General features: G+C 53.8%; 53 protein-coding genes (1 of these 53 running past the window's edge). 40 read left to right on the forward strand and 13 right to left on the reverse strand.

What is annotated here, in order from left to right:
- The first annotated feature begins 190 nt into the window (after nt 1-190).
- Nucleotides 191-724 (forward strand): hypothetical protein, encoded by a 534-nt coding sequence (locus BLW59_RS02865; RefSeq protein WP_139283512.1) that lies wholly within the window; start codon nt 191-193, stop codon nt 722-724.
- A gap of 148 nt (nt 725-872) precedes the next feature.
- On the opposite strand, the gene BLW59_RS02870 is transcribed toward BLW59_RS02865, so the two are convergent.
- On the reverse strand, nt 873-1,541 hold the full coding sequence (locus BLW59_RS02870) for a vitamin B12 dependent-methionine synthase activation domain-containing protein (protein WP_074696022.1): 669 nt from the start codon (nt 1,539-1,541) through the stop codon (nt 873-875).
- A 365-nt stretch (nt 1,542-1,906) separates the two neighbouring features.
- Here BLW59_RS02870 and BLW59_RS02875 point away from each other — a divergent pair, with 365 nt between their 5' ends.
- Nucleotides 1,907-2,473 (forward strand): hypothetical protein, encoded by a 567-nt coding sequence (locus tag BLW59_RS02875; RefSeq protein WP_074696025.1) that lies wholly within the window; start codon nt 1,907-1,909, stop codon nt 2,471-2,473.
- A gap of 48 nt (nt 2,474-2,521) precedes the next feature.
- Here the strand turns inward: BLW59_RS02875 and BLW59_RS02880 are convergent, their stop codons facing one another.
- Entirely contained in the window at nt 2,522-3,562 is a 1,041-nt protein-coding gene (locus tag BLW59_RS02880) for a hypothetical protein (protein ID WP_074696027.1), read from the reverse strand.
- An 11-nt stretch (nt 3,563-3,573) separates the two neighbouring features.
- Complete coding sequence (locus tag BLW59_RS02885) at nt 3,574-4,119, reverse strand: hypothetical protein (protein WP_074696030.1); 546 nt, start codon at nt 4,117-4,119, stop codon at nt 3,574-3,576.
- Between the two features lie 172 nt (nt 4,120-4,291).
- Between BLW59_RS02885 and BLW59_RS18080 the strand changes: the two genes are divergently transcribed.
- The 9 genes from BLW59_RS18080 to BLW59_RS02935 all read left to right on the forward strand — a co-directional run bounded on the left by BLW59_RS18080 (nt 4,292) and on the right by BLW59_RS02935 (nt 15,957).
- Nucleotides 4,292-5,695, forward strand: coding sequence for a M15 family metallopeptidase (locus BLW59_RS18080; RefSeq protein ID WP_074696033.1), 1,404 nt, complete (start codon nt 4,292-4,294; stop codon nt 5,693-5,695).
- Between the two features lie 157 nt (nt 5,696-5,852).
- On the forward strand, nt 5,853-6,236 hold the full coding sequence (locus BLW59_RS02895) for a C-GCAxxG-C-C family protein (protein ID WP_074696035.1): 384 nt from the start codon (nt 5,853-5,855) through the stop codon (nt 6,234-6,236).
- 104 nt (nt 6,237-6,340) lie between these two features.
- Entirely contained in the window at nt 6,341-7,969 is a 1,629-nt protein-coding gene (locus tag BLW59_RS02900) for a DUF4127 family protein (protein ID WP_081348351.1), read from the forward strand.
- 288 nt (nt 7,970-8,257) lie between these two features.
- Nucleotides 8,258-9,643: an ethanolamine permease gene (eat, locus tag BLW59_RS02905; RefSeq protein WP_074696037.1), complete on the forward strand. Its 1,386-nt coding sequence runs from the start codon at nt 8,258-8,260 to the stop codon at nt 9,641-9,643.
- 20 nt (nt 9,644-9,663) lie between these two features.
- Nucleotides 9,664-11,058, forward strand: a complete 1,395-nt coding sequence (locus BLW59_RS02910; RefSeq protein ID WP_074696039.1) for an ethanolamine ammonia-lyase subunit EutB — start codon at nt 9,664-9,666, stop codon at nt 11,056-11,058.
- A complete protein-coding gene (gene eutC / locus BLW59_RS02915) occupies nt 11,055-11,837 on the forward strand; it encodes an ethanolamine ammonia-lyase subunit EutC (protein WP_139283513.1) in 783 nt (260 codons plus the stop codon). Before BLW59_RS02910 ends, eutC begins: the two co-directional genes overlap by 4 nt.
- Before the next feature lie 12 nt (nt 11,838-11,849).
- Entirely contained in the window at nt 11,850-12,839 is a 990-nt protein-coding gene (locus BLW59_RS02920) for a nicotinate-nucleotide--dimethylbenzimidazole phosphoribosyltransferase (RefSeq protein WP_074696041.1), read from the forward strand.
- A gap of 140 nt (nt 12,840-12,979) precedes the next feature.
- Nucleotides 12,980-14,155 carry a hypothetical protein gene (locus tag BLW59_RS02925; protein WP_139283514.1) on the forward strand — a complete coding sequence of 392 codons (1,176 nt, stop codon included), beginning with the start codon at nt 12,980-12,982 and terminating at the stop codon, nt 14,153-14,155.
- A 314-nt stretch (nt 14,156-14,469) separates the two neighbouring features.
- Nucleotides 14,470-15,957 (forward strand): FAD-dependent oxidoreductase, encoded by a 1,488-nt coding sequence (locus tag BLW59_RS02935; RefSeq protein ID WP_318258258.1) that lies wholly within the window; start codon nt 14,470-14,472, stop codon nt 15,955-15,957.
- A 91-nt stretch (nt 15,958-16,048) separates the two neighbouring features.
- Here BLW59_RS02935 and BLW59_RS02940 read toward each other — a convergent pair whose 3' ends face one another.
- Nucleotides 16,049-17,473 carry a protein O-GlcNAcase gene (locus BLW59_RS02940; RefSeq protein ID WP_175463340.1) on the reverse strand — a complete coding sequence of 475 codons (1,425 nt, stop codon included), beginning with the start codon at nt 17,471-17,473 and terminating at the stop codon, nt 16,049-16,051.
- A 594-nt stretch (nt 17,474-18,067) separates the two neighbouring features.
- Between BLW59_RS02940 and BLW59_RS02945 the strand changes: the two genes are divergently transcribed.
- From BLW59_RS02945 to BLW59_RS02965, 5 genes are all read left to right on the forward strand, one after another.
- Nucleotides 18,068-18,922, forward strand: a complete 855-nt coding sequence (locus BLW59_RS02945) for an alpha/beta hydrolase (protein WP_318258259.1) — start codon at nt 18,068-18,070, stop codon at nt 18,920-18,922.
- 194 nt (nt 18,923-19,116) lie between these two features.
- A complete protein-coding gene (locus BLW59_RS02950) occupies nt 19,117-20,649 on the forward strand; it encodes an FAD-dependent oxidoreductase (protein ID WP_318258260.1) in 1,533 nt (510 codons plus the stop codon).
- 27 nt (nt 20,650-20,676) lie between these two features.
- Entirely contained in the window at nt 20,677-21,348 is a 672-nt protein-coding gene (locus tag BLW59_RS02955; RefSeq protein WP_029542372.1) for a hypothetical protein, read from the forward strand.
- Between the two features lie 281 nt (nt 21,349-21,629).
- Nucleotides 21,630-22,376, forward strand: a complete 747-nt coding sequence (locus BLW59_RS02960) for an alpha/beta hydrolase (protein WP_318258290.1) — start codon at nt 21,630-21,632, stop codon at nt 22,374-22,376.
- 80 nt (nt 22,377-22,456) lie between these two features.
- Nucleotides 22,457-23,308 (forward strand): formate/nitrite transporter family protein, encoded by an 852-nt coding sequence (locus BLW59_RS02965; protein ID WP_029542368.1) that lies wholly within the window; start codon nt 22,457-22,459, stop codon nt 23,306-23,308.
- 679 nt (nt 23,309-23,987) lie between these two features.
- On the opposite strand, the gene BLW59_RS02970 is transcribed toward BLW59_RS02965, so the two are convergent.
- The gene (locus tag BLW59_RS02970; RefSeq protein WP_074696053.1) at nt 23,988-25,379 is read right to left on the reverse strand and encodes a protein O-GlcNAcase; all 1,392 of its coding nucleotides are present in this window, start codon (nt 25,377-25,379) and stop codon (nt 23,988-23,990) included.
- A gap of 55 nt (nt 25,380-25,434) precedes the next feature.
- Nucleotides 25,435-25,896: a C-GCAxxG-C-C family protein gene (locus BLW59_RS02975; RefSeq protein ID WP_029542361.1), complete on the reverse strand. Its 462-nt coding sequence runs from the start codon at nt 25,894-25,896 to the stop codon at nt 25,435-25,437.
- A 244-nt stretch (nt 25,897-26,140) separates the two neighbouring features.
- Here BLW59_RS02975 and BLW59_RS02980 point away from each other — a divergent pair, with 244 nt between their 5' ends.
- The 3 genes from BLW59_RS02980 (at nt 26,141) to BLW59_RS02990 (ending at nt 28,030) form a co-directional block, all read left to right on the forward strand.
- Nucleotides 26,141-26,269: a M15 family metallopeptidase gene (locus BLW59_RS02980; protein ID WP_081348367.1), complete on the forward strand. Its 129-nt coding sequence runs from the start codon at nt 26,141-26,143 to the stop codon at nt 26,267-26,269.
- A 93-nt stretch (nt 26,270-26,362) separates the two neighbouring features.
- Nucleotides 26,363-27,286 carry an alpha/beta hydrolase gene (locus BLW59_RS02985; RefSeq protein ID WP_175463341.1) on the forward strand — a complete coding sequence of 308 codons (924 nt, stop codon included), beginning with the start codon at nt 26,363-26,365 and terminating at the stop codon, nt 27,284-27,286.
- A 165-nt stretch (nt 27,287-27,451) separates the two neighbouring features.
- Entirely contained in the window at nt 27,452-28,030 is a 579-nt protein-coding gene (locus tag BLW59_RS02990) for a sugar O-acetyltransferase (protein ID WP_217634598.1), read from the forward strand.
- 49 nt (nt 28,031-28,079) lie between these two features.
- Here BLW59_RS02990 and BLW59_RS17645 read toward each other — a convergent pair whose 3' ends face one another.
- The 4 genes from BLW59_RS17645 to BLW59_RS03010 all read right to left on the reverse strand — a co-directional run bounded on the left by BLW59_RS17645 (nt 28,080) and on the right by BLW59_RS03010 (nt 30,882).
- Nucleotides 28,080-28,256, reverse strand: a complete 177-nt coding sequence (locus tag BLW59_RS17645; protein WP_175463342.1) for a hypothetical protein — start codon at nt 28,254-28,256, stop codon at nt 28,080-28,082.
- Between the two features lie 284 nt (nt 28,257-28,540).
- A complete protein-coding gene (gene crcB, locus BLW59_RS03000; protein WP_074696059.1) occupies nt 28,541-28,933 on the reverse strand; it encodes a fluoride efflux transporter CrcB in 393 nt (130 codons plus the stop codon).
- Nucleotides 28,934-29,309: 376 nt separating this feature from the next.
- Nucleotides 29,310-29,975, reverse strand: a complete 666-nt coding sequence (locus tag BLW59_RS03005; RefSeq protein ID WP_139283517.1) for a YczE/YyaS/YitT family protein — start codon at nt 29,973-29,975, stop codon at nt 29,310-29,312.
- A gap of 217 nt (nt 29,976-30,192) precedes the next feature.
- Nucleotides 30,193-30,882 carry a hypothetical protein gene (locus BLW59_RS03010; protein WP_074696061.1) on the reverse strand — a complete coding sequence of 230 codons (690 nt, stop codon included), beginning with the start codon at nt 30,880-30,882 and terminating at the stop codon, nt 30,193-30,195.
- A gap of 200 nt (nt 30,883-31,082) precedes the next feature.
- Between BLW59_RS03010 and BLW59_RS03015 the strand changes: the two genes are divergently transcribed.
- Nucleotides 31,083-32,009 (forward strand): hypothetical protein, encoded by a 927-nt coding sequence (locus BLW59_RS03015; RefSeq protein WP_074696063.1) that lies wholly within the window; start codon nt 31,083-31,085, stop codon nt 32,007-32,009.
- A gap of 39 nt (nt 32,010-32,048) precedes the next feature.
- On the forward strand, nt 32,049-33,167 hold the full coding sequence (locus BLW59_RS03020; protein WP_081348353.1) for an HAD family hydrolase: 1,119 nt from the start codon (nt 32,049-32,051) through the stop codon (nt 33,165-33,167).
- 91 nt (nt 33,168-33,258) lie between these two features.
- Here the strand turns inward: BLW59_RS03020 and BLW59_RS03025 are convergent, their stop codons facing one another.
- Complete coding sequence (locus tag BLW59_RS03025) at nt 33,259-33,501, reverse strand: hypothetical protein (protein WP_074696068.1); 243 nt, start codon at nt 33,499-33,501, stop codon at nt 33,259-33,261.
- 206 nt (nt 33,502-33,707) lie between these two features.
- Between BLW59_RS03025 and budA the strand changes: the two genes are divergently transcribed.
- The 8 genes from budA to BLW59_RS03065 all read left to right on the forward strand — a co-directional run bounded on the left by budA (nt 33,708) and on the right by BLW59_RS03065 (nt 40,622).
- Nucleotides 33,708-34,535, forward strand: a complete 828-nt coding sequence (gene budA, locus BLW59_RS03030) for an acetolactate decarboxylase (RefSeq protein ID WP_074696070.1) — start codon at nt 33,708-33,710, stop codon at nt 34,533-34,535.
- Nucleotides 34,536-34,686: 151 nt separating this feature from the next.
- A complete protein-coding gene (gene preA, locus BLW59_RS03035; protein WP_318258267.1) occupies nt 34,687-36,168 on the forward strand; it encodes an NAD-dependent dihydropyrimidine dehydrogenase subunit PreA in 1,482 nt (493 codons plus the stop codon).
- Nucleotides 36,165-36,662 (forward strand): hypothetical protein, encoded by a 498-nt coding sequence (locus BLW59_RS03040; protein WP_074696075.1) that lies wholly within the window; start codon nt 36,165-36,167, stop codon nt 36,660-36,662. The genes preA and BLW59_RS03040 overlap by 4 nt, the downstream gene beginning before the upstream one ends.
- 225 nt (nt 36,663-36,887) lie before the next feature.
- On the forward strand, nt 36,888-37,187 hold the full coding sequence (locus BLW59_RS03045; RefSeq protein ID WP_029542338.1) for a hypothetical protein: 300 nt from the start codon (nt 36,888-36,890) through the stop codon (nt 37,185-37,187).
- Nucleotides 37,188-37,318: 131 nt separating this feature from the next.
- Entirely contained in the window at nt 37,319-38,089 is a 771-nt protein-coding gene (locus tag BLW59_RS03050; RefSeq protein WP_074696077.1) for a ParA family protein, read from the forward strand.
- Nucleotides 38,070-39,059 carry a ParB/RepB/Spo0J family partition protein gene (locus tag BLW59_RS03055; RefSeq protein WP_318258268.1) on the forward strand — a complete coding sequence of 330 codons (990 nt, stop codon included), beginning with the start codon at nt 38,070-38,072 and terminating at the stop codon, nt 39,057-39,059. Before BLW59_RS03050 ends, BLW59_RS03055 begins: the two co-directional genes overlap by 20 nt.
- Before the next feature lie 62 nt (nt 39,060-39,121).
- On the forward strand, nt 39,122-39,628 hold the full coding sequence (locus tag BLW59_RS03060) for a DUF4446 family protein (protein WP_074696079.1): 507 nt from the start codon (nt 39,122-39,124) through the stop codon (nt 39,626-39,628).
- Between the two features lie 64 nt (nt 39,629-39,692).
- Nucleotides 39,693-40,622: a M23 family metallopeptidase gene (locus tag BLW59_RS03065; RefSeq protein WP_074696081.1), complete on the forward strand. Its 930-nt coding sequence runs from the start codon at nt 39,693-39,695 to the stop codon at nt 40,620-40,622.
- 67 nt (nt 40,623-40,689) lie between these two features.
- Here the strand turns inward: BLW59_RS03065 and BLW59_RS03070 are convergent, their stop codons facing one another.
- The gene (locus BLW59_RS03070) at nt 40,690-40,911 is read right to left on the reverse strand and encodes a hypothetical protein (protein WP_074696083.1); all 222 of its coding nucleotides are present in this window, start codon (nt 40,909-40,911) and stop codon (nt 40,690-40,692) included.
- A 107-nt stretch (nt 40,912-41,018) separates the two neighbouring features.
- Here BLW59_RS03070 and BLW59_RS03075 point away from each other — a divergent pair, with 107 nt between their 5' ends.
- The 9 genes from BLW59_RS03075 (at nt 41,019) to BLW59_RS03110 (ending at nt 53,666) form a co-directional block, all read left to right on the forward strand.
- The gene (locus BLW59_RS03075; protein ID WP_074696085.1) at nt 41,019-41,591 is read left to right on the forward strand and encodes an RNA polymerase sigma factor; all 573 of its coding nucleotides are present in this window, start codon (nt 41,019-41,021) and stop codon (nt 41,589-41,591) included.
- A 46-nt stretch (nt 41,592-41,637) separates the two neighbouring features.
- A complete protein-coding gene (locus tag BLW59_RS03080; RefSeq protein ID WP_074696087.1) occupies nt 41,638-42,039 on the forward strand; it encodes a hypothetical protein in 402 nt (133 codons plus the stop codon).
- Nucleotides 42,040-42,158: 119 nt separating this feature from the next.
- Complete coding sequence (locus tag BLW59_RS17650) at nt 42,159-42,314, forward strand: hypothetical protein (RefSeq protein ID WP_175463343.1); 156 nt, start codon at nt 42,159-42,161, stop codon at nt 42,312-42,314.
- Between the two features lie 46 nt (nt 42,315-42,360).
- Nucleotides 42,361-44,532 (forward strand): SpoIIE family protein phosphatase, encoded by a 2,172-nt coding sequence (locus BLW59_RS03085; protein ID WP_081348354.1) that lies wholly within the window; start codon nt 42,361-42,363, stop codon nt 44,530-44,532.
- Nucleotides 44,533-44,696: 164 nt separating this feature from the next.
- Complete coding sequence (locus BLW59_RS03090; RefSeq protein ID WP_074696091.1) at nt 44,697-45,866, forward strand: efflux RND transporter periplasmic adaptor subunit; 1,170 nt, start codon at nt 44,697-44,699, stop codon at nt 45,864-45,866.
- On the forward strand, nt 45,866-46,867 hold the full coding sequence (locus BLW59_RS03095; RefSeq protein ID WP_074696093.1) for an HlyD family efflux transporter periplasmic adaptor subunit: 1,002 nt from the start codon (nt 45,866-45,868) through the stop codon (nt 46,865-46,867). The genes BLW59_RS03090 and BLW59_RS03095 overlap by 1 nt, the downstream gene beginning before the upstream one ends.
- A 4-nt stretch (nt 46,868-46,871) precedes the next feature.
- Nucleotides 46,872-49,109: an NHLP family bacteriocin export ABC transporter peptidase/permease/ATPase subunit gene (locus BLW59_RS03100; RefSeq protein WP_074696095.1), complete on the forward strand. Its 2,238-nt coding sequence runs from the start codon at nt 46,872-46,874 to the stop codon at nt 49,107-49,109.
- A 3-nt stretch (nt 49,110-49,112) separates the two neighbouring features.
- Entirely contained in the window at nt 49,113-51,908 is a 2,796-nt protein-coding gene (locus tag BLW59_RS03105; RefSeq protein ID WP_074696097.1) for an NHLP bacteriocin export ABC transporter permease/ATPase subunit, read from the forward strand.
- 285 nt (nt 51,909-52,193) lie between these two features.
- Entirely contained in the window at nt 52,194-53,666 is a 1,473-nt protein-coding gene (locus BLW59_RS03110; RefSeq protein WP_074696099.1) for a TolC family protein, read from the forward strand.
- A 64-nt stretch (nt 53,667-53,730) separates the two neighbouring features.
- On the opposite strand, the gene BLW59_RS03115 is transcribed toward BLW59_RS03110, so the two are convergent.
- Nucleotides 53,731-55,308 carry an ATP-binding protein gene (locus tag BLW59_RS03115; protein WP_074696101.1) on the reverse strand — a complete coding sequence of 526 codons (1,578 nt, stop codon included), beginning with the start codon at nt 55,306-55,308 and terminating at the stop codon, nt 53,731-53,733.
- Between the two features lie 513 nt (nt 55,309-55,821).
- Here BLW59_RS03115 and BLW59_RS03120 point away from each other — a divergent pair.
- Both BLW59_RS03120 and BLW59_RS03125 read left to right on the forward strand, forming a co-directional pair.
- Complete coding sequence (locus BLW59_RS03120) at nt 55,822-56,991, forward strand: efflux RND transporter periplasmic adaptor subunit (RefSeq protein ID WP_074696103.1); 1,170 nt, start codon at nt 55,822-55,824, stop codon at nt 56,989-56,991.
- A protein-coding gene (locus BLW59_RS03125; RefSeq protein WP_074696105.1) for an HlyD family efflux transporter periplasmic adaptor subunit crosses the window boundary here: on the forward strand, nt 56,991-57,671 show its 5' portion. 318 nt of this gene lie beyond the right edge of the window; only the first 681 of its 999 coding nucleotides appear in the window; the start codon lies at nt 56,991-56,993; its stop codon lies off the right edge, out of view. Before BLW59_RS03120 ends, BLW59_RS03125 begins: the two co-directional genes overlap by 1 nt.

Below are 57,671 nucleotides of genomic sequence, written 5' to 3' on the forward strand. Positions count from 1 at the left end.
GTGTATTGTACCATAGCGAGGAATATTAGGGAACCACAACTGAATCCTTCTAATAGTATTCTTATGTGGAAGTGTTATTATATGTTCGTATTTTTAATAATTGACAAGGAATGGAAAGGAGAGCGTTATGGGGGATTTTGGCAAATATGCTTGCCCTGAATGTGGCAGTGAAAATACGATGGCTATGTCTATGGTTTATAAACATGGCCATGCCTACAGGAAATCTGATAGGAAATACTGCTCTGGGCATAAGGTTGATGAGAACGGCAGGAAGGTTCCTGTCTTTGAAAATGTGACATACGGGGTCTATATGGAATCTGATTTGGCGGCAGAGTCGGCGCCTCCTGAGAAGCCGGAAGTGCCCAAGGAGGAGAAAACAGGCTGCCTGATGGGTGGCATGATTTTCCTGACGGCGGCAGGAATTGCAGTAGAACTGACCGCTGATATAGCTGCTCTTTTAGGCTGGGAGGGAAGTTTCAAGGCTGTGATGCAGGTTTTTGGTACATGGTGTGCCACTGCATGTGCCATTGGCTGGCTTATGGATAAAGTCTGGAGTTATATCAGCGGCAAAAAGTTTAGGTATGCCAGAGCAAAGGAGCAGTATAAAACTGATATGGATAGATACCATGAGGAGTATGATTATTGGACACATATGTATGTGTGTATGCGTTGTGGCAACAAATATTATATGGGAGAGGATTTTGAAGAGGCTGATGCTGTTTGAGTTCGCAGAAAGACATTGATATTAGAAACTTGCTCAGAGAGAATCGGGCAGAATTTGAAAAGATTTCAGCAATAGCATGAATGAATGGGTTGCCGCACATCAAGCAAATGTGCAGCAACCCATTTTTCGATATGTTTCACGTGAAACATCATCTCTTCCTGCTGGGGCAGTCCTTTTGGCCACAGCTTTGGCAGCCTTGTTTGCCAACGGCATCGCTGACCTGCTCAGGGCGGTATAGTCCGATGATGGCGGTGACGCTTTTGCGGGGGGAGAGCATCATGCTTTCCGTGAGGGTGATGCCTATTTCTGCCGCACAGGTCAGGGGCATGAACTCCTGCTGGGCTTCCAGGGGCCAGTCACCATAGCCGGGGGAGAACCGCCAGCGGCTGGCAAAGCCTTGGGCTTTGATCTTGGGGGAGAGCATTTTCTCCAGGGCATTGGCTGCTTCCTCCACTGCCTCCGTGGCGGCGGCATCCAGCAGCACGGAGTGGGCGTAGCGTCCTTCGTCGAAGTGCTGGGTGATGGCTTCTACTATATCGGGACCGATGGTGGCAGAGATGGCCAGCACCTTTTCGCAGCCGGCCAGATGTTTCTTGATGGACTTGCCCGTGAGGGCAAGTTCCACATCTGCCTTGATAACGCCTCGCTGGCAGTCGTAGTCATAGACGGCATAGGCACTTCTGGGGGAGATGAGCAGCAGGGCTTCCTGGGCTGCTTCCTCTATCATCTTCTCATCGAAATCCGCCCTGGCAAGACCTGCATAGCGGCGCACTTCGGACAGGTCCAGTTCTTTCAGGCTGGCATTGTAGATGGGCATAGGCATCCTCCTTTGCAATTCTGTGGCAGGTTATGTCTCTTAGTATACCACTTCTGCCAGTTGATGATATCGTTCTTTTTAGGCAAGCTTAGGTGAGCCGCCCGCCGTTATAAGGCAATTGTTCCAGTTTTGCCGAAGGCAAAACTTCCTCTTGGCCTTTCAACGAGGCGGGAGATATTAACTCGCCGCCTGTTAGTAAGTTACCGCCCCCACTTATAGAAGTGGGGGACATCTTGTACTCGTTATAGATTTTATTACCCGCTCCTTTCCTAAGTCAGGCCTCATTATCTTCTTGGCAGGAAAAAACACACTGCAAGGCGAAGATAACTGAAGAACAAATCATTCTGGAAAGGAAGGGGATTGCTATGAAACGCCTTATTATCCTGCTGACTCTTTTGGCCTGGTGTCTGGGCACTGTCATCGCAGCTGCCGCAGGCAATATCATAGGCAGTGTCTATCCTGCGCGTTTTGAGGATGGCAGTCAGTTGCGCGTGGCCAGGGGGGAAGGCAGCGGAGGTCTGATGTGGGATGTCAGCGCCCCCAAGCACGGCAAGAAATCTGCCGCGCCAGAGATTTGGCTGATTCGGAGCGACATAAATTTTGACGCCATTCCCTATGCTGCCGTTCAGAGATGGTATCAGGAAGGGATCATTCCTGAAAACCAACCCCTCTACTACACTAAGGCCGATGAAAAAGGTCATTTCGCCTTTGAGAATATCCCCCCGGCTGTCTATTATGTCCTGATTCTTGATCCCAAAGGGAAAGAAGCTTCACAGACACTGGCCGAGAGAAGCAACCGGGAAGAGTTGTGGGCAAAACTGCCAAATGTGACTGAATTTGAGTTTTTCACAGTGGGCACCAAGACCTGCCTGGTGGAAAAAGTCACCCTGCAAGAGGGACACACCGTCAAAATACGCCCGGGGATAATTTGAAAAATGATTAAACGGGGGAATGTTTCACGTGAAACATTCCCCCGTTTTTTACTCTGGTATCAGGATGGCTGCTATGGTTCCCACCAACATGAAGAAGGAGACCCCGAGGATGAAGAGGATGGGGCCACAGGCTGCCAGTTCCTTGAATTCCTTGAGGCGGGTGAAGAAGGAGACGTTCCTGTCCTGGTCTGATTTTACCCGTTCCAGCTTGCCGTCCGGGAAGACGCGGTGGAGGATGGGGTGGTTGTAGACCCTGATGCGGCCTACAGCCACCCAGAAAATCAGGCTGGCGGGCACGGAGAGAACCAGCCAGACGGCGAGGTAGCTGTAGTCTGCCGTCCCCTCAATATCCAGCGGAAAGGCCAGGATGGCAGGCAGGAAGTTGAAGACCAGCAGCAGGAGCAAAGTCTTGAAGATGCGCCCCGGGGGGTAGAAGGCAATCTTTACCGGCACTGTCTCGCCGTTCACTGGCTCGGTGAAGACGGCCTGGGGGGTGGTATCTTCTATGGTGTTTTCTCCTTCTGTCACTGTGAGCTTGCTCTGGACGCGCTCGGCCCGGCTCTTTTTGGTCTTGAAGATCACCCGCCGCCATTCTTCGCCCCGTCCATCGCTGAAGGCAGTGAAGAAGATCAGGCCGAAGACCACCATGGACATGAGTCCCACGTATGGCTCCCAAAGGGCCAGCAGGCCGCCGACCAGCAGGGTCAGCAAGGTGGGCTCAATGAGCCAGGACAGGACTTTTTCCTCCTTCTCCCTGGAGACAGCCACCCGTCCTGTCTGGCCATTCACCACTGCCAGTACAGGGCCTAAAGAGAGGACATAGACAGGCAGCAGGGCAGGCAGCCGCAGGATATTGCCTGCCTGCATACGCATGATGATGCCTGTAGTCTGCAGCTCTTTCTCTGCTTCGGGACGGAAGCCTGCCTCCACTTCCTCCAGTACCCTCTTCTTCAGGGCTTTGGCACCGATATCCGAGAGCTTCACCCTTTGGCCAGCCAGGAAGGAAAATTCAAAGGGGCGGGAGGCGGTCCATTCAAAGGGCTCCATGGCATCAAGCACCAGATTGTCCAGCTGTTTAGAAGTATTCACGGCGATGCCGTTCAGGAAGCCTCCGCAGTGGTACTTCTGTCGGAGAAGGTCTCCATGCGCTCTACTTCGGCAGTGACCGGTCCGCGGATTAGCTCGTAGGGGAGGTAGTAGCCCCTGAGTTTATCAATGGCACTGAGCACTGTCCGTGCTTCTTTTTCCTTCTGATTGGCATTGGCCCATTCCTGCAGCCTTTCCCTGGCCTCTTCCTCTGTCAGCACGAAAGGAATGATGACTTCCGGCAGCTCATCTGACTGGGCAAACTCCCGGCGTACAAATTTGCCGCCGCAGAACTCGCAGTTCCCAGTGGCCTCCCCGGCGGGTATCATGACCTCTGCCCCGCAGTTGGAGCAAACGTGCAAGCCCTCGGCAGAGTTTTCTTCCGCGAAAAAGCTCTTCCGATGGGCATCCCGCCACTGTCCCAGCTTTTGTACCGGTTCCCTGATATCTGTCCGGGCCCCGCAATATTTGCAGTGGTAGTCCTGCTTCACAATGTCGTAGACGGCAGGCGCCCCGCAGGAGGTGCAGTAAATGGCTAAGGGATGGTTGTTTTTATGCATGCTTCCATCACTTCCTTACAGAAAAATACAGAAACTTTTCGGCAGGTTTTCTCTTGAACTCACTTCGTCAAAGTTTTGGGTATTCCTGCCTGGCAAGTGAGACCGGGGGGAGGAATGGAGGGTTTTATGTAGAATAGAGGAGTGTGACACAATTCTGGAAGGAGGTTTTTTCATGAACAACAGATATATAAAAAAAATGACGGGAGCTGCTTTGGCTGCTAGCCTGCTGGTAGGCGGCGGTGGATTCCTGCCCCAGGGAGTTATGCCTCTGCCTGTCAGCTGTGTGGCGGTGGCAGAGGCTGCGGCGGTGAATCCGGCGGATGCTTCTGGTTTTGTGGTGCTGGCAGACGTGGTGCCGGATGTGATACAGGAAATCCGCTACTACTCCACCTATAATTTCGTAGGGGACAGGATTCGCGGCTATGAGGAGCCCGTGGCCCTGATGACCAAAGAAGCGGCCTTTGCCCTGAAGGATGTGGCAGATGAGCTTAGGGAAAAAGGATATCGCTTGAAGATCTTCGACGCTTACCGTCCCCAGATGGCCGTGGACCATTTCAAAGCCTGGGCGGAAAACCTGAAAGATACCCGCATGAAGGAGTATTTTTATCCTGACCTCAATAAGGATGTGCTCTTTGAGCAGGGCTATATCGCTGCCTACTCCGGCCATAGCCGGGGCAGCACGGTGGACCTGACCCTTTTCGATATGAATACCGAAAAAGAAGTGGATATGGGCGGTACCTTCGACTACTTCGGCGAGCGATCCCACCCGGACTTCAAGGGGGACCTGACTCCCGAGCAGCTGAAGAACCGCCGCATCCTGCAGCAGGCTATGTTCCGTCATGGTTTCAAAGGCCTTGATACGGAATGGTGGCATTTCACCCTGCGCAATGAACCATATCCTGACACTTATTTCACCTTCCCCAGCGGCAAGGCTTCTGTGCAGGAGGCTGTGGAAGTTGTCTACAGTCCTGCCTGGGTGGCGAAGCTGCCTGCCGCCTCCACTGCCAAACAGATGGTAGTAGTGGGAGGCGTAGCCCCTCAGTCTGCCTGGATTTCTATGCATGAGAAAGACAGTGACGGCAACTGGGTGCAAGTGCTTTCCACTCCCGGTTTCATTGGCAGGGAGGGCCTGGGCAAGACAAAAGAGGGGGATGCCAAGACCCCTGTGGGCACTTACCACTTCACCAAGGCTTTCGGCATTGAGAAAGACCCGGGATGCAAGCTGCCTTATACCCAGGTAGATGATAATATCTACTGGTCAGGGGACAGCCGCCCTGGCATGCACTACAACGAGATGGTGGACATCCGCAAGCTGCCCAATCTGAACAAAGAAGACAGCGAGCATATTGTGGACTACAATCCCCACTACCTCTACTGCCTGAATATCAGCTACAATGAGGAAGGAAAGCTTGGTGCAGGCTCTGCCATCTTCATGCACTGCTTCGGCGTGAACAAGCCCTACACAGGAGGATGTGTCTCTCTGCCGGTAGACAAGATGCGGGCCCTTATGCAGAGGGTAAAACCTGACTGCGTGGTAGTGATTGACACTTTGGAGAATCTGGGCGGGAAGTTCTAAGGACCAAACTGACAAGCGAAATGAAGGCAGCCCTGCAAATGTTTCACGTGAAACATTTGCAGGGCTGCTGTGCATCTTCCTGCCGGTTGTTGCAGATGGGAATAGATGGTAAAATTGTATTTAGCTAGATTGTGTAGATTATAAAGGAGAGTTTATCATGGAAAATACGACCGAGAGAGCCGAACTGGCAGCAGAATTAAAGAAAAAGCATAACTGCGCTCAGGCAGTGATGATGGCCTTCAAGGATGAGATCGGCATGAGCGAGGAGGACCTGCTGTCCCTGGGCTCCGGCTTCGGCAGCGGCATGGGAGGCATGGAGGCCACCTGCGGAGCTCTCTGCGGTGCTGCCATGACCATTGGCTGGCTGAACAAGAGCGGCCAACCCACCAAGATGATGACTAAGGAAATGCTCACGGAGTTCAAGGAACAGGCCGGCGCCACCATCTGCAAAGAGCTCAAGGGCGTGGGCACAGGCAAGATGCTCTGTTCCTGCGATGATTGCGTGAGGATTGCCACTATGGCGGTGGAGAAGCGACTGTAAGTTTCTTTCATAAACTGATGTTAGAATGAATGTTGTGCTGAATTGCTCACTGTGGCCAATAGTATTTTTCTTTCACTTGAGACCTGTGGAAATGGGGTATTGATTTGCATAAAAGATTATTAGGAGCGTTGACGGCTTTTTGCCTGGGGGCTATGACCATGATGCCGGCGGCTTCGGCGGCTGAGGTGAACGTCAAGGGGCCGGGGGCTGGGAAGAAGATTGTCTACATTCCCATCGACAACCGTCCCGTGAATGACAGCCAGACGGTGGAGGTGGCGGAAAAACTTGGGTATAAGGTGCTGGTGCCGCCCAAGGAGATGCTGGGGGGCATCAAGGATTACGGGCACCCGGAAGAGCTGCTGAAATGGCTGGAGGAAAACTCTCCGGGGGCGCAGGCGGCGGTGGTGTCTACTGATGCCATGCTCTATGGCAGTCTGGTGGGCTCCCGCAAGCATGACCTCACCGCAGAGAAAATCATGGAGCGGGCGGAGGCCTTGAAGACTTTTCATGAGAATCATAAGCGTCTGCCCCTCTATGCTTTCGGTACAATTATGAGGACACCACGGGGCGCGGCTTATTCCAGCGAGGAGCCGGCTTATTACAAGACCCACGGTGACCAGATTTTCGCCTACACCGCCCTGTTGGATAAGGAAGAAATGCAGGGGCTTTCCCGCAAGGACAAGAAGCAGCTGGCGCAGCTCAAGGCTGAGATTCCCGCTGAGTACCTGGATGACTGGCTCCAGCGCCGGGCCAGGAATTACGATGCCAATGAGCGTTTCATGACCATGGCTGAGGCTGGTGTGTTCAACTATTTCCTGCTGGGCTGCGATGACAGCGCCGTGCCCTCCCAGACCCATCGTGAGAGCCGTCATCTGGAAGAATTGGGGGAGACCTTGGGCAAGACACGCTCCGTGGTCACCTCCGGGGCAGATGAGCTGGGCATGCTGATGGTATCCCGGGCTATCCATGATAATCTCCGGGATGTGCCCTTTGTCTATGCGGAGTATGCCAAGGGCAAGGGGGCTGAGACTATCCCCACCTATACCAATGAAAAAATCGGCGATTCTGTGGAAAAGGCCATTGCGGCCCTGGGGGGCATACCCGTAAATGATCCCAAACGGGCCGACCTGGTACTGCTGGTCAGCACCAATCCAGACGGCAAGACCTCAGAGGCCAACTTTCCTGTGAATACGACGAAATTCCGCAAGGGGACCAAAGACTTTGTCAAAAAGGTAAATGACTATGTGCAGAAGGGGTATCCCGTGGCCGTGGCAGATATTGCCTATGGCAATGGCGCTGATAATGCCCTGCTGGAAGGCCTCAGGAAGGACGGCCTGCAGTTCCGCCTGCAGGGCTATGGCGGCTGGAACACCGCCACCAACAGCAGCGGCTTCCTTTTGGGAGCTGCTTCTCTGGCGAATAAGATGAGCAAGGACGATGTAGCTGACCTGCTCTTTACCCGTTATGTGGATGACTGGGCTTACCAGGCTAATGTCCGCCAGCAGGTGGCCAATATGCTGGGCGGCTGGCCGGGTGAAGGGGGCTATGGCAAGCTGGATGCGAAACTGGAACCTGCCCGGGAAAAGACTGCTGCCCTGCTGAAGGATTTCCTGCAGAGAAACCTCTGCTTCCCCTGGGGGCTGAAGGTGCAGGAAGTGCAGGTGGATTTCCCCTGGAACCGCATGTTCGAGTGCGATGCCAAAGTGGTGCTGAAGGATGAGGATAAGCGCTGAGAAGGCAAGCGTGTTCCTCAACTGAAGCAGATGTTTAGGAAAGTATACAGTATTTCATCAAAAACGGCTTGACTTAGACTGTTTTTGTATAGTATCATAGCAACATAATTTCCGGCACAAGCAAAGGCGCTTGACGGGGAGCCAAAGGAGGCTCTCTGTCAGCGCCTTTTTTGGGCCGTGATATACATATAGACGCGGCAAAGGAGCCGACGGACAGGGGAGATGCCCTGCCTGTCGGCTCCTTTTGCCTAAATGACTGAATGACTGAGTGAAATGGGAGGGGTTATCATGAGTGCGAATCATGCAGGGGTAATTACGGCGAAGGCGCCGGAAGTCCGGGAAGAAAATCTGACACGGGTGCTGAAACCAATTCATCTATGGGCGCTGGCTGTGGGGCTGGTGATATCCGGCAACTACTTTGGCTGGAGCTACGGCTTTGCCGCTGGCGGCGTCATGGGGCTGGCTTTGGCCCTGATTCCGGTGACAATTTTCTATGTGACTTTTATCCTGTCCTATTCAGAGCTGGCTACAGCCATTCCCCATGCAGGCGGTCCTTCCGCCTATGCCAGGCGGGCTCTGGGGAAGTTCGGCGGCTATGTGAACGGCATCAGCTGTCTCATTGAGTTTGTCTTTGCCCCTCCTGCCATTGCCCTGGCGGTAGGCGGCTACGTCCATGCTCTCATTCCCGCCATTGATCCGTTGGTGGCTACAGTGGCCGCCTTTTTCTTCTTTATTTTCCTTAACTACCTGGGCATGAAGACTTCGGCTGTATTTGAGCTGACGGTGACGGTCATCGCCCTTGGCGGCCTGGTCCTCTACTGGCTGCTGGCTGCGCCGCATTTTGAAATGGCCCGGGTCATGGCCGGTCCCATGCTGCCCAACGGCTGGGACGGGGTCATGGCGGCAGTGCCCTTTGCCATCTGGTTCTATCTGGCCATTGAAGGCGGCGCCATGAGCGCTGAGGAGATGGTTGACCCCCAGAGGGATATTCCCAAAGGTTTCCTGAGCGGCATGGCAACCCTGCTGGTGATGGCGGTTTTCACCCTGTTCCTGACGGCAGGCATCGGCGATACTGAGGCGGTGGCGGGAGTGGACTTCCCCCTGCCCATGGCTCTGAGCGCAGCCTACGGTGACGGCTCCCTGCCGGTGCTCCTCATGAGCGGCATTGGCCTCTTCGGCCTGGTGGCTTCCCTCCATGGCATCATCGTGGGCTATTCCCGCCAGACTTATGCCATGGCCCGCACGGGCTATCTGCCCAAGTTTCTTTCCCGACTTGATCCGAAGCACAAGACCCCTGTCTGGGCGCTGGTGCTGCCCGGGGTGGTGTGCCTCATAGCGGCTCTCACGGGTCTGACGGACATGGTCATCACCATTGCCTGCTACGGCTCCGTCATCATGTATCTCACCAGCCTCGTATCTCTCTTTATCCTGCGTCACAGGGAGCCGGAGCTGAAGCGTCCCTTCAAGGTGTCCTCCATGGCCATTCCTGCTGTGAGCCTTATCCTGGCTGTGTTCTGCCTGGTGAGCCTGCTGCTGGCTTCCAGCGAAGTGCTGCCCTATGTGGCAGGCATCTATGTCGTGGCGGTGGCTTATTACTTCCTGTACGCCCGCAGGCATATCCGTCCCTTTGAGGAGGAATTCGGCGTGTTGGATGCTCTGGATGAAAAAGCCTGAGAAAGGCCGGAGGTGATAAGATGTTGCTCAGAACAACCCTGTTTGGGGAAAGATATAATTTCCGTGATGTGAAGGATGTGCTGGCCAAGGCCAATGAGGAAAAGTCAGGGGATATGCTGGCAGGCATCGGGGCGGCCACAGCTGCGGAGCGGGTAGCCGCCAAGGCAGTGCTCTCGGACCTGACGCTGGAGGACTTGCGGAATAATCCCGCCGTGCCCTATGAGGAGGATGATGTGACCCGGGCCGAACAGGATGCAGTGGAGGAGCTTCCCTATCGCAGGATAAAGTCTATGACGGTGGGGCAGTTCCGTGAATTCCTGCTGGCCGCTTCCACGGAGGAGATAGCTTCTATCCGGGGCGGACTGACTTCGGAGATGGTGGCAGGGGCAGCCAAGCTTATGAGCAATCTGGACCTGGTTTACACTGCCAAGAAGATGCACGTGGAGGCAACCTGCAACACCACCATCGGCAGGCCCGGCACTCTCTCCACCCGTCTCCAGCCCAATCACGCCACTGATGACCCGGCGGGCATTATGGCCTCGGTGATGGAGGGCATCAGCTACGGGGCAGGGGATGCAGTCATTGGTCTGAATCCTGCCGTGGACAAGCTGGAAAAGGTGGCAGAGATTCTCAGGGAGTTCAAGTCCTTTATGGAGGAATGGGAGCTGCCCACCCAGAACTGCGTGCTGGCTCATGTCACTACTCAGATGAAGATTTTGGAAAAGCAGGCGGCTCCCGTGGACCTGATGTTCCAGAGCCTGGCAGGCTCGGAGATTGCCAATCGGGCCTTCGGCATTGACGTGGCCCTGATGGATGAGGCCTACGCCATCATGAAGGAAAGAAAGAGCTCCAAGGGGGAAAACTTCATGTACTTCGAGACAGGGCAGGGCTCGGAGCTGTCCTCGGATGGCCACAACGGAGCTGATCAGGTGGTGATGGAGGCTCGCTGCTATGGCTTTGCCAAGCGTTACAAGCCCTTCTTGGTGAATACAGTGGTGGGCTTCATCGGTCCTGAATACCTCTACGACGGCCGCCAGATGATCAGGGCGGGGCTGGAGGACCATTTCATGGGCAAGCTCACCGGCCTGCCCATGGGATGTGATGTCTGCTATACCAACCACATGCGGGCGGACCAGAACGATCTGGAAAATCTGGCAGTGATGCTCACTATGGCAGACTGCAACTACATCATGGGCATCCCCGGCGGTGATGATGTAATGCTCATGTACCAGACCAGCAGCTACCATGACGGGGCGGCTCTGCGCCGTCTCAGCGGCAAGCGCACTATTGCAGAATTTGACAGGCGCATGCAGGAGCTGGGCATCTTTGACGAGGCAGGTCATTTGACAGCCGTGGCAGGCGACCCGTCCATCTTCATGGAAGGCTATCTTGCCAAAAGGAGGAGTGCCGTATGAAGGAGAGCATGGCCAGAGATATATCAAGTGCTGCCATCAAGGAGGCAGTGGGTATAGAGAATCCCGTGAGCCTTGAGATGGTGAAGATGCTCAAGGGCTATACCAACGCCCGGCTGGGCATCGGCAGGGCGGGGGACAGGATGCGCACCGCCTCCCTGCTGAAATTCCGGGCCGACCATGCGGTGGCCCAGGATGCCGTGTGGACACCCATGGAGGAAAAGGTAGTGGATGCCCTGGGCTTCTACAAGATACAGACTTTGGTGCAGGAAAAGGAGGAATATGTCCGCAGGCCCGACCGGGGCAGGCTTATCTCGGAAGAGACCGCAGCAGCCCTGCGGGAGCATTGCAAGCTGGGAGCAGATGTGCAGCTCTTGGCAGCAGACGGCCTCAGCGGTTTTGCGGTGAATGCCAACCTGAGGCCCATGTACCACGCTCTGGTGAAGGGCTGCGAGGAGCGGGGCTGGAGCTTTGGCACCCCTGTTTTCATCCGCTATGGCCGGGTGAATGTGGCGGACAAGGTCAGCGAGGCCCTGGAGATTCCCAAGGTCACCATCCTGCTCATCGGCGAGCGCCCAGGGCTGGCCACCGGGGAGAGCATGAGCGTCTATATGGGCTATCAGTCCACCTCGGAAAAGCCCGAATCCCATCGCAATGTCATTTCCAACATATATACTGAGGGCACACCACCGCTGGAGGCGGCAGAGCAGGTGCTGGAACTGGCTGAGCTTTACATGAAGGAAAAGAAGAGCGGCGTGGAACTGAACTACAGCATATCATAAGGAGAAAGTGAAATGGATTTTTCGGAACTTGCCATACCCCCCGGAAGCCTGGGGGTCTTTGAAGGACAGGCCATGAAGCTCATGGCAGCCTGGGGCGGAGAGGAGGAAATGCGCCCCTGCCATCTGGTCTTTGCCGCTGATAACGGCATTTTGGAAGAGGGAGTGGGCAAGTATCCTCAGGAAGTCACGACCCTGCTGGCTCAGAACGTGGCAGAGGGCAAGGCGGCGGTGAGCTGCTTCTGCGCCTGCAACGGTATTCCCTATGAGGTGATAGATGTAGGTCTGGCTTCCCAGGAACAGGTGGGGCGAAACCGCAAGGTGCGGCTGGGTACCCGCAATTTCCTGAAAGGACCTGCCATGACAAGGGATGAATATGCCAAGGCTCATCAGGCAGGCAGGGAGGCCGTGAGAGAAAAAGCCCTGCTGGGAGTAAATGTCTTTTCCTTCGGGGAAGTGGGACTGGGCAATACCACCACTTCCGCCGCCGTGCTCTGCGCCCTCTCCGGGGTGGCCCCGGAATTTGCCGTAGGCTACGGCGCCAATCCCGGCTGCCATGATGTGCTGATGAGAAAGCGGCAGGTGGTGGCAGAGGGAATCCGCAAGCACAGCCAGTTGATGGATTCTCCCCAGGATATCATCCGTTGTGTGGGAGGCTATGACATCGCCGCTTTGTGTGGAGCCATGGAGGAATGCGCCGCGAGAAACATTCCCTTCCTGCTGGATGGCTTCATCACCGCCGTGGCCTTTGCCTGTGCGGCGAAGAACAATCCCCAGGTCAGCCAGGTGGCCCTCTCCTCCCACCTCTCCCGGGAACCAGGCATGAAATATGCGTTGGAACTGGGAGGCCTCAAGGCAGAGGATGTCCCCCTGCAGGCTGGCCTGGCTTTGGGAGAAGGCATAGGTGCTGTCCTGGGACTGACCATCCTGAAGACCATTCTCTACACCGCCCGCCACATGGGCAGGATGGAGGAAATCATGGGGAAGATGGCGCAAAGCTGCTAAGGAACTGCTATAAAAGGAAGTCCTGCAAATGTTTCACGTGAAACATCTGCAGGACTTTTCTTGTGCCCACCTATATAGAAGGAAAAAACAACCCTCCGGAGAATATCTCTAGCAGGATGAATTGCAGGGGAGGTGAGGACGTGAAGAAGTGGAATCAGTTCAAGCTGCTGGGGGACGGGGACTTCCTGCGGGCTTATGCCAGGGAGCATGACCGCTTTATCTGTCCCTATGACCTGCTGACGGGCTCGGATATAGGCTTGTTTGAGAATCTGGAAGCAGCGCGGAAGGAAGAGCAGTATCTTATCTGCGCCATGAAGGATGTGAAGCTTGGCTCCGCCAAGGGGGAAAAGCTTTACAAGATTGCGCCCCAGGGCTTGTACAAGAATGTCTTTGCCTGCAGTGCCGCCACCTATGAAGATGCTCTTGAGCTCTGGAACAGGAAGATGCAGCAGACGGCGAAAAACCTGCTGAAGCCTATTCCCCAGCGCTTCCTGGCCATGGAAATGGAAGGCATCTTCATCAATGTGCTGGGCTGGGGGCTGTTCGTCCTCATGCTGGGGTTTATTCCCTTTGTATATGAGTTCCTGAAGGAAAATGTCCTGCTGATCATCTTCATCCTGCTCTGCAGCAATCTGGAGCACCTCTTCATGAGGTCCTACGGGGAGGAAATACCCCGCCGAACACTGGACTTATGGGCTCATCCTCCCAAAGATAAATTTTCCGAAGGAGTCTACGGGCAGATGCTGGGTGAGTGGGAAGACCTGAAGGAGCGCCACGCCAGAGCCCTGCCCTATTACCTGCTGTGGAAGCGGGGGCAGCTGCGCGGGGCAGTAGAAGAAGAGGAGGCCGCTGAGCCGGAGCCTGTACCAGTACAGTCAGAGCCTGACTACCGGGATTACTGCCGTGAAATCAGGACCAGGCTGAAAGAACAGCTCAAGGCCATAGAGGAGCAGAGGTCGAAAATCTCCGACAGGAGCGTGAGGCGCTATGTGGAGGATATATTGAAGGTTCTGAAGGAGATACAGCGCGCCGTTTCCCTGGGGGCATCGGATTCCCAAGTCATAGGTGCCAGAAAAGTAGTGACCTACTGGAACGAAGAAACCCTTTCCCTGCTGGAAAACTACTTGCTGCTCTCCGGCAATTCCTCCCAGGAAGCCCAGGACACCCAAAGCAGCATTGCCGGCCTGCTCCATGAGATGACCCCAGTCTACCGCCAGGAACTAGGCCGTCTTACCGCTGGACGTACGTTGGAGATAAAGGCATCCATGGCGGTGTTGCAGAAGGAGATAGAGGAGACTCTGCACATGGGGAAGTGAAACATGCGCAATTGAAAGTAATGTATAGTTGATGAAATTTACTGCGAATGATAATACTCCTTACGAAGCAGCAGGCTGCTTTTGCAAGTCTTGAAAAAAACTTCGAAGTAGCCTTTTGGCGGGCCATGAGCCTGCCAAAAGGCAATGGTCCGCCTGTCAATCTTGTTGCAGGGGCCAAGAACCTTTTCATCATCGTTCGAGGCCAAAAGGGAATAGTTGATGGGCAGGAATGTACACCCATCCGTCCATCCAAGAACTGGAGGTAGTGTATTATGGGTAACTCATTTGCAATCCCGATGTCCAGACGCAGTTTTATGAAACTGATGGGTCTGGCAGCGGCCGGGACTGTTCTGGGAGTCAAGGGGGATGCCGCAAAAGCAGAGGCTGCTTCGCCAACGATATCTACGATGGATTTCGATAATGCGGAGCTTCCCGTACTCTTTGATGCCGATGTCTGCGTGGTTGGTGGTGGCGTAGCGGGGACTGCGGCTGCTGTTACCGCTGCGCGAAAAGGAGCGAAGGTTGTTCTTGTGGAGCGAGGCATTTCCCTGGGGGGACTGGCCACCTTGGGCTGTGTTTTCCCATGTATGGCTACTTATTGCTATGACAGCGATACGCCCTACATCACGGATCTGAACAAACGCATGGAAAAACAGGGGGTGCCGCCGCTCCTTGGAGTGGATACTGACTCCTATTTCGGTGGTGGCAGAGGACAATATGTGCCTGAATATCTTTCTTTTGTCTATGATGAAATGTGTGAAGAGGCGGGGGTAGATATCCTTTACAACACTTCATTGGTGGGGGCGGTGACTGATGGAGGAAAGATTGTCTCCTGTGTTGTCCAGACCATTGAGGGACTGGCAAAGATACAGGCAAAGACCTTCGTCGATGGCACGGGAGACGCATTGCTTTCACGGTTTGCGGGCATTCCTGTGGAAAAAGGCTCGGAAAAGACAGGACGCAACCAGCCCATGAGCCTGCGTTTTGAAATGGGCGGCATTGATATGGGCAAGCTCTATCATCAGTTCATTATAAAGGGGGTAAAAGAGAGAGGTCCTTTCGACAAACTGGCAGAAGACACTCTGAGGAAGAAAGGCCGGCCATTCCTTCAGTTCTGGAAGTGGAAACAGAACGAGAAATTCTTCCAGGACGGTGTTGCCCGGGGTGAACTGACCGAGGATGATATTGTGTATATTCAGGCGTTTACGATTACCGGCAAACCCACCGTATTATCCATGAACTGTCCTGAGATGCCGGCACTGAACTTCAGTGCTACGGATACCGTCTCATACAGCAGGGCTGTGACCTTCGGCCGGAAGATGATGCACCGTCTGGCAGGATTCTTCATCAAGAACGTCCCCGGTTTTGAGAAGGCCTATATCAGCCGCGAAGCAAGTATGGTGGGAGTTCGGGAATCATGGCGCATCCGTGGTAAGTATTACATGACAGATAAGGAATATACCGATGCCAGGCATTTCCACGATGCAGTGGCTCGGACGGCGTATCCCATCGATATCCATGATGTGAATCTGGACCTCAGCAAAAAGCTGAAAAAGGGCGAGTATTATGAGATTCCCTATCGTGCCTTGGTGACCAACGAGATTTCCAATCTGCTTGTGGTGGGACGCTGTGCAAGTGGCAGCTTCGCCGCTCAGGCTTCCTTCCGTATCCAGCCTACCTGCATGAGCATGGGCGAAGCCGCAGGCATTGCAGCGGCTTGGGGACTTTCCAGGGGAATCCCGGTGAATGAAGTCAAATGGGAAGAGATTCCTGAGGAAACGCGCAGTTATGTAAGTAAATAATCGCTAAACTTGAACAGCTGCAACTTGGTGAAAAAAGCAGGTGTCCCATTCCTTGCATAAGGATGGAATACCTGCCCTTTTTCAATATGTCCTACCTGCCATTTGTCTTGCGTGTGCCGGTTTCCACATAGCCTATAGCTTCCACCAGAAAATCCCTGGCGGTGCCGTCGGAAATGCGGGCGGTCTTTTGATGGGCAGTGAATTTCTCGTTTTTCTCCTTTAGTTTTGCCAGCAGTTTTTTCACTTCCTTCGGGTGATTTCCGGAGCGATGCATCTGCAGAAGCTGCAGTGCCTGCAGGTCTGCCCGGGCCAGCTCTCCGAACAGGTTCAGCTGAGGGGCGCATTCCTTTCGGATGTCCTTCGGAAGGCCTTTTTGCAAGTGGACGGCGACATCGTCCATGGCTTGGAATCGATGGCGGAGCTCAAACCAGTCGAGCTCGGCTTCGGTGCCGCCTGCTGCCCAATGCTTCCAGAGATCGTCCATTTCACGGCGGAGCGCTGCGGCATCCTGTGGCCCGCAGTGAGCCCAACTGTTCTCCATGCGCTGGGAATGGGAGGCAAAGAGTTCCATGTCCGCAGCCAGTTCGCCATACTGTTCTTTGATGGCGCGGGACCATGCAGCTTCCGGTGCGTAGTGTTCGGGATCATGCGCGTACTCCGCTCCTGTGGCAAGGGCGATCTTGGAAAGGCGTTCATGCTTCATGGGATTGAAGAACAGGGCCGGCAGCTCTTCCTTCTTCGGCAGGTTCACGATTGGCCCCAGGGCGAGTTTTGCCTCTTGGTAATCCGTTACGGGATAGTTCCACCATACGCCGAGCCTGCGGCCATAGAGTCCGTCAGCCTGTTCCAACTCCCTGTCGGAGATGCCCTCTGTTACAACGCCGTTCCCGGTGTAAAGCACCGTCACGTCCGGGGAAAGAGCCTCGGAGAAGGTGCGGGTGTAGGGCTTGGGATTCTTTCCTGCCACCATGTCCTCATAATAATATTCCGTGGGGACGGCAATGAAGGGAGGGACATCTTCATGGGCCGCGCGGAACTCCTTCTGGATCTCATTGATGAATTCAGCCTGATTGCGGGCATCCTCTGCATCCACGGAGCTTTTTTCCGTCATGCCCTTTATGTCATCAAAGAAAATGGCAAAGCGGCGTATTCCCAGGTCATGTACAGCTTCCAGCTTCTTCAGCATTATCTTTCGGTCTGCCGTGCCCTCCGGCCCGTCATAATGCAGATCCTGTCCAGGGGATATCGCAAAGATTAGCTCCACGTGGTGTTTGTCTGCCGTTCGTGCCAGTTCTGCCAGTTTTTTCTGCTGGTTTTTGGGGTAGGGTTCCCGCCAGCGGTCCTTGTGATAAGGGTCATTCTTAGGGGCGTAGATATAGGCATTGAGGCCCTGGTCCCCACAAAATTCCAGCATATCCTGACGATTTCTGTGGCTCCAGGGAGTGCCGTAGAATCCTTCCACTACGCCGCACAAGGGAATGGGAGAGGCATCTGCGCCGGATGCAGGAAATGCCATGAACAGCAGTCCTGCAAGAAAACAAGAAAACAAATAAAACATACTGTCACCTCCAGAAAAGATGGTACTACGTTTAACAAGTATATCACAAATTTGGGAAAGAGAAAATTTGTATGACGAGATTTGCAGGAATTTTGAGTCGGAGTTTCTGACAGAAAAGATCCGTTAGGAAGGCGCATTGTGGAAATATCTTTAAAGATGAATAGATTTGGTAAGGATGTTTTACTGAACGGCAGATATTGCGCAGGGCTTTTCGGCTCTGCGCCAGTTTGCAGGAATTGTGAGGTTAAATTGAGGAATATAGAAGGGCAAAGCAGGAGGAGTGAGAAGCATGGTACAGATGATAAGAACAATAACACTATGTATGGCTATGCTGTTATCGGTTGGTGTTTGTGCAGCAAATGGCAATGAAAATTAAAATTTTCAAATCGTATGATGGCGATAAATTGATAGAGGAAATACAACGATACTTATCCCAAAACAATCTTTAGAGGAGTGAGAAAAATTAACAGGAGCAAAAAAATCTTTTGGAGTCTGTGTATCATACTTCTGCTATTGTTGGTGGGAGCAGGTTATTTTATAGGCAGCGGTTTCGTGGACTATGCTCTGCTACGTGACAATCCAGGGGATCCCACGGCTATACCTGAAGCGGCAGCAGCGATTGTGGAGCCGGGTTTGGAGGCTCCAGCTAAACCACAGGCAGAAAATGAACAATGGACGATAACCTCCCAGGATGGCCTAAAGCTTGTGGCAACCCATTTTTCACCAGATAAGCCCAGCAGGCTTTGGGCCATCCTGGTGCACGGATATGGACGCAATCAGAGCTATGTCTGGGATTATGCAGCTGAGTACATAAAGCGAGGCTACCATGTACTGACGCCGGATTTGCGTGCTGCCGGATTAAGTGAAGGGAAATATCTTACCATGGGGGTAAAAGAGAGCAATGATATCGTCCTTTGGGCAAAAGAGATTGCCCAGAAGGATGAAACCGCGCAGATTGCCCTGCATGGGATTTCCATGGGGGCAGCCACGGTGATGATGACTACGGCCAAACATCCGCAAAATGTAGTGGCAGCCGTTGAAGACTGTGGCTATACCAGTGCCTATGATATGTTTACGGTGCAGCTGGAGAAACTGTTTGGCCTGCCGGAGTTTCCCGTGATGAACTGTGTGGATATAGTCAGCCGCATGAAGACAGGGGCCGCCATTTCGGATGCAGCGCCTTTGCGCAGTGTTGTCCATACCGAGGTGCCCATGCTGTTCATACATGGCGATGCCGATAAACTGGTGCCCTGTGAAATGATGGAGAAGCTATACGCCGCCTCATCAGCCCCTGCCAAGGAGAAATTCATCGTGGCTGGAGCAGGACATGCCGATGCCAAAAAGACTGTACCCCAGGAGTATTTCCAAAGGGTATTTGACTTTTTGGAAACATATATGAGGCCATAGCCACAGAGAGGGCGATAACTTCATCGCAAGTGGACGATGAAGTTATCGCCCTGTTGTTTTGATTTACGACAGCAGAAAAATGGAGAGAAAAAAGCTGCATAGTAAAACAAGGGCAGGCAGGAAAAATGAACATGTAGATAGAATATTATCTGCGTATTGATGTAGTGTGATAGAGGTGCAGCGGAGGTAGGTTTATGGAGAAATCATTTGCAATCCCAATATCCAGGCGCAATTTCATGAAGCTGATGGGCCTGGCCGCAGCTGGAACGGTGCTGGGGCTCAATGATAATGGGGCAAAAGCAGCGGCTGCTTCTTCCATGATACAGACGATGGATTTCAGCAATGCAGAGCTTCCCGTGCTTTTCAATGCGGATGTCTGCGTAGTCGGCGGCGGTGCGGCTGGCACGGCGGCTGCTGTCAGCGCCGCCCGCAAAGGGGTGAAAGTTGTCCTTGTGGAGCGTGGCATTTCCTTGGGCGGACTGGCCACCCAGGGCTGTGTCTTCCCTTGCATGCCTACCTTTGTGGATGGCAGTGATACGCCCTATATCACGGATTTGAACCAGCGCATGGAAAAACAGGGGGCCTCGACCTCCCTTGGCATAACTACTAATACCTATTATGGCGGCGGCAGGTCACAATATGTGCCGGAATATCTTTCCTATGTCTACGATGAAATGTGCGAAGAGGCTGGGGTAGAGATCCTCTACAATGCTTCCTTGGCAGGCACCGTGACCAGCGGGGGGAAGATTGTCTCTTGTGTAGTCCAGACCCCGGAGGGGCTGGCCAGCATACAGGCAAGGACATTCATAGATGGCACGGGAGATGCATTGCTTTCACGGTTCGCGGGGGTTCCTGCGGAAAAAGGCTCAGAAACGACGGGACGGAATCAGCCAATGAGCCTGCGTTTTGAAATGGGCGGTATTGATGTGGACAAGGTTCACAAATTCTTTACTAAAGCTTTGAAGGATGACTATTCAAAGGACCTGAAGGAGATTTTCGATAAGGCCTTGAAGGAGAAAAGAGCACCGTTCTTTGAGTTTGCGAAGTGGAAAAAGAATGAGACATTCTTCAAGGATGGTGTGGCCCGGGGCGAGTTGACAGATGATGATATCCTGTACATCCAGGCTTTTGCGATTCCGGGCAAGCCCACTGTAATGTCCATGAACTGCCCGGAGATGCCACCGCTGAACTTCAGCTCTACAGATGCAATATCCTACAGCAAGTCTGTGACCTTCGGCCGGAAGATGATGCGCCGTCTGGCCGGATTCTTCATCAAGAACATCCCCGGCTTTGAGAAAGCCTATATCAGCCGCGAAGCAAGCATGGTGGGTGTACGGGAGTCCTGGCGTATTCATGGTAAATACTATATGGATGCTGAGGATTACTTGAAGGCACATCATTTCCCCGATGCTGTCTGCCGTACGGCATATCCCATTGATATCCATGATGTGAAGCTGGATCTCTTCAAGAAGCTGGAAAAGGGACAGTATTACGAAATCCCCTACCGTGCCTTGGTGACCAACGAAATCTCCAACCTGCTGGTGGTGGGGCGCTGTGCCAGCGGCAGCTTCGCTGCCCAGGCTTCCTTCCGCATCCAGCCCACCTGCATGAGCATGGGCGAGGCTGCAGGCATTGCTGCCGCCTGGGGGCTTTCCAAAGGGATTCCGGTGAGTGAAATCAAGTGGGAAGAGATGCCCGAGGAAATGCGCAGTTATGTGAGCAAATAAAAGGAAAAGACTAGGGAGGTCATTATCATGCAAAAGAAAAAAATCGTGACGGCTTTTGCCATTGCTGCATTCAGCTTCGGCTTTGGCTTTGGTTCCATGGCCCATGCGGAGTTCCGTCCTGCCAGCCCAGAGGCCCTGGAGACCCATACCGGTACGCCGGTGGGGCCTGGCCAGGATTCGGCAGAGGATAAGCTGCCTGCTTCCCAGCGTTTTGTAAGCTCGGAAGCCATTCAGTCGAAACTGTCATATCAGCTTTGTCTGCCGCGCTGGTATGATTCCAGCAAGTCTTACCCCCTGATTGTGGTAATCAATGATGTGAACGGCGAGACGGATGGCAAGGCCCTGCTGAAGCAGCCGGACGGTGTCAGCGCCTGGGTGGACGAACTGGAGAAAAACCAGCAGTATGTAATCGTGCTGACTATTCAGTCCACGAAAGATAGCGAGGCACAGATTGGGCGCCTGTCCAGTCCGACTGGCATGGAGGTCCTTCGGGGACTCTTGAAGGATGTCCGCAATAACTATGGCGTCAACAAGGATGCCATTTACGGCATAGGCGAGAATAAAGGCGCCTGGGCTGTCCAGCTCATTGACGAAGAACTGCCCAGCTATTTCAAGGCAACTTACCTTGACGAGAATACAGCAGATGGTCAGGCAGATAACAAAGCCATTCACGATTGGCTGATGAAGCAGTTGTCGTAACGTTCGACGATTCCAAAGACATGGTATCTAAATCATTGAACCCCCATTTGAAATGGGGGTTCGTTGACTTTTACTGGTCGCGATGACAAAATCTACAGCATCCCGCCCTAGATATTCCCATGCCGTACCTAAACTGTGCATCATACTAAAGACTCGCGGCTGGAGATTATACCCGGGGCAGCTCATGCCATGCTTATGGAGCTCCCGTACTATAAGCTGTTTCGTGAGAAAGTTACGGAGTTTTTGGTAGGGGAAGAAATGAATATGGAGGTAGTAACTTGATGATTGAAGGAGCAGAATCATTCTTTCTCCCCGGAGATGGCAAAAAGAAAGCCGTGCTTTTGGTGCAGGGGTTTGCTGGCAATACCGCCGAGCTTTGGCCAATGGGGAAATTTCTGGCAGCCAAAGGATATGCAGTGCTTGCGCCAAGACTTCCCGGGCATGGCACAAAGGTAGAAGACCTTCTCCGCACCAATGCTGATGATTGGCTGAATGCTGTACGGGATGGTTATAATGTCCTGTGTGGCCTGGATAGAGATATTGTAGTAATCGGCGCCTCCATGGGAGGAAGCCTGGGGCTTATTTTGGCAGCGGAAAAACAGGTAAAAGGGGTGGTCACATTAGCGGCTCCTATTTTCATTGCCCAGGAACAGGGCATTTCTGCCCTGCCCCCCAAGGAAATGCTGACATCTTCAGATTTCACCCCTGAGAATAAACGGAACCTGGTGAATGTTCCCCCGGCCGCCAATTTGATTTATGATAAAATTCCCCTTCTTTCTGTTTATGATCTTCTTGAAGTTATAGAGCGCAGCAAAAATTGCCTGCCCAAAATTACAGCTCCGTCCTTAATCATTCATGGGAAAGCCGATACCATGGCATCAGTTGAAAGTGCCCCCTATATCGGCGAGCATATTGGCAGCAGCCGGAAGGAAGTGGCTTTACTTGATGGAGCAGAGCATCTGCTTCCATTGATGGAAGGTCGGGAGGCTGTTTTTGAGAAAATAAGCAATTTCTTAGATACGCTTTGATTATGAACTTTAGACGTGGTGGTAACTGTTCAGTCTTCCAAGAGGGGGGACTGAACAGTTACGATGGAAGGAGCATATAGATGGAAAAGAAAGACTTTGTCAGTGAATTGCCAAGAAATGAACAGGTGGTGCTTCACGAACATGCGCCACTGCCGCCGCGTTTGATTTATAATATCATCAGGGAAGAAGGGGAGGCAGAACTGGCTCGTCCTCTTCAGGCCTTGGCTTTTTCGGGATTGGCTGCCGGCATTTTGGTTTCTTTTTCCTTTTTGTTTCGCTCCATTTTTCATATGCACATGGGAGCCTCTCCCATGGAACCGCTGGTGTCCTGTTTGGGATATACCGTAGGATTCATCATCGTCATTCTGGGACGTATGCAGCTGTTTACGGAAAATCCCATTACTACCATAATTCCGCTTTTAAGCGAATGGTCATGGACACGCTTTGGTGAGGTAGTCCGCTTATGGGCCACAGTATTTTTCTTCAACATTGTAGGTACGGCCATAGCTGCTGCCTTTTATTCCAGTCCCTATACCCTGTCACCTGAAATCGAAGCAGCAATGCATGATGTAGCCGTGAATGTGATGAAACTGAACCCCATAGAAAATATTTTGCGCGGTATTCCGGCAGGGATTCTTATTGCTGCCATAGTGTGGATTTCTCCCCAGACGAAATATTTTAGGTTTGTCATGATTATGTTCCTGGTCTACTTTATCGCATTGGGAGATTTTGCCCATGTAGTGGTGGGTTCCTGCGAAATGGCCTATGTAGTTATGGCAGAGGAAGCGGAGTTCTTCGATTACTTATTCCGCTTCCTTATTCCCTGCGGTTTTGGCAATATTATTGGCGGCACAGGTATTTTTACGTTGTTGGTTTACTATCAGGTAGCCAAGGAACTGAAGGTTGAGAAAAAAAGAAGAACTCGCAAGTGATAGCAGGATAAAAATAATATCTCCCGCCTCGTTGAAAGGCCAAGAGGAGGTTTTGCCTACGGCAAAACTGGAACAATGGCCTTATAAGGGCTTTCGCCTGGTATCCCGGGCAGAGTTGAAAAAACAATACCCAACGCTATCAGAGGAGGTTTTGGAAATGGCGTATAAATAAATTGAATTATAGGTGGAAAACGAATTTTCTAGGTGTATGTCTACCTGGCTACATTTGAGGCCACTAAAAAATGGACCGTGCCGATAAGGAACTGGGGGAAGGTAAGGGGAGAACTGTCAATAATGTACCCTGATAGACTGCCAGCTTGATATCCATTGACCATCATAGAAGACCCTATTTACAGAGTTTTCTTCACAGGCTCAAAAAGGGGATCAGGAATGGCTGAACTATATCAACTTCGTACTGGCAGAACTGAGGATGGACGGTACCCTGGCAAATTTAGAGGAAAAATATTTGAAATAACTTAAATATTCTTTTGAGAAACATCCTGGGGGTTATTTATATGCCCCAGCTGAGCCCTTCAGCCCCAACGACCATCGTCTGAAGACTATGTCTACCCTAATTTTGTAAAGCAGTTTCAACGGGGATTGAGATGCCTGAACAAAACAAAAGAACTCGTCTCAGCCATGAAAATTTGGCTGGGACGAGTTTTTTGAGTGTCTTTCGTCAGTGCAGGGCTGCTTCTATTTCTGTCAGTAGGGCACGGGCACTTTTCTCTGAGATGATAGCTTCCTGTTCGTGGCTTTTTACTTCTGCCAGGGTCTGAGAGAATTTTTCGGCTTTCTCCTGTTCTCCTGCCAGGAGGGAGAGCCCCAGCAGGTCTGCCCGGACGATGCGTCGCAGCTGCTCAAGTTGCGGGCGGCACTGGTCAAGTTTTTCCGGCGGCAGAGAGGCCAGAAGATTTTCCAAAGAGACATCCAGCTGTTGCAGCTCCTTGCTTAGCTTCTTCTGGGCCTTGGCTATTTTACGTTGATTCCCATTCTGACGGGCCTGCCAGTAGGCATCAGCAAGGGTGCGCAGTTTTTTCCCATCTTCCGGGCCTATTTCAGCCCAGCTGACTTTCATGTGCTGGGAGTGGTCGGCGAATCTGGTCATGTCAGGGGCAAGAGTGCCATATCCCTTTTTGATGGACTGCTTCCAGGCTCTTTGTGACCTGTAGCTGTGGGGATGTCTGGCATACTTGGCTCCCGTGGTGAGGCTGATTTTCGAGAGCTCTGCATATTTCATGGGATTGAAAAAGATGGCCGGCAGGGTTTTCCTATGGGGCAGTTTTTCAATGGGCCCTAGGGCCAGCTTGGCCTCCAGATAATCGCTGACGGGATAATTCCACCAAAGGCCCAGCTTGCGTCCGTAGAGGGCATTGGCCTTTTGGTAATCCTCGTCCTTCAGGCCGTCAGGCACCACTTTTTCACCTGTGTAGAGCACCAGGATGTCTTTGTCAAGCTCTGTGGAAAAATCATGGGTATAGGGCTTGGTCTGACCTTTTTCTGTCATATCCTCCCGGAAATATTCGGTGGGGACGGTGATGAGAGGAGCTATATCCGCATGTTTTTTGACGAAATTATCTTCCAGCCAGTTCAGGAAAGCTGTCTGGCCTTTGGCGTCCTTGTTTTCTATATCGTCAAAGAAAATGGCGAAGTCCCGTACCCCCAGATCATAAATGGCGGTGAGCTTTTCCTGCATGGCAAGGCGGTCTTTGTTGCCAGCTTCTCCCCAAAAGCTTATATCCAATCCGGGGGAAACGGCAAAGATGAACTTTACCTGCTGTTTATGTGCTTCGTCTATGAGGGCCTTGAGCTCTGCCAGCTTTTCCTGGGGATATGATTCCCGCCATTTGGCCCTGTGGTATGGGTCATCCTTAGGAGCATAGATGTAGGCGTTCAACCCTTCCTGATGGCAGAATCTCATCATGTCCAGCCTATCTGCCTGTGACCAGGGAGTGCCGTAAAAGCCCTCGACAATACCGCGAAGGGGAATGGGCGCAGCCATAGTCTGGGTCATGCTGGCCGTAATCATAAGTCCTGTCAAAGCCATGGTGTGAAAAAGTTTCTTTTTCATAACGCTCCTCCTTGAATACCGCTCAGATGTATTTTATGCTCAGTATAGCTTATTTCTACAGATAATTCTTTTCAAAAATCGCAGCTGCTGTTGCACAAAAATCTGCGCAAGGGCGTTCTGCGTAATATTCCTTTGTACGCTTAGATGGTGTGGGATGGTCATGCTTCTGTTCTAAGCCCAATAGCTCCCGGCAGATTATAGAGCCATGGGATTCTTGAAATTGAAGGACGAGCTCTTGTACTTTGCTGTACAGAGCCTTTTTCTTTTCATCGTCAGGCGTGTAATAGCCGTCTGTTAAACCAATCAATAAGCAAAGTGCTGAGACGGCACCGCATACTTCGCGGAGGCGGCTGATTCCTCCTCCCATTGGCGATGCCATACGCAATACAGTCTTGGGGTCCAATCCCTTTTCCTGCAGATAGTCTTCATAAGCCAGCAGCACAGACTGTGAACAGTTGTAGCCGGAATTGAAGTTGTCTTTAGCCTGTTGGGCACGAATAGATTGTTCAGTGTTCATGGTTGGTCTCCCCGTAATTTTTGCTGCTTAAATTTACAGTTGTATGTTCTGTTTAAAGAATTCAACGAATGGCTTGAATTTCCTGCTCGGTTGTATTGTAAAGAAGGGGTTGCAGGAAAAAGGAAAGTGTAGATAGAATAACGCCTGTGTATGGATGTGGTGTGATTGAGGATGACAGAAATGAAATTTGACATCAAAAAGAAACTTATTGTAGCCTCTTTGGTCGGTGCAGTTCAAGAACCGCATGATTCTGCGTGAGGCAATGCTCAGGCATGGTTTTAAGCCCCTGGACACGGAATGGTGGCATTTTACCTTGAAGAATGAGCCATATCCTGACACTTATTTCACCTTCCCAATTCAGAAGCTGATGTAAAGAATTCATATCATGCAAAATAGGGGCTGCGCTATCACAGCCCCTTTCTGCTAGTCCTGAGGAGTGAGAAATATTAACAGGAGCAAAAAAATCTTGGGGAGCCTGTGCATCATACTTCTGTTATTGTTGGGAGGAACAGGCTATTTTATAGGCAGTGGCTTTGTAGACTATGCCCTGCTGCGGGGCAATCCTGAAGATCCCACGGCTATACCAGAAGCGGCAGCAGCAATTGTGGAGCCGGGCTTGGATGCTCCGGCTAAACCGCAAGCTGAGAATGAACAATGGATGATAACCTCCCAGGATGGCTTAAAACTGGTGGCAACTCATTTCGCACCAGAGGAACCCAGCAGGCGTTGGGCCATCCTGGTGCATGGTTATGGGCGCAATCAGCGCTTTGTCTGGGATTACGCTGCCGAGTACATAAAGCGAGGCTACCATGTACTGACGCCGGATTTGCGTGCTGCCGGATTAAGTGAAGGGAAATATCTTACCATGGGGGTAAAAGAGAGCGATGATATCGTCCTTTGGGCAAAAGAGATTGCCCAGAAGGATGAAACCGCGCAGATTGCCCTGCATGGGATTTCCATGGGGGCAGCTACAGTGATGATGACTACGGCCAAACATCCGCAAAATGTAGTGGTAGCCGTTGAAGACTGCGGCTATACCAGTGCCTATGATATGTTTACGGTGCAGCTTGACAAACTGTTTGGTCTGCCGGAATTTCCCGTGATGAACTGTGTGGATATTGTCAGTCCCATGAAGACGGGGGCAGCTATTTCAGATGCAGCACCCTTGCGCAGTATTGTCCATACCGAGGTGCCCATGCTGTTTATACATGGCGATGCTGATAAACTGGTACCCTGCGAAATGATGGAGAAACTATACGAAGCCTCATCAGCGCCTGCCAAGGAGAAATACATTGTGGCCGGAGCAGGACATGCTGATGCCAAAAAGACAGATCCCCAGAAGTATTTTGAGCGGGTATTTGCCTTTTTGGGGACATATATGAAGCAATAATCTTTCCTGTTGCTTGGATTTGCTGAAGCAGGAAATGGATGATGGTATAAGTGCAACTTTCAAAGAGCTTTGGAACCGTGGCCACCATCATGCCGTTGTCCAAAACCATGGACACCTTCGATGTGCTATTTTTTTACTGGAATCAATGGATTAGGAGGGATTTTTGTGACAGAAGCGGAAAAACTGGATGCGGGGCTTGAATACGATTTCACGGAGCCGGAAGTGCGCGGACGAAAGTTCCGTGCTGTAAAGGGGTGCCAGAAGCTCAATGGCATAGACATGACAGAAACGGCGGTAAGGGAGGCTGCAATTCGGGAACTTTTCGGAAGTGCGGGAAAAAGCCCGGTGGTTCTTCCCACCTTTCATTGCGACAATGGAGGGAACATCCATGTCGGAGATAATTTCTTTGCCAATTATAATGTGACCATTCTCGACAATAGAGAAGTACGAATCGGAGATAATGTGATGATAGGACCGCATACGCTTATTGCTACAGTGGGGCACCCGTTGTCCCCGGCAAAGCGTCGTGCTCATTGTGCCATAGCAAAGCCTATCATCATTGGAAATGATGTGTGGATTGGCGGTAATGTGACGATTATGCCAGGGCTTACTATTGGGAATAACGTGGTTATTGCGGCTGGTGCTGTCGTTACTAAAGATGTGCCGGATAATTCATTGGTGGCTGGAGTACCAGCCAAAAAAGTCCGTGATTTGGAAAATGATGTTCTCAAACTTCCCACATAGAAAATACTAACGGCTCCTTGAAAACCGTATATCTCAAGAGATAAAATCCTCAGACCGCTTGCAATAGGCGCTGCATGGACTCCGGCAACTTGGACATAAACTTCTCATAGAAAGCTTCTAACTGGGCATCAGCAATATGAAATACCTCTTGAACCGTTGCCAGCATAGCCTCAACTATGATCTGCATGGATTCATGGTATGTTATGTCGGCAACTTCGGATATCATGATGTAGAACAGCTCGCCAAGCGTTCTGTCGTCTTCATTGTCTCGCTTGGAAACTGCCAGAAGCATATAGGCAAGGGTAGAGATTCTTTGAGGTGGACAATTTCGTGGCATCCACACGCCGATGGTTAGACAGGGAAACCCGAGAGATGCAGGAGTACGCCACGCCTGCCAAGGAATCTCTACAGTTGAGGAAGGCGCTTGCGAAGATGCAGGCGCTTTTTTTAGCAAATACCAAAGGGGAATGTTTCACGTGAAACATTCCCCTTTGTGCAATATACAGTTCCTTATTTCTGCATAAGTGCGGCTGCCTGCCAGCCAAGGTATACTGTCCCCAGGGCCACGGCCATGGTGGCTATGATATTCAGCCCGGCCAGCAGGTGGCTGCCGCCGCGGAAGAGGGTCAGGGTTTCCATGCCGAAGGAGGATAGGGTGGAGAAGCCACCCAGAAAGCCTACCGTCAGGAGCAGGCGTAGCTGCTCCGGCAGCAGGTGGAGACGCTGGGCCAGGGGCAGCAAGAGGCCCATGATGAAGCCCATCAGGAAGCAGCTCACGGCGTTCACTGCCAGGGTGCCGATGGGGAAGTGAACGCCGAAGCGCATGCCTACGGCGGTGGTGACTATGTAGCGGCAGACGGCACCAAGGCCGCCGCCGATAAAGACGTAAAAATAATTGCTCATAATCCTTTTGTTTGATCCCTCTTGTGATATGCTTACTGACGAGCATCGTTTGGCGGTAAAATTCGCCCCGGAAAGGGGCGTTGCAATATGAATGACTCAATCATTATACTCTTACTGGTACTATTGATTCTTGTCGTTGCAAAGAAATAACCGCCTCTAGCTGACAACTTCTGGGCGGTTGCTCTTTTATGTAGTTAACTCGTCTTGGGGCGACCGCTAGGCGGTGCTCTCTTTACATGTATTATACTACTATGGCCTTTGTTTTGCCATAGCTTTTTTTATTGAAGAAGTCCTTGTCGTACCAGATTCCCGGCGTTTTCCTGCTATCTTCGCTAAGTATGTGCAGGCTCTTCCACTGGAGACGGCAGGCTGCAGCTTAAGGTCTCTTTCCATACAGCAGGGGCAGGCTTACTTTCTGGTTGAAAAATTCAATGAGAGGACCGGTGCCGCAGGCCAGCACCAAGGTGCCCAAGCCAACGATGCTGTCGCAGGCAAAGCCGATAGTGACAGCACAGGCGTCAATGAGGACGCGGACTGTCCGGAAGGGAACCCGGCCGCCGCTGCGCTCTGAGAGTATCCAGCCGATGGCATCATAGGGCCCCATGCCCAGCCGGGAGCTCATGTAGAAGGAGCAGGACAGGCAGGTCAGCACCACGCCTCCTGCCAGCAGCATTACCCGCAGGGGCAGGTCTGGGTCGGCAAATACGGCCAGCGGCCCCAGCAGGGCATACCAGAAGTCGGCGATGATGCCCAGCATGAACATATTGATAAGGGTGCCAAAGCGCAGGTAGCTTCTGTCCAGCAGGGCCACTGGGATAATCAGCGCCAGGTTGAAAAGAATCACGCAGGTGCCATAGCTGAGGCCGGATACTCCCGCATAGCCGAGGTTCATGCAGGAGAAGGGATCATTGCCAAAGAGGCTCAGCCGCATGAGCACCACGGCAAAGCCCATGAGTATATGGGCTCCCAGGATAGCAGGCACCCGCCTGCCCAGACGTGAGGAAGCTTTTTCCTCCCTATAGAGTTCACCAGTCATTTCCATAATAATATTCCCCATTTCATTCATTTTTCCCACCCTTCATTGTAAGGGCAGGGAAAGGGGCAGGCAAGAGGGAAAAGAATTTAGGAACATTGTTCCGGCAGCCTCCGTAGCTGTAATTAAATGATAAGGGAGAGCTCCTGAAGTAGCAGGCATCTTGCACTTGCATAGTTAAAGGGGATGTTTCACGTGAAACATCCCCTTGATGGTGCGTATGATCTTATGCTTCGGCAGAGGGTGCCATGGCGGGAAGCATATTCTTGTAATGGAAGAACATATAAAGCAGGGTGGGAATATAGAGGGCGTAGAAGATGGTGTAGGCTGTCACAGCCAGGGGGATATCAATGATGTGGAAGAAGGTCTGATAAAGCCAGAGGGTGCAGCAGGAAAGAATGGCATAGAGGACGACAATCACCCAGCTCCAGGTGCGGAAGCTGCTTCTGAGACCTGCCTGGGTGAAGGGGGGATGCAGGGAAGCGATGGTGGTGCTGCCTGCTCTTTTAGCCCATCTGTCATGGAGCATCCAGCAGAGGGACAGCACACCTGCCGTAGAAGGCAGCCAGAAACTCATGAGCATGAATAATTTCGTCATCAGAGGGAAATCCTGAAGGAGGTTGAACACACCTCCCTGCACCAGATAGAGGGCTGCGGCGATGCAGAGGATAGTGCCCAGCTTGAGAATCAGCAGGCAGTTGTAATAGCAGGTGGAAAGGAAGGAAAACTCCTCAGGCCATTCGATGGCAGCACTGCGCCAGCCATTTTTCCTGCGGCCTTCCAGATAGAAGCCTGCGCCAAAGCCGAGAATCAAAAGCTCAGGGGTGAAGGGCGGCTGCAGGAAGATCAGCCCCATCATCAGGGCCATATAGACGTAGAAATAGATTGATGTCATGAAACTCGTTTCTTCGTTCATAGTTTAACCTCCGTTTGCTGCTGTATATATGACTGCGGTTCGTGCTGGCACTGGCTGCCAGTGACATGAGCATCATACCACCGCATCATTAGAAAGTGCTTAGAGGTGAGGTGGAGATTCATTGATTTTGAAGGAGAAAATTTTCCTTTGTAGAATATCTCACATATATAAGCGTGGATTAGAGGGAAAGGATGAGGAGGATGAAATACAGGAAGCTGACAGCTGCTGTTTTGGCAGCTTGTGCGTTGAGCTTTTCCTGGAGCGGCTGCGAGGCAGCAGAGCTGGACCTGGTGGAGGCGTCCCATCAGGAGGTGCAGCAGGGGGCAGTCTTTTATGAAAATGACGGCCTGCGTCTGAGAATCCCCAAGGTTTATGACCAGCTGGTCATGACGAGCACCAACCCTGAGGAGGCTGGCAGGATATTTTCCGTGTCGGAGAAGGCCTCTGTGGAGGCCGCCCAAAAGATGGGGTATGGCAGTTACGGGCCAGGCTGGCTCTTTGCCATAGGCAAGGTCAGCGAAGCAGAGCTCCACGATATCCTCTGCGGGGAGATGTCCGGCAGGGAGCTTTTTGCCCAGGATGGCAGGGGCAATTACTACATCTATTATCACCCTACGGATGTGCGCTATATGCGCGAGACGCCGGCAGCCATGGAGCGGGACCAGAACCAGTGGCACACCCTTTGCGCCTGGTCCACCTACTCTGTGCGACCGGATTTCCTGAAGGATAATCCCGGCCTTACGGCTATTACGGCTGACAACAGCAGCATTGGCATCTATCTGGCCAATCTCAGCTACCGCTCTGTGAAGTATTCCCTGGCCAAAAAGGGGAAGGCAACTTTGCCTGGCGTGGGAGCAGCGGCAAAGCCCTTTGCCGAAAAGCTGCTGTACGGCAATACCTTTGAGATGGTACAAGAAAAGGTGAAGCACAGGGGAGATTCTGTGAAGCTGAGCCTGCCAGATGAGAAGGTGGAGTTATTTTTCTTCCAGCGCAAGGGCGAGACGTATGTGCTTGAGAAAAGGGACGGCACAGAGATAGCCACCTACAAGGCCATTCCCCTGGAGGAACATGCTGAGGCCCTGGGCGTCATGAAAGACTGGTATGCGGCGGTGGAAGCACAAAATTAAGAGTTTGATGTTTGATATGGAAAGAAGAAGGTTTTAATGATGTATAAGAAAAAAATCGCTGCCTGTGTCCTGGCGGCTGCCCTTGGTTTCGGTTTCATGGCGGAGGTGCCTGTTTCTCAGGCAGCCACCCGGGCGGAGCTGGCCCAGATTTCTGTGAACAAGAAGGGAACGAACTTCAAATATTGGAACAAAGAGGGCGTACCATACCAGCAGCTTACCAGCTTCGTGAAGGATGTTACCAATCCCAAGAGCAAGAATTTTATTCCCCAGAAAGACCGCATTGCTGTCTTTGATCTGGATGGGACGCTGATTTGCGAGACTGCTCCTTCTTATTTTGAGTGGATGATGTATCTGGACAGGGCCCTGAATGATTCCACCTTCAAGCCTAAAGCCGAGGATAAGGCTTATGCAGAGGAAGTGAAGAAGGCTATTGAAACCGTCGGCATCCCAAATCCCAAGCCTGATGCCAAGAGCAAGATGCCCAGCGGCATGGACAGGCAGCAGGCTGTTTCCCAGAACTCGGTATTTGCCGGTATGACCCAGCCGGAGTATGAGGCTTACGTGAAGAAATTCATGGAGACTCCCACGGAGGGATTGACGAATCTTAAGTGGGGGGAGGCCTTTTATCTGCCAATGGTGGAGGTGATATCCTACCTCACCGCCAATGATTTCAAAGTATTTATCGTCTCCGGCACTGACCGTCAGATTCTGCGCATACTGTCAGATGGGGTGCTGCCGATTCCCAAGGATCGTATCGTCGGCACGGATATCACCTGGCTGGCCTCCCATCAGCAGGGGAAAGACGGCCTTGAATATGTCTATCAGAAAAATGATGAAGTGTTGCGAGGTGAGTTCATTCTGAAGAATATCAAGATGAACAAGGTGGACAACATCGCCCGTGACATCGGTCAGCAGCCAGTGCTGGCTTTCGGCAATTCCTCTGGTGACTCCAGCATGTTCAATTACACCATCACGGGGAACAAATACAAGTCCCTGGCCTTCGCCCTTTGCTGTGATGATCTTGACCGTGAGCTGGGCAGCCAGTCCAAGGCTGACAAGATGCGGGCTGACTGTGAGAAATACGGCTGGATTCCCGTGTCCATGAAGGATGACTTCAAGACCATCTACGGGGATAACGTAAAGCGGGCAGATAAATAAACTAAAAGACAAGGACAAAGATACAGCAAGGGGGATGTTTCACGTGAAACATCCCCCTTGTCCTTCCGCTGTTTCTGGGCGAATGGTTGTCTTAGAGATACTCTTCATATCTTCCTTCGCCGAAGTCACAGGCAGCGGTGATGAAGTTGCAGTCTACCAGCAGACACTCAATCTTCTCCTGGTACTGCTTGGCCTTGTGCAGCCTGGCCAGCTCCTTGATATCCTCATCAGTGAAGCCCCAGCCGATGTCCATGGACAGTTCCTCACCTTCCTCCACAGAGGCCAGGGCTGCTGACCAGTCGCTGCGGATTTCTGCATCGCGGTTGTTCTGCATAAATAACACCTCATTTTCTGAAATCAAAGATAAAATACGACTGGTTTATGGTACCATATAAGCATTAAGATGCTATTAGAAGTATCAGAAAAAATGCTCCTGTTTTTGCGCCAGCGGCAGGGATTTTAGAAGGGGAAAAAACTGTTTTTGACGAATACATTCCTATAGATTATGCACGGAGATAGTATGCGGAAAGGAAAGTGTTTATGAAGACAGAACTTAAAAAGAAGCTTGCTCTGGCTATGATGGCTGGCCTTATGTTCGGCAGCGTTGGTTATGCCTCACCGGCTGTGGCAGAGCGGGAGAGCCTGAATCAGGTGGCGCTTTTGCAGTCTTTGGCGCAGGGATATTTTGGTGGCACGGTCAAGGTGCGGGATATGCGTTCTCTGGGGGATATCGGCATTGGTACCTTTGAAGGGCTGAATGGGGAAATGATCATGCTGGACGGCACGGTCTATCAGGCCCTGGGAGATGGCCGGGTGGCAGTGGCTGACGACAAAGTGGTCGTTCCCTATGCCACCGTGACTTATTTTGACAATGATATTTCTGTCCGATTGTCAGAGGTGAAGGACAAGGCGGCTTTCGAGAAAATCCTGAACGATGAGGTAAAGAAGTGCGGGGAAAACAGCTTTTACATGATAAAGCTCCACACGGAATTTTCCTCTGTGCTCTTCCGCAGCGAGTATGGCAGCCAGAAGCCCTATCCTACTCTGGTGGAAGCTCTCAAGGGAAAGCAGACGGAGTTCACTGCTAAAAATATCAAGGGGACTCTTGTAGGCCTTTACTGTCCCAATTATATGGGCGGGCTGAACAGTACCGGTTGGCATTTCCATTTCATTTCCGACGACAGGAAGCAGGGGGGACATATTCTGGAGCTTTCCCTGAAGCAGGGAATCGTAGAATTTGACAAGACGGATAAATTCACCATGATACTCCATGATGATAAAGAATTCCATGAAATGAATTTGGCCAAGGATATGAGCAAAGACATAAGAAGTGCCGAGCAGGACACACAGTCAGATATGAATAAATAAAATTTTGTAATCAGTGGATAAGCAAGCTAGAAAAAACGCCCTTGCGGGCGGCCTCATAGCTGCCTTTCTGGAATAACCATTTTATATAATTGTGTGATTTGGGAGAGGGATCAGTATCATGAAGTTTAAAAATATACTGGGACGCAGAGAAATGTTAAATTGCGTCCTGTGCAATGATGCTCCTTGTGACAAAGCCTGTCCACTGAAGCTTGAGCCGTCCAGACAGCTGCGCTCTATTTGGTTTGCCAATGATGGGGGAGCGGCTCTGCGTTTGGCGGCAGAATGCAGTTGTGCAGAATGTCTGGCTCCCTGCGAGGACGCCTGTCTGCGATCTGGTTTGGTGCCCATCAAAAAGTTGTTTTCACGGCTGACTATGGAGGTGTTTCCTAAGCTCCCCCTGGAGCGGATGCCTGAGGAAAACATTCTATGCACAGAACTTTGCGGTGTGCCTTTGGAAAATCCTTTTCTGTTGTCATCCTCGGTGGTAGCCAGCAACTATGATATGTGCGCCAGGGCATTTGAAGCGGGCTGGGCAGGGGCCGCCTTCAAGACAATCTGTACCCTGGACATTCACGAAGCCTCTCCCCGCTTTTCTGCCATTAAAGGGGCAGGGGGAACCTTTATGGGCTTCAAGAACATAGAACAGCTCTCTGACCACAGTGTGCCAGAGAATATGGAAGTGTTCCGCCGCCTGAAGAAGGAATATCCCACGAAATTCATCCTGGCTTCCATAATGGGGCAGAATGAGAAGGAGTGGGAGGAGCTCTCCCGTACCTGTGAGGAGAATGGTGCTGATGCCATTGAGCTGAATTTCTCCTGTCCCAATATGATGGAAGGGGGGCTGGGCTCGGATATTGGTCAAGTGCCGGATTTGGTAGAAAGATTCACCGCCGCTGCCAGAAAAGGTACAAAACTTCCCATACTGGCTAAGCTCACTCCCAACGTGGCCGAGATGAGCCCTGCAGCGGAGGCAGCCAAAAGGGGAGGCGCAGATGGTCTGGCGGCCATCAATACCATCAAGAGCGTCATGGAGATAGATCTTGACACCTACGTTTCCAGTCCCAATGTCCATGGCAAGTCCGCTGTAGGCGGCTATAGTGGCAGGGCAGTAAAGCCCATCGCCCTGCGTTTCATCGCAGAACTAGCTCAGAATCCGAAGCTCTCCGGCATGCACATCAGCGGTATGGGGGGGATAGAGACATGGCGGGATGCTTTGGAATTCATGCTGCTGGGGGCTGGCTCTGTCCAGGTGACCACCTCAGTCATGCAGTATGGCTATCGCATCATAGAGGATCTGAAGTCTGGGTTGGCCTGCTTCCTGACGGAAAAGGGCTGCCAGCACGTGGAAGATATCAGGGGCCGGGCGCTGGCCAATGTCAGCTATACTACTGACAGCCTGGAGCGGGACAGCATAGTTTATCCCAAGTTTGACCGCAAGAAATGCATGGGTTGCGGTCGCTGCGAAATATCCTGCGCCGATGGCGGCCACCAGGCTATCCATCTGAATGCAATGCGAAAGCCTGTGCTGGATGGCAAGAGATGTGTAGGATGCCACCTTTGCGTACTTGTATGCCCCGAAGGGGCTATCTGGGGCACGGGGAAGAGGATCAAATTGGATGGGGGTATAAAATGAAACGTGGGAAAATAGCCTTGTCGGTATGCTTGGCTGTGGTGCTGGCTGGTTCCTGGGTAGGCTTTGGAGGAGCGGGGCAGGAGTTTCCTGCGCCCGTGGTGGAAGCGCGCAAGGCCCAGACCAGTTCCTGGGATGAGTTTCTTGGATTCTGGGAGGAAAATATAGAGGGCGAAGCGCGTTTCACCGTTACCAAGGGGGATGGGGAATGGTATGGCATAGAGGCAAGCTGGCCCCATGGCGCCAATCAGGTGGAGTTCTGGACTATGTCTGCCTATCCGGCAGGGGAGCACGTGCTGCGCTATACGGACTGCATACATTACCTTCTGACCTTCAACGGCACAGTGGTGGAACGGGAAGAAATCCTGTATGAAAATGGCAGCGGGACAGTGGTCATGGAAGGGCCTAAGCGGGTTAAGTGGTTCGACGATCAGGACCACAAGGCCGATGATGTCTTGTATGTGCCACTGCGCTCACCACTGGGCGGAGGGCTTTGATAAGGAAGTGCACAGGGATATTTCATGTGAAACATCCCTTATCTTTTTGGAAAAAAGATAAAAAACATTGTAATGAAACCGGAAGTCAGCCGTAAGTATAGATGTAAGCTGAAAAACACATTGCACACTATAATTCCAGACGATGCACCAGGAAAAGAGGAGAATCCATCATTTTGTCGAATCAGCAAAGTGAAGACCTGATTGTTAAGGAAAGGACGGATTATCATGGCTGTGGACAAGAACAAGAAATTGAATCTTGAGGAACTGGACGGAGTAGCAGGCGGCACTATAATAGAAACTATTTCTGATAGCGCACAGCTCTATAAGCGTGGCCTGCTGGACAAGGAATACGAAAGCTGCGCCGCTGTCCGCGACAAGCTGCACGGCATGGGGTATTCCGGCTATCAGGACAAGGGCGGCCTGTTGAATGAGAATGTCTACACGGACAAGCAGGGCAATGCCATCTCCCGTGAACAGTTCTGGAAAAACTTCGACAAGGAAAACGGCACCAAAGTCATCAGATAATCAGTGACACAAAATCAAAAAGCTTTTTGCAAAGAAATGGAATGTTTCACGTGAAACATTCCATTTTTTTCTAGGAAAAATTCATTTTCCGCTGTATAATATAGGATAGTTTTTGAGAAAGGGTGACGGCTGTGGCCAAGATTATCGCGATAGCCAATCAGAAAGGCGGCGTGGGCAAGACTACCACGGCGGTTGATCTGGCGGCTTGTTTGGCGGCTAAGAAAAAGAAGACCATGCTGGTGGACTGCGACCCTCAGGGGAATGCTTCCAGCGGTCTGGGCATAGATAAATCTGCCTTGGAGAAAACCATCTACCATGTACTTATGGGCGGGGTGGATGCGAAGGATGCTCTGGTGAAGACGGAGTTCAAGGTTGATGTGCTGCCTGCCAATATCAATCTGGCAGGGGCAGAGGTGGAGCTGGTAGCGGCTATTTCACGTGAAACACGCTTGAAAAAGGCACTGGATGCAGTGCGGGAGGATTATGACTACATCATCCTGGACTGCCCTCCCTCCCTGGGTCTTCTGACCCTGAATGCACTGGCGGCGGCTGACTCTGTGCTGATGCCTATCCAGTGCGAGTTCTACGCCCTGGAGGGTGTGGTGCAGCTGCTGAATACCATCGGACTGGTGAAGAACAACCTCAACGCCAATCTGGAGGTAGAGGGCGTGCTCATGACCATGTACGATTCCCGCACCCGCCTTTCGGAGCAGGTGGTGGCAGAGGTCAGGGAGAACTTCGGGGACAAGATGTATAAGACCATCATTCCCCGTACGGTGAGACTGTCTGAGGCTCCCTCCTATGGGCAGCCCATTATCGCCTACGACAAGAAATCCAGAGGTTCGGAAGTCTATATGGATCTGGCAAAGGAGGTCATTGCCCGTGACAAGCAGCAAGCCTAAAGGTGGTTTGGGCACCAGCATGAAGGCCATGGGCGGCCAGGGCCTTGGCGCCCTGTTCGGCAATACCGGCGTGACAGCTCCTGCCCCGGAGAATGTGCGGGACAAGGTGCAGGAAATAGCCGTGGAGGAGATTGTTCCCAACCGCTATCAGCCCCGCGAGGAATTTGATGAGGCGGCTCTCTCCGAGCTTACTGAGTCTGTGAACCGCTACGGCGTCCTGCAGCCAGTGCTCTTGAGGAAGCTGCCGGATGCAGGCTATGAGCTGATTGCCGGGGAGCGCCGCCTGCGGGCAGCCAAGGCGGCAGGCCTTGAGAAAATTCCCGCCCTGGTGCGGGAGTTCGGCGACGCCGAGGTCAGTGAGATAGCCCTGATTGAGAACCTGCAGAGGGAAGACCTTTCTGTCATGGAAGAGGCCAGGGCCTATCAGCGGCTCATCAAGGATTTCGGGCTGAAGCAGGAGGAACTGTCCTCCCGTCTGGGCCGCAGCCGCTCCCATATTGCCAACACCATGCGCCTGCTGAATCTGCCCGGTGAGGTCCAGGCACTCCTCATGAGCGGCGTGCTCACTGCCGGACAGGCCAGGCCCCTGCTGGCCATTGGCGACCAGGAGCTGCAGATGAAGGCTGCAGACTACATCCAGGAGAACGAGCTTTCGGCCCGCCAGTGCGAGGAACTGGCGAAAAGGCTGGCAGAAGAGCCCGGAGAGATTCAGGAGGAAGCTGAATCAAAGCCAGCAAAGCCTGAGCCGGACATCTTCCTCCAGGAGGCGGCAGAAAAGCTGAAGACCTTGTTGGGCACCCAGGTGCAGATCAAGACTGGCAGGAAAAAGAGCAAGGTGGAAATAGAATTCTACTCGGAAGAGGATCTGGAGCGCATCCTGGGCCTGATCGGGCAGCACAGGGCAGCCAGCAATCAGGACAAGATCGAGAAGCTCCGGCAGTTCTCCCAGACGGGAAGATTCACTGTGTAAGGAAGGGGAGACTTTTCCTAAGGGAAGGCTAAAATGAGAGAAAGAGAGAGAAGTAAGTTTCGATGGATATTCAGGTAATAAGCAACTTTGTGCTAAATAATCTCATGTTCATTGTGGCAGGGCTGGGGATACTGATAATTCTCATGTATGTGGTCATCTTGAACCTGTACTTCGACCTGCGCCGCATGAAGAAGCGTTATAAGAAGATGATGACAGGTGTGGAGAGCGGCAATCTGGAACGCATGCTCATCGGCCATATCGACGAAGTGCAGCGGGTGAAGGAGCAGAACACGGCTTTGGAGGTGGAAAACCAGAAGCTGGACAACCTCCTGCAGCAGGCTCTGACCCGGGTGGGCATGGTGCGCTACCGTGCCTTCGAGGATATGGGAGGCGACCTCAGTTACGCCGTAGCCATGCTGGATGCCCACAATAACGGTGTGATCCTCTCCAGCGTGTTTGGCCGGGAGGGTTCCCAGGCTTACGCCAAACCCATCGAGAATGGCAGCTCCAGCTACAAGCTGACGGAAGAAGAACAGCAGGCTCTGCGGGAGGCCATGGCACACGCATGAAAAAGCCTTCCCCTCTGGGGCAGGCTGCTTGGTTTTGAAAGTTGCACTATGGAGGTTTGTTTCCTTGGACACTAATAAGGAATCTAATTCCTATACGATCAAAGTAATCCCCTCCGGGGAGGGGAAGGTCAAGTCTGTGAGGCTGCCTGTGACGCTGCTCAAGTACGGTTTGGGCTCTCTGGCGGTGTTGGGATTGCTCTTTGTGGGAGCCCTGAGTTTTGCGGTCTACGCCAGCTTCACGGCCAAAAGCGGCTCGGCAGAGATAAATGACCTGCGTTCTGTGAACAGCATCCAGCAGGAACAGCTGCTGCAGCTCTCCAAAAAGGCCAATGCCCTGCAGGATGAGATGGATCAGCTTACTTCCCTGGAGGCAGACCTGCGCCGCCAGTCCGGCATGGCACCTGCCAGTGATGAGGGCAGCGGCGGGGATGGCACCCACGATGGCCAGGGCGGCCCTTATACAGAGCCGGATTTAGGCAATGTGCGGGAGGCTCTTTCCCAGGTGGAGCGCAAAATCGCTGTGCGGAAGGAATCCCTGCAGTCCCTGCAGAAGGAAATCAAGGCCCGTCAGGAGGCCATGGGCACAGTGGTGGCAGGTGGCTTTACCATCCAGTCCATCACGGTGCCTTCCATCTGGCCCTGCAAGGGTGATGTGAGCTCACCCTACGGCCTGCGCTGGGGCGGCTCTGACTTCCACCCGGGCATCGACATCGCCAACGACATGGGCACCCCTATTGTAGCCACTGCTGATGGCGTGGTAGAAGTGGCCGGCTGGAACTCCGGCGGCTACGGCAACATGGTGGACATCGACCACGGCAACGGCCTCATGACCCGCTACGGCCATGCCTCCCAGGTGGTAGTCACCGCCGGCCAGTATGTGAAACGCGGCCAGATCATCGCCTACATGGGCAGCACGGGCTTTTCCACGGGACCTCACTGCCATTACGAAGTACATGTAAATGGCCAGGTGGTGAACCCCGCAACGTATCTCTGATAAACGCAAAAAAATCCCCCCAAAAATGGGGGGATTTTTTGCGTTTATGGCGAATGTATATACAGCGTCAGACTTTAACTCCAGGCTTTTCCGTCAGAGAATCCCTGTCCCGGGGTGGCATAGGCATGCCGGCAGCAGCTACGTAATCAAGGTCTTCCAGGGAGAGTTTCCTGCGATCCTTGTGGGCGGGAGCCTGGCAGCGGATATCGTGCAGCTTGGTACGGAGGCTTTCTTTTATTTTGCTGAATCGGGAAAAATCTAAGTCTCTGTATTCTCGCTCAATACTCATGTTGATTTCTCCTTTATATAAATAGATATAATTATCTTATCGCTTATACATACGATTGTAAATCCCGGATATTACAAGAAAATGAGAATCTGGAAGGAAAATTTATTATGGAAACTATTGGATTGGTACCGGCAAGCCGATGGAATAACTTAGCTAAGGAGGCCCTGTATGACGAGGCTGCCTTTGACGAGCTTTATGACCATTTCTTTCCCATCATTTACAATGTTATCTATGTCAGAGTGAAGAACAGTGCTGTAGCTGACGATATTGTGGGCGACACCTTCATGAAGATGACCCAGAGCCTGGGCTCCTTTGACCCGGAAAAGGCTTCCTTTGCCACTTGGCTCTCCCGCATTGCCATGCGGACCCTGACTGACTATTACCGCTGGCAGAGCCACAGGCAGAATGTGGAGTGGGATGATGTATTCTCTCCCGCGGTGGAGGAAAAGGACAGGCCTGAGGGGCACCTTTTGGAAAAGGAGGACAGGAGCGAGCTGCTGCTGGCCTTGGACAAGCTCTCCGAACGAGAACAGCATATCATCCACCTGAAGTTCTGGGGGGAGATGTCCAACAAGGAAATAGCTGAGACCATGGATATGACCCCCTCAAATGTAGGCGTGGTGCTCCACAGGGCCATGGGACAGCTGAAGAAGATACTGGGAGAAAGGCGTCTTCTATGATGAATTCCAGGGTGAGTGGCCCCGGCTGTGCGGCCATGTGATACCCATGTATCTGGATGAGGCTTATCCGGATTACTATATCTTCGGCTCCACTATCCTGCTGAATGGCAAGAAGCACTATCTTACTTCCGTCTCAAGGCCCCCCACAATGAACCTGTACTCACCGAAGGCGTGGAGTTCCAGGTGGACGAGGCCGCCAAGGCAGCTTGAATCAACTGACATTACCGCCCTGCTGCAGATTTTGGGGCAGGGCGATTTTTATTGCAAACCTTATACCGGCTTATCACATTATATGCGTCCTGCCTGGTGTTTATTGCAAATGGGTGATATAATCAACCTCATTAACAACACATCCGGCACTATTTCCGACCTCCAAATCACCTGCCCCGGCTTCAACACCGTTGCCGCTTTTCCCCGCAGCCACGATGCACTGACTGGCTTGTTATGACATTATTTACGATAAGCAGGACTAAAGTCGCATAGCGATGCAGCATGGGGGCAAGGGGGCCTGTCAGTATGTAGGCGGCGTTATGGCCTCCAGGAACAACCAAAAGGAGTGAAAATTCCATGAAGTCAGCCACAGGACCGGATGCCTGGGCATCAGCCGGGGGGTGGGAAAAGCAGGTCAGATTTCGCAGGCAAGTGTGGCAGCAGCCTTCTTTTGGCAGGCGGGAGGAGGCTTTTTTCTCCTGGGGCAGGATGCTGGCTTTGGACGGCGAATAATAATATATAGTTATTCTGTAAAAATTACGCAGAGGGGGCAGGACAGGTGCTGGAAAAGTTGAAGCTAAGAAAAATAAATATTCGGGAGCGCGTCCTCCTCATGCTTCTGGTGTGTTCTTTGATTGCGTTTTTGGGACTAGGGGCTCTGTCGCTTCACACCCTTTGGCATGTGGAGGATTCGGTGTTGGAGCAGGAGCAAAGTATGGGGGCCAGGCTCTCTGAGAAGGTAGAGGAGTTTTCTGAGGGGAATATCAAGAGCCGCCTGAAGGAATCGGCGGAGATGAAGGCGCTGGCCATCGACAAGGAGCTCACTGCCACCGCCAGGAACGTGGGAATTCTGGCGGACACCATGAGCCTTATCCTGCAGCACCCGGAGAACTACAGCCCGCGGAGCCTGCCCAATACCAGGGAGCAGGATGACATCAAATCCGAGGTGCCTTACGTCCACTACAGCCCTAAGCTCTTCAAGCAGGGGGCGGGAGGCTTGGCGGGAGAAATAGGGCTGGCTGGCAATATGGCAGACCTGCTGCGCTCCATGAGCAAGTCATATGGCAGGAACCGCACTTCCCTTTACGTGGGCTCCGGGCATGGGTACCTCGTCTGTTTGGATATCGTGCCGGATGGGGGCAGTATTTATCCTTCGCAGGAGTACAAGGAAAGCTTTATAAGTACATATGACCCTGTAGAGCGTTCCTGGTACAAGCTGGGGGCAGGGGTGGACAAGCCTGTCTATACGGATGTCTACATCGGTGCAGATGGCTATCTCAATGTCACTTGTGTCATGCCCTATTATGACAAGTTGGGGCTGGCAGGAGTGGCTGGCATCAGCTACTCCATCGAGGATATGTATCATCAGGTGGCAGATGCCGCCATCGGGCGCACAGGGGTGAACTTTGCCCTGGACCGGGAGGGCAGGGTGATCTTTTCCGGGCTCACTCAGGGGCTGCTGGCTGCCGGCGGCAGCCAGGATCTCAGAGAGGTCGACAATAAAAGCCTGGCTGCGGCGGTCGCCCACATGACTGCAGGGGGCAGGGGAGTCACTTCCGTGAGCCTCTACGGCCAGGAGTACTTCCTGGCCTACGCGCCCATGGAGAGCACGGGCTGGAGCTTTGGCAGTCTCATTGCCCGGGAGGAAGTCACGGCACCTACCAGAGAAATCGTGGCAAATACGGAAGTAGCCATGGAAAGCTTCCGGGAAAGGCTGGGAAGCATCTTTGCCGCCTCGGCTGGGAAAGCCACGGTGCTGGCGGTGCTCATGCTGCTGCTGGTCATTTACATTTCCCGCAAGATGGCTGCCCGCATCACTGAGCCCCTCTACAGGCTGCGGGAAGGGGTCAGGGAAATAGCTGCCGGCAACCTGCAGGAAAAGGTGAAGCTGGAGACCGGGGATGAACTGCAGGAACTGGCGGATTCCTTCAACACCATGACAGATGATCTGACAGAGTATATGAAAAAAGTTACCCAGGCGGCAGAGGATAAGGAGAGGGCTCAGGCAGAATTGCACACGGCCCACTCCATCCAGCAGAGCATGCTGCCGGGCGCTTTGCCTGAGCGCCAGGAATTCTCCCTGAAGGCTGCCATGAAGGCGGCCAGGGATGTAGGCGGAGATTTCTATGACTATTATCTGGTGGATGACGACCACCTGGTGGTCACCATTGCCGATGTGTCAGGCAAGGGGGTGCCTGCAGCCCTGTTCATGGCCAGAGCCATGACGGTGCTGCGAAGCCTGGTGCAGGGCTTGAAGGGAGAACCCCTGGCCAGGATCGTTGCCCGGGCCAATGATGAACTCTGCGCCAGCAATGAGGCCATGATGTTCGTCACAGCTTTTGTGGCCATGCTGGATCTCAGGGACGGCCGCCTCAGCTACGTCAATGCAGGCCACAATCCAGTGCTGGTGGGAAGGGCTGGCAGAGGCTTCCAGTTCCTGCCTGTGAAGCGCAACTGCGTGCTGGGGGGCGTAGAGGAAATGGTTTTCGTCCAGCAGGAAGAGGTCCTGGCTTCTGGCGATATGCTTTTCCTCTACACCGACGGCGTGACAGAAGCGCAAAGCGAAAGCAGGGCGTTCTACAGCGAAAATGGACTGCAGGACCTGCTGAACAAAACAGGCCTGGTGAAACCTCAGGCGCTGCTGGAAGCAGTGGGGCAGGACCTGGCACGCCATGTGGGAGCGGCTGAGCAGTCGGATGATATCACCATGCTGGCGCTGAAATACAGGTAAGTGCTTTGGGGCGTGAGCAAAGTTTTCCCTGCAGGAGGAGACTTTGTCTGTCACGCCCCTTTTCCTTGGGTGAATGTTGCTGTAAAATAGGGGAAAATTAAAAATTTCTGTCGAATATATTGCAAGTGAATCAGTTGGTATGCAGAACTTTAAGGAGCCTTGATATGAAAAAAATCTTCAGCCTGGGCATTGTCATTATCCTCCTGCTGGCAGCTGCCATTGTCATCTGGGGGGCGTGGCTCAACTACAGTGATGAGAATCAGATAGCAACGCGCATGGACAGCCGTGCCGTGGAGCTGACGGCGGCACGGGCGGAGGTGCGGGATTTTGCGCCTACGGTTGAGCTGGATGCCTTGCGCTTTTCCAGCGACAGCATCGCGGATGCAGTGGCCCTTACGGAGGGGCGCATTGTGCAGTGGCATGCCGCCAAGAACGACACGGTGGCCAAGGGGCAGCTGCTCTTGTCCATGATGAACGAGAATATCCCCCTGCGCATTCAGCAGGCAGAAAGCGCCATCAGCCGGGCTGAGGCTGCTCTGGCCCAGGCCAACAATGCCTATCAGCGCCAGGGGCGGCTGCTGGCCCGCCGGGCTACTTCCAAGGAGAAGTACGAGGAGGCCGAGGCCCAGTACATGGCGGCCCAGGGTTCCCTGCGGGAGGCCCAGGCCCAGCGTGATCAGTGCCTGGTGCAGCAGGACTGGCTCAATGTGGTTTCGCCTGTGGACGGGCAGGTGCTGATCATCTACCAGCGGGAGGGCTCCTATGTGCAGCCAGGCACCCCTGTGGCTTTGGTGGGTAATTTTGACTGGCTGCGCTTTTCCCTGAGCATGAAGGACATTGAGGCCAACCATCTGGAGCTGGGGGAGGCAGGGTACCTGAAATTCCCCAACAGCAAGCTGGCTGGCAAGGTCTACGATACGGATTATGGCGCTGGGAACAAGGGACAGGGCACGGAAATCAAGGCTGTCCTGAAAGACATCGTGCCCCCCCTGTCGGAGCCGGCGGATATGCGCCGCACGGAGTGGGAGGTGGACAACCGCACGGGGCTTTTGGAGGCCATGGTTTACACAGGCATCACCATGCGCATGGGCACGACTTACAAGGCCCTTACCGTGCCCCTGGCGGCCATGGCTGACAAGGACCATGACGCAGTGTATGTGGTGGACAGCGAGGGCATCATCCACCGGCGGAAGGTGACAGCCGGGGCCGATGACAACAAATACATTGAGATTTACTCCGGCCTGGAGCCGGGCGAGCTGGTAGTGGTAGGCAGTTTTGAAGGCCTGGAAGATGGCATGAAGGTGGAGGCTGATGTGGAAGGGGATGAGAGCTGATGGCTGAGGAAAAGAAAAACGAGGGGGCGGCAGCCCGCTGGGACCGCAAAGGTGACCAGATCTTCAGCAAGGAAGCTCTGGACAAGATGCGCTCCCCGGAGAAGCTGGACACCACCATGACCATCACCACCCCCATCGGCTGGATGGGGCTTATCGCCGTGGCGGTGATGCTGCTGGCGGTGGTAATCTGGTCTATCTTCGGTTCCTTCACAGTGAAGGCTGACGGCATGGGGCTTATCATGGATCCCTCCGGGGTGGCGAAGATTTCCACCCTTTCCGGGGGCACTCTGGACGAATTGTACGTGCACCCCGGGGACACGGTGGAGAAGGGGGAGCTTATTGCCCATGTGAGCATGGTGCAGGAGGAGGCTGCCACCCGCATGGCCCAGCTGGGTCCGGAGCTGGCCGCTTCTATGCGTGATGCCGCTTCCCGGGTCCGGGAATTCGATTCCCGCCGCTACCAGAAAGAAGCCACAGAGTATGTCTACTCTCCCTATAATGGTACCGTGGATGAAGTCATGTTGGAAGAAGGCAGCGTGATAAGCAGCGGCACTCCCGTTGCCACCGTGCGCATTGACGGGGGCAGGAGCCACCTGAAGGGGGTGCTCTACATTCCCGTGGCCAAGGGGAAGCGGGTGGAGAAGGGGCAGACTATCCAGCTGGCTCCCAATGGGGTGGACGTGTCCCAGACGGGCAGCCTCCTGGGCACCGTGCGCTCTGTGTCCCAGTACCCTGTCTCTGTGCAGAATATGCAGAAGACCCTGGGCAACGAGCAGCTGGCCCAGTGGATTCTCTCATCCCAGCAGAGCTCCCTGATGGAGATAAGTTTTGACCTGGTGAAAGACCCCTCTGACAAATCCGGCTACCTCTGGACTTCCCAGGTGGGGGAGCACAAGCCCATTACCGCCGGCAGCTTCGTCACCGGCTCCATCATCATCGAGCGTCGGCCTCCCATTGAGAAGGTTTTCTACAAGCTGAGCCAGTGGCTGAGGGGCAGGTGAGGTCATGGATTGGCTGGAAAAACTGAAAAACACCTTCGGCTCCAGCAAGAAGCGGGTGAAAGTGCCCACGGTGCTGCAGATGGAAGCCACGGAATGCGGGGCGGCCTCCCTGGGCATGGTGCTGGCTCACCTGGGCCTTTGGGTGCCCCTGGAGAAGCTTAGGGCTGAGTGCGGCGTGAACCGTGACGGTTCCAAGGCCAGTTGCGTCATCCGCGCCGCCCGGAACCGGGGCTGCGACGCAGAGGGCTACAGCCTTACGGCTGCCGAGCTCCTGGAGCTGTCTGAGGAAGAGGATGATGATACTTTTCCTCTGATCATCCATTGGGAATTCAACCACTTCGTGGTGCTGGAGGGCATCGATAAGGGCCGGGCCTACCTCAACGACCCTGCCATGGGGCGGCGCACCGTGCCCTGGGAGGAATTCCGTACCTCTTACACGGGGGTGGCCCTGCAGATATTGCCGGGGCCGGATTTCCAAAAGGCAGGGGCCCGCTACAATGTCTTCAAGGACATGGCGAAAAAACTCCTGCAGGACCGCTGGGCCATGACCTTCATACTCATCCTGGAATTATGCGCCATTATACCCGGCCTGGCGGGGCCGGTCATGAGCCAGATCTTCCTGGACGATATCCTTACCAAGAAGCATCCGGACTGGATGACCAACTTCTGCCTGGCCATGACGGTGTCCTTCGTGCTGTCAGGCATCATGACCTGGCTGCGGGCGGTAGTGCTGACCCAGTGGCAGCGGAAGCTGACCTTGGCGGATTCCTCCAGCTATTTCTGGCACCTGCTGAAGCTACCCATGCAGTTCTTCCACCAGCGCTATGCCGCTGAGGTGGCAGGGCGCGTGGGCTTCAACCAGTCCATTGCCGGGGTGCTGTCAGGACCTGCGGCCACGGCGGTATTGGATTTTTTCGTGGCTATTTTCTACCTGCTGCTGCTTTTGCAGTACAATGTGACCCTCACCCTTATCGGTGTGGCCTTCAGCTCTGTGGAGATTGCCCTGTTCTTTGCCATGCGGCGGCATCTGACGGACCTGAATATGCGTATGCAGCAGGATGCGGGCAAGGCTTATGGAGTGGCCATGAACGGACTTCGCATGATTGAGACCATCAAGGCCAGCGGTGATGAGGCGGATTTCTTCACCAAGTGGTCCGGTTATCAGACCAAGGTATTGATGGCTTCACAGGAAACGGCTCTCTGGGCCATGTCCGTGAAGCTCTTGCCCACCCTGCTGGCGGGGGTCAACGGTGCCCTCATCATGACTATCGGCGGCTTCTCCATCATGGAAGGGGCCATGACCGCAGGTATGTTCATGGCTTTCCAGAGCCTTATGGGCAGCTTCCAGGCTCCCGTGAATGCGCTGGTGGGGCTGGGTTCTACCCTGCAGACCACAGAAATGCAGATGCAGAGGCTCAACGATGTGCGCTGCTATGAGGTGGACAGCCTGAACTTCCCTGAGAAGGAGGGGCAGAGGGCGATGCCTCTGGACAGGCTGGCCGGGGATTTGGAATTAAAAGATGTGAGCTTCGGCTACAGTCCCCTGGAACCTCCCCTGCTGGAGCATTTTGACCTTCACGCCCGCCCGGGACAATGGGTGGCCGTGGTAGGAGCCTCCGGCAGCGGCAAATCGACTCTGGCCAAGATTGTCACAGGCCTCTATGAGGAATGGGACGGGCAGGTGCTCTTTGACGGCAGCCCCCGCAGGCAGATTCCCCGCAAGGTGGTGACAGCCTCCCTGGCCGCCGTGGATCAGGATATCTTTCTCATCTCCGGCACCGTGGCAGAGAACATAGCCCTCTTCGACAAGACTGCCCGCCGCAGCGATATCGTGGAGGCGGCCAAGGATGCCTGCATACACGAGGACATCCTGAAGCTCAACGGTGGCTATGAGGCCAATATTCAGGAAGGCGGCGTGAACTTCTCCGGGGGCCAGCGCCAAAGGCTGGAAATCGCCAGAGCCCTGGCAGTGAATCCCTCCATCCTGGTGCTGGACGAAGCCACCTCCGCCCTGGACCCCATCACGGAAAAACAGGTGCTGGACAATATCCGCCACCGTGGCTGCACCTGCCTGATAGTGGCCCACCGTCTCTCCACCATCAGGGATTGCGATGAGATCATCGTGCTGTCCCAAGGCAAGATCGTGGAGCGCGGCACCCACCGCCAGATGATAGAGCAGGACGGCCCCTATAGCCGTCTTATTGAAGAACGGGAAAATGAAGAGATGGAGCAGATGGAGTAGTCTATGGAATCGAAGAAACTATTCGCCGGTGAGCGCTGCTTGCTTACCGATGATACTGGCTTCTGGCGCGTTGTCTCCGGGCGGGTGGAGATCTATGCCACCACCAGGACAGGTGAGGACATTTCCTTTCACCAGTGCTATCTGATTGACAGGGCACCGGGGGAGGCGGTCTTTCCTGCTTTGGACGAATTCAGGGAAATCCGCATGCAGATTTATGCCCTGGAGGATGCAGAGCTGGAGTTCGTGCCCTGGCAGCAGCCGGAGCTGGGAGAACTGCGCCTGCTGATGGAAGGCTGGTTTGCCTCCCTGATTCGCATCAACTGGCTGCGGCTCCTGGCTGACAAGGGGGACGATGTGCTCCAGTGCTGGCGCAGGAAAAAACTGTTTGGTGAGGCGGGCAGCCATGATGAGCTCATGGAAGCCTTCCGCGCGCATGAGGAAATTCTCTCCATGCTGCTGGGAGTGCGCTTCGGCGCCAGTGACAAGCGGCTGGCCTACCATATCCGCAAAAGGGAAATGGCCAAGGCCGTGCTGGTGGAAAACGGCATCAGGAGCCTGTTGGGGGAGGAGCAGCTTTTCTCCGGCCAAAGCGAGATAGCAAGCGGCAGCAAGCTCACTCTGGATGCAACCTTCGCCGTGCGGCAGGTGGCCGAGAAGCTCAGGATGCCCACGGAGGCCATTGCCCTTGAGGCGGAAAGCGCCAGAGGGCTTGATGATGTGGCTCTGCTGCGCCGCCTCATGCAGAAGGGTAATATGCAGATGCGCCTGGTGACCCTGCCTGAGGACTGGTGGCAGAAAGATTCAGGGGTCATGCTGGGCTTCTACACTCCCCCTGGCAGCAATGATAAGGAAATAGCGGCCCTGGTGCCTGTTGACCCAGAGCATTACCGCCTGGTTTCTGCGGAAAGACCAGAGGGGCTGGAGGTCACGGGGGAGACCGTCAAATACATTGCCAAAGATGCTTTCCAATGCTATGCGGGCTTCCCTGCCCGGGCCTTGAAGCTCTGGGACCTTATCAAGTTCATGTTCCGCCAGTGCTGGCTGGCGGATTACCGCACCATTTTGGTGTGCAGCCTCTTTGCGGGGCTTATTCCTCTGGCAACCCCCATCATCACCGAGACCATCTTCCAGGATATCATTCCCATCCTGGACAGGCAGGGCCTTGCTACTGTCACCCAGGCCCTGATGGTCACCAGCTTTACCACGGCGGCCCTGTCCATCGTGCGCTCCTTTGCGGTGATGCGCATTTCCACCCGCATCGAAGCAGCGGCGGAGGCTGCTATGTGGGGGAGGCTCATGAGCCTCCCCACCAAGTTCTTCCGGCGCTTCACCGTAGGGGAGCTGGCCAGCCGCATGGGGGGCATCGGCATTGCCAAGAATCTTGCTTCAGGTGAGTTTGCCACTTCGATCCTCAGTTTTATCTTCTCCTTTTGGAGCATCTTCCTCATGTGCTACTACAGCTTCAAGCTTACAGCGGCGGCCATTGCCGTCTGGGCTGTGTACTCCGTCTTCGTGGCCCTGGTGCTCAGGCGGGTGCTGTTCTTCCAGCGGAAGATCATCGAGGCGGGGAACAAATCGGCGGGCACTGTGCAGCAGATTTTCGCAGGGCTGGCCAAGTTCCGGGTACAGGGGGCGGAGGAACAGGCTTTCAGCCTCTGGACCCAGGCCTTCGGTGAGCACTGGAACTGGAGCCTGAAGCTGCGGTGGCAGGACAACTATACTTCCATCATTGCCAGCATCCAGCCCTTCATCCTCACCATGATCCTCTACTGGATTGCCGTCTACGGCATGAATGAAGTGGGGCCGGATGGAAAAACGGTGCAGACTGGCATAGGCTATGCCCAGTTCATCGCCTTCAATGCCGCCTACTCCAGCTTCAACGGAGTCATTGGCGGGGCCTTGGGGCTTATCAGCCAGTATTTTGCCATCCAGCCCCAACTGGAGAACCTGCGTCCCATTCTGGAGGCGGTGCCTGAGACTACGGAGGAAAAGCAGGAGGCGGGGAAACTCAGCGGCTCCGTGGAGGTCAGCCATCTCTCCTTTGCCTACACCCATGTGACCCCTGGTCCGAAGGGAGAGGCAGTGGAGACGGAGGGGGACGAGGTGCTGAAAGATGTGAGCTTTTCCATCACTGCCGGGGAAAATGTGGCCATCGTGGGCAAGTCCGGCAGCGGCAAGAGCACCTTGGTGCGGCTGCTCCTGGGCTTCGAGACCCCCAAGCGGGGCAGCATTACCTTTGACGGGCAGGACCTGTCGGAGCTGGCCCTGCCCTCTGTGCGCTCCCAGATGGGAGTGGTGCTGCAGAATGGCCAGCTGATGACGGGGGATATCTACACCAATATCGTTGGTACCAGGATGCTGACCCAGGACGATGCCTGGGCGGCGGCAGAGGCGGCAGGCATAGCCGAGGATATCGCCTGCATGCCCATGGGCATGCAGACCGTCATCAGCGAGGGCAGCAGCAATATCTCCGGTGGCCAGCGGCAGAGAATCCTCATTGCCAGGGCCTTAGTGGGCAGGCCTGCCATCCTCATCTTCGATGAAGCCACCAGCGCTCTGGACAACCGCTCCCAGGCCATCGTCACCCGCAGCCTGGACAAGCTGAAATCCACCCGCATCGTAGTGGCCCACCGGCTGTCCACCATCAGGAAGTGCGACCGCATCATCGTCATGGACGAAGGAAGGGTGGCAGAGATGGGGAGCTTCGACGAATTAGTGGCAAAGGGCGGGCTGTTTGCAGACCTTGTGAAGCGGCAAGTGACTGGCAGAGGGAATCGGTCAGTGGCAATGAAAGGTTAGACGTAGCTTTTCTTAGTATAAGCAATGAACTAGCAGGTTTTACCTGCCCCGCTTGCGGGGGCGCGTTAGCGCGGGAGCCCAGTGGGCTCCCTGGCAGGGGACCACCGAAGGTGGTGGAAGGGGGGAAGAGCAGATGAACAATGATATTCTAAGCCAGTTGCCCTCCTCGCCCCTTCCACCGGCTACGCCGGTCCCCCTTCCCCGTTTCACGGGGCAGGTAGGGTCTGCATCGCAGTTTGCATTCTATACATACAATCCTCTACACCTCAGGAAGGTGAACATATTATGAATAAATTCGCATTTATAATCGCAGCAATATGCAGTGCAATATCATTTCCTTATCACACAGCCGCAGCTGAGGCCATAGGGCTGACCCTCACGGACAGCATCGAAATGGCTATCCTCACTGATGAGTCCATAGAAGGGGCTGAGGCAGGCAGGGAGGCGGCCCTGCATGCCTGGAAGGCTGCCCGCAGGAGCAAGGGCCCCACTGTCAGCTGGAACGCCCAGGCCCTGCGCATTGGGGGGCGGGATTACAGATCTGCCAAGAGGGCACATTCCCTCTACGGGGACCCTCATCCGGCTCAGGTCAAGGTAGGCGATGTCTTGGGAGCGCTGCCTGTCTATGCCAATCAGACCGTGGGTTCCTATGCCTATGACAACACCTTTTCCAACAGTTGGAGCCTCTCGGTGCCCATCTACACCGGGGGCCAGCTGGAAAATCAAATCAAGTCGGGGCGCTACCAGCTGAACAAGGCTGACCTGACGGTGGAAAATACCCGCCAGACTGTGCGCTATCAGGCAGCTGAAGCCTATGCCAACCTCCTCCACTATGAGAATCTGGCCGGGGTGGCCAAAGATGCCGTGGACATGGGCCACACCCAGCTGGAGCTCATCCGGGCCCAGTTCGAGGAAGGGGCGGTGGCCGAGGCGGACATGCTCGCCATGAGTGTCAGCATTGCCAACTACAAGCAGAATCTGGTGAATGCCGAGAAGGCCGTGGAGGTGGCCAAGTCCACCCTGGCCAGCATCGTGGGCCTGCCCCAGGACACGAATGTGGAGCCCCTGGATCACTTTTCCTACGAACCCTATGACAAGGATCTGCCTGACTGCGAGGCCTACGCTTTGGAGCACCGGCCTGACGGCATTGCGGCCGACTATGACATCAAGGCCGCCCAGGCTCGTAAGAAAGCCGCCAAGGCTGGCTGGCGTCCCAGGGTTACGGGGGTGGGCACCCAGAGCATTGCCGGCAACGCCCCCTTTGCCAGTGAGCGCAGCAACAACTGGCAGGCAGGGCTTTCCGTCAGCTGGAACCTCTTTGACAATGGGGTGACCACGGAGAATGTGCGCCAGGCAGCCTCTGTGGTGGACCAGTATGAGGCCGGGGCCCGCAAGACCCGCAAGACCATCCAGCTTGAAACCCGCACTGCCTGGCTCAATATGAAGGCGGCGGAGCAGAATATCCAGGAGACAGCTGTGGCCGTGAAGCAGGCTGAGGACAGCTATACCATTGCCCAGGTGCGTTACGAGGAGGGCGTGGATATCCTCCTTTCCGTGACGAATGCCCAGGAAAAGCTGACCCAGGCCAGGTCAAACTACATGACGGCCCTTTATCAGTACAACCTTTCCCGGGCCGCCCTGGAAAAAGCCATGGGAGTGCCCGTGGCCTTTGATGCCTCGGTGTATACCGAAGCCGAGCAGGAAGGCGCATCTGCCGACGAGGCCCTGGCGGCAGCCTGGCTGGGAGAGGAAGAATGAGTGAGGCGTAAAAAGCCGCCGGGAAGAGAGTGATATCTTCCCGGCGGCTTTTTGTGTGCCGATCTCAAATATTTACCAGCCATTCGGCCAGGCTTCTCTTTTCGGAGTCGAAGCTCACGCCAATCTTGAATACCTGCCGTGGGTCGGCGGCGAAGGGGGCGGCGTAGCCTTTGTCCTCAATCTGCTGCAGGGCTTCCTGGGCGGGTTTGTCCACCTTGAACTCGAAGATGTAGACAAACTGCTCAGTCTCAACTATGCAGTCGGCCCGTCCCCGGCTGCTGTGTACCTCGCATTGCACGAACTGACCTAGCAGGGTGAAGACCATGTATAGCACCGACTGGAAATAATGCTCGAAGGGGGCATCCCCCGTGGTGTAGGGGATGCTGGCAAAGAGGGCGGTGAGGATGTCGCCCATGCCCTCTGTGTCACCTGCATTCACGCAGAGGCGCAAGGCGTAGATATCTTTGCCGGAACTGGGGACAGCAATGGGGGCGTATTCCGGCAAAAGGCTTTTCAGGAAGCTGTATTTTACCTCCCGGTTTGGAAATCCCAAAATATACAGGTCAGCAGCATCATCGTAGTCGGTGATAGTAAGATAGCCGGTTTGGTAGAGCAGGGGGATAATGTCGGGATTTTCATAGCGGTAATCTGTGAGAGAATACTCATCGGCGTAAAGGGTTCGATTGGTGAAGCGATTTGCATCAAGGCCCACCTGACGTACACGCCTGACCAGGAAAGTGGGAGTGCCGGTGGCGAACCAATAAGCCTTGAATCTTTTGTCTGCCAGGGCGTTCAGCAGGCTGAAAGGATTGTAGACACCCTCTCCTCTTGGATCGAAGTGATAGCCATCGTAATGGGCTTGTAAGGCTTTCAGGCAGTCGTCTTCGCTGAGATTAAGTGCCGAGGCCATGTTCTTTATTTCCGGGGCTAAATTTTTTTCCATTTCACCTTGGGTGATGCCGCAGATTCCTGCATATTCTTCAAGCAGGGAAATATCCCGCAGTTGGTTCAGGTCACTGAAGATGCTGACCTTGCTGAACTTGGTGACGCCGGTGATAAAGACGAACTGCAGGTATTTGTCATAGCTTTTCAGGGTGCCGAAGAAGCCCTTGAATACCGCCTTGTTGTGTTCTTCAAGTTCATCTTTCTCTAGTACCTCTAGCAGGGGTTTATCATACTCGTCTACCAATACCACGCAGCGGCGGCCGGTTTGTTCGAAGGCAGTTGCCAGGAGTTTTTGGAAACGTCCGCTCAAGGTGCCCTGTGCCTGGCAGCCGTAGATGGCTTCCCAGCCTTGCAGCATCTTGTCCAAAGCATCATCCAGGGCAGTATCGCGCTGATAGTTTTCGCCGTTGAAATCAAAGTAAAACACAGGATAAGGCTGCCATGCGTCCGCATTGCCCTTCTCCAGCTCTTCTATAGCCAGCTCCTCAAAGAGTTCCTTCCTTCCCTCCCAGTAGGCCGCAAGGGTGGAGAGGAAGAGGCTCTTGCCAAAGCGTCGGGGGCGGCTGAGGAAGTATTGGCCTGCGCTGTGAGCCAGATTGTAGACGTAACGGGTTTTATCCACATAGATATAGCCATCCTGGCGCAGTTTCTCAAAACTCTGCACGCCGATAGGCAGCCGCCGGATATTCTCTGCCATCGTCACCGCTCCTTTCCTGTAGGAATTTTCTCTCTTTGCTCCCATTCTAGCAGAAGCCTGTTGTATGTCAATACACCTGACGGCGCTTCATCAAAGGGTGCTGCCTGAGTTCAAACATTTTCGCAAAAAGTATAACACTTTCCTCTTTGGGCGGATATAAAGAACAGAAAGAAAAACAGCAAGGCAAAAGCCGGAGACGAAAATAGCAGCATGTTGAGCAGGAAAGATGAGGAGGAAAGGAAAATGAAGCGGGACGTAAGATTCAAGGATTTCTGGGGCCAGGTCAAGAGCATCCACACTCGCAGGAGACAGCTCAGGAAGGCACGGGCCATCTGACATAAAAATACATAAAGCCGCCGGGCAGAGAGAGGTATCTTCCCGGTGCTTTTTAATTGCTGGGAGCAATGTAAGGAATTTTGGGAAAAAGCAGGAAATTCCACGGGGGGGGAGAAGTATGTACCCAATAAATAGACTTATACACAGGCGGCAATTCAAGGGGAAGGGAAGGTCATCATGAAAAAGTATTTTTACCTGGGCATCGCGATTATTCTCATAATGGCTTTGGCCATCGTGGGCTATGGTGCCTGGCTCAATTATAGCGACGAACATCAGATAGCCAACCGCATGGACAACCGCAGAGTGCAACTCTCCGGAGCTCAGGCAGCCCAGCGGCAGCTGCATCCCACCCTGACCCTGCCTGCTGTGCGTTTTACCAGTGAGAACATGGCAGATGCGGTGGCCCTGACAGACGGGCGCATCATGCACTGGCAGGTGGGCAAGAACAGTCCTGTGCAGAAGGGGGATTTGCTGCTGACCATGGCCAATGAGCAGATACCCCTGAAGATCCAGCAGGCTGCCAGTGCCGTCCGCAAGGCGGAGGCTGTGCTGGCCCAGGCCTACAGCACCTATCAGCGGCAGGGGCGCCTCATAGCCAAGAACGCCACGGCCCAGGAAAAATATGAGGAATCCCTCTCCCAGTACCTGGCTGCCCAGGAGGCACTGCAGGAGGCTCAGGCCCAGTATCAGCAGTGCCTGGTAATGGAAAACTGGCTGAATGTGGAAGCTCCCCTGGACGGTGAGGTGCTGCTCATCTACCAGCGGGAGGGCACTTATGTGCAGGCCGGTACTCCCGTGGCCCTGGTGGGGGATTTTGACCGCCTTTCCTTTTCCATGAACTTGCCTGATGAAGACACCCGCCATCTGCGGGTGGGGGAGAATTCCGTCATGGCCTTCCCTCAGGGGCAGGACCTGAGCAAGGTCTACGATACGGATTACGCTGCAGGGAATGTGGGCTGGGGCCAGAAGGTGCAGGCCACATTGAAAGATATCGTGCCGCCCCTCTCAGAGCCTGCGGAAATACGTCGCACCGTCTGGGAGGTGGACAACCGCACCCGCACGCTGGAACCCATGACCTATACCGGGGTGCGCATGGTGACAGGCCAATCCTATACCTGCCTGACAGTGCCACTGTCAGCTATGGTGGACGGCAACTATGACAAAGTCTATGTGTTGGACGATGAGGGGAGGCTCCGGCTGCGGCAGGTGCGTACAGGCACCGACGATGACAGCTATATCGAGATCTATGAGGGCCTGCAGGAGGGCGAAGTGGTCGTGACAGGCAACATGGAAGGCCTCCATGAAGGCATGAAAGCAGAGATTTCTTTGGAAGGAGGGGGGCGCTGATGGCAGAGCAGGAAAAAAGTACCGCCCAGAAGAGGAACCGCGGCGGTGATCAGATTTTCAGCCAGGAAGCCCTGGACAAGATGCGCTCCCCGGAGAAACTGGATACGGTGCTGCCCATCACTACTCCCGTGGGCTGGATGGGACTGGTAGCTGTGGGAGTGATGCTGCTGGCGGTGGTCATCTGGTCCATCTTCGGCTCCTTCACAGTGAAGGCCGACGGCATGGGCCTCATCATGGATGCCGCAGGGGTGGCAAGGATCTCCACCACTTCTTCGGGACTGCTGGACGAAATCTATGTCTACCCCGGCAGCCGGGTGAAGAAGGGGGAACTGGTGGCTCATGTGAACCAGGCCCAGGAAACTGCTGCCGCCCGCATGGCCCAGTTCGGTCCGGAGCTGGCTGCAAGCGGCCGGGAGGCTGTGGGCCGGGTCCATGAGTTTGACTCCCGCCGGTATCAGAAGGAGGCGGCAGAGTTCATTTACTCGCCCTATGACGGCATCGTGGATGACGTCCTGGCCGAAAAAGGCAGCGTGGTAAGCGGTGGCACGCCCCTTATGAACGTGCGCCTGGCTGAAAGCGGGGGCGGGGAGCTGAAAGGCATTCTCTATATCCCAGTGGACAAGGGCAAGCGGGTGCAGAGCGGCCAGACCATCCAGCTGGCTCCCAACGGGGTGGATGTT

This window comes from Selenomonas sp. KH1T6 (genome assembly GCF_900108415.1).
In the GTDB taxonomy this organism is placed as follows: Bacteria; Bacillota; Negativicutes; order Selenomonadales; family Selenomonadaceae; genus Selenomonas_B; species Selenomonas_B ruminantium_A.

What these genes read in the sequence shown, in the direction of transcription:
- BLW59_RS02865 (WP_139283512.1), top strand. Translation starts at nt 191, where the DNA reads ATGGTTTATAAACATGGCCATGCCTACAGGAAATCTGATAGGAAATAC.
- BLW59_RS02870 (WP_074696022.1), bottom strand. Translation starts at nt 1,541, where the DNA reads ATGCCCATCTACAATGCCAGCCTGAAAGAACTGGACCTGTCCGAAGTG.
- BLW59_RS02875 (WP_074696025.1), top strand. Translation starts at nt 1,907, where the DNA reads ATGAAACGCCTTATTATCCTGCTGACTCTTTTGGCCTGGTGTCTGGGC.
- BLW59_RS02885 (WP_074696030.1), bottom strand. Translation starts at nt 4,119, where the DNA reads ATGCATAAAAACAACCATCCCTTAGCCATTTACTGCACCTCCTGCGGG.
- BLW59_RS18080 (WP_074696033.1), top strand. Translation starts at nt 4,292, where the DNA reads ATGAACAACAGATATATAAAAAAAATGACGGGAGCTGCTTTGGCTGCT.
- BLW59_RS02895 (WP_074696035.1), top strand. Translation starts at nt 5,853, where the DNA reads ATGGAAAATACGACCGAGAGAGCCGAACTGGCAGCAGAATTAAAGAAA.
- eat (WP_074696037.1), top strand. Translation starts at nt 8,258, where the DNA reads ATGAGTGCGAATCATGCAGGGGTAATTACGGCGAAGGCGCCGGAAGTC.
- BLW59_RS02910 (WP_074696039.1), top strand. Translation starts at nt 9,664, where the DNA reads ATGTTGCTCAGAACAACCCTGTTTGGGGAAAGATATAATTTCCGTGAT.
- eutC (WP_139283513.1), top strand. Translation starts at nt 11,055, where the DNA reads ATGAAGGAGAGCATGGCCAGAGATATATCAAGTGCTGCCATCAAGGAG.
- BLW59_RS02920 (WP_074696041.1), top strand. Translation starts at nt 11,850, where the DNA reads ATGGATTTTTCGGAACTTGCCATACCCCCCGGAAGCCTGGGGGTCTTT.
- BLW59_RS02935 (WP_318258258.1), top strand. Translation starts at nt 14,470, where the DNA reads ATGAAACTGATGGGTCTGGCAGCGGCCGGGACTGTTCTGGGAGTCAAG.
- BLW59_RS02940 (WP_175463340.1), bottom strand. Translation starts at nt 17,473, where the DNA reads ATGGCATTTCCTGCATCCGGCGCAGATGCCTCTCCCATTCCCTTGTGC.
- BLW59_RS02950 (WP_318258260.1), top strand. Translation starts at nt 19,117, where the DNA reads ATGGAGAAATCATTTGCAATCCCAATATCCAGGCGCAATTTCATGAAG.
- BLW59_RS02955 (WP_029542372.1), top strand. Translation starts at nt 20,677, where the DNA reads ATGCAAAAGAAAAAAATCGTGACGGCTTTTGCCATTGCTGCATTCAGC.
- BLW59_RS02960 (WP_318258290.1), top strand. Translation starts at nt 21,630, where the DNA reads ATGATTGAAGGAGCAGAATCATTCTTTCTCCCCGGAGATGGCAAAAAG.
- BLW59_RS02965 (WP_029542368.1), top strand. Translation starts at nt 22,457, where the DNA reads ATGGAAAAGAAAGACTTTGTCAGTGAATTGCCAAGAAATGAACAGGTG.
- BLW59_RS02970 (WP_074696053.1), bottom strand. Translation starts at nt 25,379, where the DNA reads ATGAAAAAGAAACTTTTTCACACCATGGCTTTGACAGGACTTATGATT.
- BLW59_RS02975 (WP_029542361.1), bottom strand. Translation starts at nt 25,896, where the DNA reads ATGAACACTGAACAATCTATTCGTGCCCAACAGGCTAAAGACAACTTC.
- BLW59_RS02980 (WP_081348367.1), top strand. Translation starts at nt 26,141, where the DNA reads ATGATTCTGCGTGAGGCAATGCTCAGGCATGGTTTTAAGCCCCTGGAC.
- BLW59_RS17645 (WP_175463342.1), bottom strand. Translation starts at nt 28,256, where the DNA reads ATGATATCCGAAGTTGCCGACATAACATACCATGAATCCATGCAGATC.
- crcB (WP_074696059.1), bottom strand. Translation starts at nt 28,933, where the DNA reads ATGAGCAATTATTTTTACGTCTTTATCGGCGGCGGCCTTGGTGCCGTC.
- BLW59_RS03005 (WP_139283517.1), bottom strand. Translation starts at nt 29,975, where the DNA reads ATGGAAATGACTGGTGAACTCTATAGGGAGGAAAAAGCTTCCTCACGT.
- BLW59_RS03010 (WP_074696061.1), bottom strand. Translation starts at nt 30,882, where the DNA reads ATGAACGAAGAAACGAGTTTCATGACATCAATCTATTTCTACGTCTAT.
- BLW59_RS03015 (WP_074696063.1), top strand. Translation starts at nt 31,083, where the DNA reads ATGAAATACAGGAAGCTGACAGCTGCTGTTTTGGCAGCTTGTGCGTTG.
- BLW59_RS03020 (WP_081348353.1), top strand. Translation starts at nt 32,049, where the DNA reads ATGTATAAGAAAAAAATCGCTGCCTGTGTCCTGGCGGCTGCCCTTGGT.
- BLW59_RS03025 (WP_074696068.1), bottom strand. Translation starts at nt 33,501, where the DNA reads ATGCAGAACAACCGCGATGCAGAAATCCGCAGCGACTGGTCAGCAGCC.
- budA (WP_074696070.1), top strand. Translation starts at nt 33,708, where the DNA reads ATGAAGACAGAACTTAAAAAGAAGCTTGCTCTGGCTATGATGGCTGGC.
- preA (WP_318258267.1), top strand. Translation starts at nt 34,687, where the DNA reads ATGTTAAATTGCGTCCTGTGCAATGATGCTCCTTGTGACAAAGCCTGT.
- BLW59_RS03040 (WP_074696075.1), top strand. Translation starts at nt 36,165, where the DNA reads ATGAAACGTGGGAAAATAGCCTTGTCGGTATGCTTGGCTGTGGTGCTG.
- BLW59_RS03045 (WP_029542338.1), top strand. Translation starts at nt 36,888, where the DNA reads ATGGCTGTGGACAAGAACAAGAAATTGAATCTTGAGGAACTGGACGGA.
- BLW59_RS03060 (WP_074696079.1), top strand. Translation starts at nt 39,122, where the DNA reads ATGGATATTCAGGTAATAAGCAACTTTGTGCTAAATAATCTCATGTTC.
- BLW59_RS03070 (WP_074696083.1), bottom strand. Translation starts at nt 40,911, where the DNA reads ATGAGTATTGAGCGAGAATACAGAGACTTAGATTTTTCCCGATTCAGC.
- BLW59_RS03075 (WP_074696085.1), top strand. Translation starts at nt 41,019, where the DNA reads ATGGAAACTATTGGATTGGTACCGGCAAGCCGATGGAATAACTTAGCT.
- BLW59_RS03080 (WP_074696087.1), top strand. Translation starts at nt 41,638, where the DNA reads ATGTATCTGGATGAGGCTTATCCGGATTACTATATCTTCGGCTCCACT.
- BLW59_RS17650 (WP_175463343.1), top strand. Translation starts at nt 42,159, where the DNA reads ATGAAGTCAGCCACAGGACCGGATGCCTGGGCATCAGCCGGGGGGTGG.
- BLW59_RS03090 (WP_074696091.1), top strand. Translation starts at nt 44,697, where the DNA reads ATGAAAAAAATCTTCAGCCTGGGCATTGTCATTATCCTCCTGCTGGCA.
- BLW59_RS03095 (WP_074696093.1), top strand. Translation starts at nt 45,866, where the DNA reads ATGGCTGAGGAAAAGAAAAACGAGGGGGCGGCAGCCCGCTGGGACCGC.
- BLW59_RS03100 (WP_074696095.1), top strand. Translation starts at nt 46,872, where the DNA reads ATGGATTGGCTGGAAAAACTGAAAAACACCTTCGGCTCCAGCAAGAAG.
- BLW59_RS03105 (WP_074696097.1), top strand. Translation starts at nt 49,113, where the DNA reads ATGGAATCGAAGAAACTATTCGCCGGTGAGCGCTGCTTGCTTACCGAT.
- BLW59_RS03110 (WP_074696099.1), top strand. Translation starts at nt 52,194, where the DNA reads ATGAATAAATTCGCATTTATAATCGCAGCAATATGCAGTGCAATATCA.
- BLW59_RS03115 (WP_074696101.1), bottom strand. Translation starts at nt 55,308, where the DNA reads ATGGCAGAGAATATCCGGCGGCTGCCTATCGGCGTGCAGAGTTTTGAG.
- BLW59_RS03120 (WP_074696103.1), top strand. Translation starts at nt 55,822, where the DNA reads ATGAAAAAGTATTTTTACCTGGGCATCGCGATTATTCTCATAATGGCT.